At 29.4% G+C, this 57,671-nt stretch carries 62 protein-coding genes (1 of these 62 running past the window's edge); 38 read left to right on the top strand and 24 right to left on the bottom strand.

What is annotated here, in order from left to right; all coding sequences use genetic code 11:
* From CRV03_RS07765 to CRV03_RS07735, 7 genes are all read right to left on the bottom strand, one after another.
* A protein-coding gene (locus tag CRV03_RS07765; RefSeq protein ID WP_129084580.1) for a phosphatidate cytidylyltransferase crosses the window boundary here: on the bottom strand, positions 1-144 show its 5' end (the start). The gene continues 621 nt to the left of window position 1, outside the view; only the first 144 of its 765 coding nucleotides appear in the window; the start codon lies at positions 142-144; the stop codon falls past the left edge of the window.
* A gap of 70 nt (positions 145-214) precedes the next feature.
* Positions 215-1,498 (bottom strand): alpha/beta fold hydrolase, encoded by a 1,284-nt coding sequence (locus tag CRV03_RS07760; protein ID WP_129084579.1) that lies wholly within the window; start codon positions 1,496-1,498, stop codon positions 215-217.
* Entirely contained in the window at positions 1,498-1,851 is a 354-nt protein-coding gene (locus CRV03_RS07755; protein WP_129084578.1) for a hypothetical protein, read from the bottom strand. Before CRV03_RS07755 ends, CRV03_RS07760 begins: the two co-directional genes overlap by 1 nt.
* Complete coding sequence (locus CRV03_RS07750; RefSeq protein ID WP_129084577.1) at positions 1,848-2,486, bottom strand: beta-ketoacyl synthase chain length factor; 639 nt, start codon at positions 2,484-2,486, stop codon at positions 1,848-1,850. Before CRV03_RS07750 ends, CRV03_RS07755 begins: the two co-directional genes overlap by 4 nt.
* Positions 2,476-3,600, bottom strand: a complete 1,125-nt coding sequence (locus CRV03_RS07745; RefSeq protein WP_129084576.1) for a beta-ketoacyl synthase N-terminal-like domain-containing protein — start codon at positions 3,598-3,600, stop codon at positions 2,476-2,478. Before CRV03_RS07745 ends, CRV03_RS07750 begins: the two co-directional genes overlap by 11 nt.
* Positions 3,587-3,841 (bottom strand): phosphopantetheine-binding protein, encoded by a 255-nt coding sequence (locus CRV03_RS07740; RefSeq protein ID WP_129061603.1) that lies wholly within the window; start codon positions 3,839-3,841, stop codon positions 3,587-3,589. Before CRV03_RS07740 ends, CRV03_RS07745 begins: the two co-directional genes overlap by 14 nt.
* A 77-nt stretch (positions 3,842-3,918) precedes the next feature.
* The gene (locus CRV03_RS07735) at positions 3,919-5,133 is read right to left on the bottom strand and encodes an NAD(P)/FAD-dependent oxidoreductase (protein WP_129084575.1); all 1,215 of its coding nucleotides are present in this window, start codon (positions 5,131-5,133) and stop codon (positions 3,919-3,921) included.
* 103 nt (positions 5,134-5,236) lie between these two features.
* On the opposite strand from CRV03_RS07735, the gene CRV03_RS07730 reads away from it, so the two are divergent.
* Genes CRV03_RS07730 through CRV03_RS07665 form a run of 14 tightly spaced genes read left to right on the top strand, consistent with a single transcriptional unit; the run spans position 5,237 to position 17,921 of the window.
* Positions 5,237-5,557: a hypothetical protein gene (locus CRV03_RS07730; RefSeq protein ID WP_129084574.1), complete on the top strand. Its 321-nt coding sequence runs from the start codon at positions 5,237-5,239 to the stop codon at positions 5,555-5,557.
* Positions 5,544-6,248 (top strand): glycosyltransferase family 2 protein, encoded by a 705-nt coding sequence (locus tag CRV03_RS07725; RefSeq protein ID WP_129084689.1) that lies wholly within the window; start codon positions 5,544-5,546, stop codon positions 6,246-6,248. The genes CRV03_RS07730 and CRV03_RS07725 overlap by 14 nt, the downstream gene beginning before the upstream one ends.
* Positions 6,248-7,114, top strand: a complete 867-nt coding sequence (locus CRV03_RS07720) for a lysophospholipid acyltransferase family protein (RefSeq protein ID WP_129084573.1) — start codon at positions 6,248-6,250, stop codon at positions 7,112-7,114. Before CRV03_RS07725 ends, CRV03_RS07720 begins: the two co-directional genes overlap by 1 nt.
* Positions 7,111-8,631, top strand: coding sequence for a histidine ammonia-lyase (gene hutH, locus CRV03_RS07715; RefSeq protein ID WP_129084572.1), 1,521 nt, complete (start codon positions 7,111-7,113; stop codon positions 8,629-8,631). Before CRV03_RS07720 ends, hutH begins: the two co-directional genes overlap by 4 nt.
* A gap of 10 nt (positions 8,632-8,641) precedes the next feature.
* Positions 8,642-9,343 carry an SDR family NAD(P)-dependent oxidoreductase gene (locus CRV03_RS07710; protein WP_258239040.1) on the top strand — a complete coding sequence of 234 codons (702 nt, stop codon included), beginning with the start codon at positions 8,642-8,644 and terminating at the stop codon, positions 9,341-9,343.
* 2 nt (positions 9,344-9,345) lie between these two features.
* Positions 9,346-9,885 carry a hypothetical protein gene (locus CRV03_RS07705; RefSeq protein WP_129084571.1) on the top strand — a complete coding sequence of 180 codons (540 nt, stop codon included), beginning with the start codon at positions 9,346-9,348 and terminating at the stop codon, positions 9,883-9,885.
* On the top strand, positions 9,878-10,351 hold the full coding sequence (locus CRV03_RS07700; protein ID WP_129084570.1) for a hypothetical protein: 474 nt from the start codon (positions 9,878-9,880) through the stop codon (positions 10,349-10,351). The genes CRV03_RS07705 and CRV03_RS07700 overlap by 8 nt, the downstream gene beginning before the upstream one ends.
* The gene (locus CRV03_RS07695; RefSeq protein ID WP_129084569.1) at positions 10,335-12,404 is read left to right on the top strand and encodes a hypothetical protein; all 2,070 of its coding nucleotides are present in this window, start codon (positions 10,335-10,337) and stop codon (positions 12,402-12,404) included. Before CRV03_RS07700 ends, CRV03_RS07695 begins: the two co-directional genes overlap by 17 nt.
* Complete coding sequence (locus tag CRV03_RS07690; protein WP_129084568.1) at positions 12,394-13,608, top strand: AMP-binding protein; 1,215 nt, start codon at positions 12,394-12,396, stop codon at positions 13,606-13,608. The genes CRV03_RS07695 and CRV03_RS07690 overlap by 11 nt, the downstream gene beginning before the upstream one ends.
* Before the next feature lie 41 nt (positions 13,609-13,649).
* Positions 13,650-14,510 (top strand): ABC transporter ATP-binding protein, encoded by an 861-nt coding sequence (locus CRV03_RS07685; protein ID WP_129084567.1) that lies wholly within the window; start codon positions 13,650-13,652, stop codon positions 14,508-14,510.
* Positions 14,510-15,670, top strand: a complete 1,161-nt coding sequence (locus tag CRV03_RS07680) for an ABC transporter permease (RefSeq protein WP_129084566.1) — start codon at positions 14,510-14,512, stop codon at positions 15,668-15,670. The genes CRV03_RS07685 and CRV03_RS07680 overlap by 1 nt, the downstream gene beginning before the upstream one ends.
* A gap of 1 nt (position 15,671) precedes the next feature.
* Positions 15,672-15,938 carry a phosphopantetheine-binding protein gene (locus CRV03_RS07675; RefSeq protein WP_129084565.1) on the top strand — a complete coding sequence of 89 codons (267 nt, stop codon included), beginning with the start codon at positions 15,672-15,674 and terminating at the stop codon, positions 15,936-15,938.
* A 2-nt stretch (positions 15,939-15,940) separates the two neighbouring features.
* The gene (locus CRV03_RS07670; RefSeq protein WP_129084564.1) at positions 15,941-17,089 is read left to right on the top strand and encodes a beta-ketoacyl synthase N-terminal-like domain-containing protein; all 1,149 of its coding nucleotides are present in this window, start codon (positions 15,941-15,943) and stop codon (positions 17,087-17,089) included.
* A gap of 1 nt (position 17,090) precedes the next feature.
* On the top strand, positions 17,091-17,921 hold the full coding sequence (locus CRV03_RS07665; protein WP_129084563.1) for a hypothetical protein: 831 nt from the start codon (positions 17,091-17,093) through the stop codon (positions 17,919-17,921).
* 3 nt (positions 17,922-17,924) lie between these two features.
* On the opposite strand, the gene CRV03_RS07660 is transcribed toward CRV03_RS07665, so the two are convergent.
* The 6 genes from CRV03_RS07660 to CRV03_RS07635 form a co-directional block, all read right to left on the bottom strand.
* Complete coding sequence (locus CRV03_RS07660) at positions 17,925-18,917, bottom strand: BtrH N-terminal domain-containing protein (RefSeq protein WP_129084562.1); 993 nt, start codon at positions 18,915-18,917, stop codon at positions 17,925-17,927.
* The gene (locus CRV03_RS07655; RefSeq protein ID WP_129084561.1) at positions 18,914-19,309 is read right to left on the bottom strand and encodes a hypothetical protein; all 396 of its coding nucleotides are present in this window, start codon (positions 19,307-19,309) and stop codon (positions 18,914-18,916) included. The genes CRV03_RS07660 and CRV03_RS07655 overlap by 4 nt, the downstream gene beginning before the upstream one ends.
* A complete protein-coding gene (locus CRV03_RS07650) occupies positions 19,310-20,446 on the bottom strand; it encodes a beta-ketoacyl-ACP synthase III (RefSeq protein WP_129084560.1) in 1,137 nt (378 codons plus the stop codon).
* A 1-nt stretch (position 20,447) separates the two neighbouring features.
* A complete protein-coding gene (locus CRV03_RS07645) occupies positions 20,448-21,398 on the bottom strand; it encodes a dialkylrecorsinol condensing enzyme (protein ID WP_258239039.1) in 951 nt (316 codons plus the stop codon).
* Positions 21,399-21,498: 100 nt separating this feature from the next.
* Positions 21,499-22,452, bottom strand: coding sequence for a hypothetical protein (locus CRV03_RS07640; RefSeq protein WP_129084559.1), 954 nt, complete (start codon positions 22,450-22,452; stop codon positions 21,499-21,501).
* 93 nt (positions 22,453-22,545) lie between these two features.
* A complete protein-coding gene (locus CRV03_RS07635) occupies positions 22,546-23,874 on the bottom strand; it encodes an NFACT RNA binding domain-containing protein (protein ID WP_129084558.1) in 1,329 nt (442 codons plus the stop codon).
* An 89-nt stretch (positions 23,875-23,963) separates the two neighbouring features.
* Here CRV03_RS07635 and CRV03_RS07630 point away from each other — a divergent pair, with 89 nt between their 5' ends.
* Positions 23,964-24,287, top strand: a complete 324-nt coding sequence (locus tag CRV03_RS07630; RefSeq protein WP_129084557.1) for a cytochrome C — start codon at positions 23,964-23,966, stop codon at positions 24,285-24,287.
* Between the two features lie 28 nt (positions 24,288-24,315).
* On the opposite strand, the gene CRV03_RS07625 is transcribed toward CRV03_RS07630, so the two are convergent.
* Both CRV03_RS07625 and CRV03_RS07620 read right to left on the bottom strand, forming a co-directional pair.
* Positions 24,316-25,122 carry a rhodanese-like domain-containing protein gene (locus tag CRV03_RS07625; RefSeq protein WP_164968637.1) on the bottom strand — a complete coding sequence of 269 codons (807 nt, stop codon included), beginning with the start codon at positions 25,120-25,122 and terminating at the stop codon, positions 24,316-24,318.
* A gap of 75 nt (positions 25,123-25,197) precedes the next feature.
* Positions 25,198-25,725, bottom strand: a complete 528-nt coding sequence (locus tag CRV03_RS07620; protein WP_129084555.1) for a hypothetical protein — start codon at positions 25,723-25,725, stop codon at positions 25,198-25,200.
* A 108-nt stretch (positions 25,726-25,833) separates the two neighbouring features.
* Between CRV03_RS07620 and thrS the strand changes: the two genes are divergently transcribed.
* From thrS to rplT, 4 genes are all read left to right on the top strand, one after another.
* Positions 25,834-27,642, top strand: coding sequence for a threonine--tRNA ligase (gene thrS, locus CRV03_RS07615; protein WP_129084554.1), 1,809 nt, complete (start codon positions 25,834-25,836; stop codon positions 27,640-27,642).
* Between the two features lie 29 nt (positions 27,643-27,671).
* Positions 27,672-28,172, top strand: a complete 501-nt coding sequence (gene infC, locus CRV03_RS07610; RefSeq protein ID WP_129084686.1) for a translation initiation factor IF-3 — start codon at positions 27,672-27,674, stop codon at positions 28,170-28,172.
* Between the two features lie 170 nt (positions 28,173-28,342).
* The gene (rpmI, locus tag CRV03_RS07605) at positions 28,343-28,540 is read left to right on the top strand and encodes a 50S ribosomal protein L35 (RefSeq protein WP_129084553.1); all 198 of its coding nucleotides are present in this window, start codon (positions 28,343-28,345) and stop codon (positions 28,538-28,540) included.
* Positions 28,541-28,639: 99 nt separating this feature from the next.
* Positions 28,640-28,999, top strand: coding sequence for a 50S ribosomal protein L20 (rplT, locus tag CRV03_RS07600; protein ID WP_129084552.1), 360 nt, complete (start codon positions 28,640-28,642; stop codon positions 28,997-28,999).
* 83 nt (positions 29,000-29,082) lie between these two features.
* Here rplT and CRV03_RS07595 read toward each other — a convergent pair whose 3' ends face one another.
* From CRV03_RS07595 to glmM, 8 genes are all read right to left on the bottom strand, one after another.
* Complete coding sequence (locus tag CRV03_RS07595; RefSeq protein WP_129084551.1) at positions 29,083-30,276, bottom strand: rhodanese-like domain-containing protein; 1,194 nt, start codon at positions 30,274-30,276, stop codon at positions 29,083-29,085.
* 18 nt (positions 30,277-30,294) lie between these two features.
* The gene (locus CRV03_RS07590; protein WP_129084550.1) at positions 30,295-31,758 is read right to left on the bottom strand and encodes an NAD(P)/FAD-dependent oxidoreductase; all 1,464 of its coding nucleotides are present in this window, start codon (positions 31,756-31,758) and stop codon (positions 30,295-30,297) included.
* Positions 31,759-31,961: 203 nt separating this feature from the next.
* Positions 31,962-32,189, bottom strand: a complete 228-nt coding sequence (locus tag CRV03_RS07585; protein WP_129084549.1) for a hypothetical protein — start codon at positions 32,187-32,189, stop codon at positions 31,962-31,964.
* A gap of 2 nt (positions 32,190-32,191) precedes the next feature.
* Complete coding sequence (locus CRV03_RS07580) at positions 32,192-33,661, bottom strand: NAD(P)/FAD-dependent oxidoreductase (RefSeq protein WP_129084548.1); 1,470 nt, start codon at positions 33,659-33,661, stop codon at positions 32,192-32,194.
* An 83-nt stretch (positions 33,662-33,744) separates the two neighbouring features.
* Positions 33,745-34,347, bottom strand: coding sequence for a molybdenum cofactor guanylyltransferase MobA (gene mobA / locus CRV03_RS07575; RefSeq protein ID WP_129084547.1), 603 nt, complete (start codon positions 34,345-34,347; stop codon positions 33,745-33,747).
* Positions 34,347-35,627 carry a 3-isopropylmalate dehydratase large subunit gene (locus CRV03_RS07570; protein WP_129084546.1) on the bottom strand — a complete coding sequence of 427 codons (1,281 nt, stop codon included), beginning with the start codon at positions 35,625-35,627 and terminating at the stop codon, positions 34,347-34,349. The genes mobA and CRV03_RS07570 overlap by 1 nt, the downstream gene beginning before the upstream one ends.
* A gap of 65 nt (positions 35,628-35,692) precedes the next feature.
* On the bottom strand, positions 35,693-36,163 hold the full coding sequence (gene lspA, locus CRV03_RS07565; protein WP_129084545.1) for a signal peptidase II: 471 nt from the start codon (positions 36,161-36,163) through the stop codon (positions 35,693-35,695).
* Positions 36,160-37,494 carry a phosphoglucosamine mutase gene (gene glmM, locus CRV03_RS07560; protein ID WP_129084544.1) on the bottom strand — a complete coding sequence of 445 codons (1,335 nt, stop codon included), beginning with the start codon at positions 37,492-37,494 and terminating at the stop codon, positions 36,160-36,162. Before glmM ends, lspA begins: the two co-directional genes overlap by 4 nt.
* An 84-nt stretch (positions 37,495-37,578) precedes the next feature.
* On the opposite strand from glmM, the gene rpsT reads away from it, so the two are divergent.
* The 13 genes from rpsT (at position 37,579) to rpsI (ending at position 48,948) form a co-directional block, all read left to right on the top strand.
* Positions 37,579-37,839 (top strand): 30S ribosomal protein S20, encoded by a 261-nt coding sequence (gene rpsT / locus CRV03_RS07555; protein ID WP_129006420.1) that lies wholly within the window; start codon positions 37,579-37,581, stop codon positions 37,837-37,839.
* 56 nt (positions 37,840-37,895) lie between these two features.
* Positions 37,896-38,963: a peptide chain release factor 1 gene (gene prfA, locus CRV03_RS07550; protein ID WP_129084543.1), complete on the top strand. Its 1,068-nt coding sequence runs from the start codon at positions 37,896-37,898 to the stop codon at positions 38,961-38,963.
* A gap of 116 nt (positions 38,964-39,079) precedes the next feature.
* Positions 39,080-40,135: a PstS family phosphate ABC transporter substrate-binding protein gene (locus tag CRV03_RS07545; protein ID WP_129084542.1), complete on the top strand. Its 1,056-nt coding sequence runs from the start codon at positions 39,080-39,082 to the stop codon at positions 40,133-40,135.
* Between the two features lie 137 nt (positions 40,136-40,272).
* Entirely contained in the window at positions 40,273-41,991 is a 1,719-nt protein-coding gene (locus CRV03_RS07540) for a bifunctional diguanylate cyclase/phosphodiesterase (RefSeq protein ID WP_129084541.1), read from the top strand.
* Between the two features lie 56 nt (positions 41,992-42,047).
* On the top strand, positions 42,048-42,977 hold the full coding sequence (gene pstC / locus CRV03_RS07535; protein ID WP_129084540.1) for a phosphate ABC transporter permease subunit PstC: 930 nt from the start codon (positions 42,048-42,050) through the stop codon (positions 42,975-42,977).
* Entirely contained in the window at positions 42,974-44,158 is a 1,185-nt protein-coding gene (gene pstA / locus CRV03_RS07530) for a phosphate ABC transporter permease PstA (protein WP_129084539.1), read from the top strand. Before pstC ends, pstA begins: the two co-directional genes overlap by 4 nt.
* A 15-nt stretch (positions 44,159-44,173) precedes the next feature.
* Positions 44,174-44,941, top strand: coding sequence for a phosphate ABC transporter ATP-binding protein PstB (gene pstB, locus CRV03_RS07525; protein ID WP_129084538.1), 768 nt, complete (start codon positions 44,174-44,176; stop codon positions 44,939-44,941).
* Positions 44,941-45,609 (top strand): PhoU domain-containing protein, encoded by a 669-nt coding sequence (locus CRV03_RS07520; protein ID WP_129084537.1) that lies wholly within the window; start codon positions 44,941-44,943, stop codon positions 45,607-45,609. Before pstB ends, CRV03_RS07520 begins: the two co-directional genes overlap by 1 nt.
* Before the next feature lie 4 nt (positions 45,610-45,613).
* The gene (locus tag CRV03_RS07515; RefSeq protein ID WP_129084536.1) at positions 45,614-46,018 is read left to right on the top strand and encodes a phosphate-starvation-inducible PsiE family protein; all 405 of its coding nucleotides are present in this window, start codon (positions 45,614-45,616) and stop codon (positions 46,016-46,018) included.
* The gene (locus CRV03_RS07510) at positions 46,011-46,685 is read left to right on the top strand and encodes a response regulator transcription factor (RefSeq protein WP_129084535.1); all 675 of its coding nucleotides are present in this window, start codon (positions 46,011-46,013) and stop codon (positions 46,683-46,685) included. The genes CRV03_RS07515 and CRV03_RS07510 overlap by 8 nt, the downstream gene beginning before the upstream one ends.
* On the top strand, positions 46,679-48,058 hold the full coding sequence (locus tag CRV03_RS07505; protein WP_129084534.1) for an ATP-binding protein: 1,380 nt from the start codon (positions 46,679-46,681) through the stop codon (positions 48,056-48,058). The genes CRV03_RS07510 and CRV03_RS07505 overlap by 7 nt, the downstream gene beginning before the upstream one ends.
* 75 nt (positions 48,059-48,133) lie before the next feature.
* On the top strand, positions 48,134-48,553 hold the full coding sequence (rplM, locus tag CRV03_RS07500; RefSeq protein WP_129006395.1) for a 50S ribosomal protein L13: 420 nt from the start codon (positions 48,134-48,136) through the stop codon (positions 48,551-48,553).
* Positions 48,554-48,558: 5 nt separating this feature from the next.
* The gene (gene rpsI / locus CRV03_RS07495) at positions 48,559-48,948 is read left to right on the top strand and encodes a 30S ribosomal protein S9 (protein WP_129084533.1); all 390 of its coding nucleotides are present in this window, start codon (positions 48,559-48,561) and stop codon (positions 48,946-48,948) included.
* 88 nt (positions 48,949-49,036) lie between these two features.
* Here rpsI and CRV03_RS07490 read toward each other — a convergent pair whose 3' ends face one another.
* On the bottom strand, positions 49,037-49,960 hold the full coding sequence (locus CRV03_RS07490) for an AEC family transporter (protein ID WP_129084532.1): 924 nt from the start codon (positions 49,958-49,960) through the stop codon (positions 49,037-49,039).
* 93 nt (positions 49,961-50,053) lie between these two features.
* On the opposite strand from CRV03_RS07490, the gene CRV03_RS07485 reads away from it, so the two are divergent.
* The 6 genes from CRV03_RS07485 (at position 50,054) to CRV03_RS07460 (ending at position 57,549) form a co-directional block, all read left to right on the top strand.
* A complete protein-coding gene (locus CRV03_RS07485; RefSeq protein ID WP_129084531.1) occupies positions 50,054-51,565 on the top strand; it encodes a peptide-binding protein in 1,512 nt (503 codons plus the stop codon).
* Positions 51,566-51,644: 79 nt separating this feature from the next.
* Positions 51,645-52,289 carry an HAD family hydrolase gene (locus CRV03_RS07480; protein WP_129084530.1) on the top strand — a complete coding sequence of 215 codons (645 nt, stop codon included), beginning with the start codon at positions 51,645-51,647 and terminating at the stop codon, positions 52,287-52,289.
* A 112-nt stretch (positions 52,290-52,401) separates the two neighbouring features.
* Positions 52,402-55,998: a pyruvate:ferredoxin (flavodoxin) oxidoreductase gene (gene nifJ, locus CRV03_RS07475; protein WP_129084529.1), complete on the top strand. Its 3,597-nt coding sequence runs from the start codon at positions 52,402-52,404 to the stop codon at positions 55,996-55,998.
* 96 nt (positions 55,999-56,094) lie between these two features.
* Positions 56,095-56,469 carry a hypothetical protein gene (locus CRV03_RS07470; RefSeq protein WP_129084528.1) on the top strand — a complete coding sequence of 125 codons (375 nt, stop codon included), beginning with the start codon at positions 56,095-56,097 and terminating at the stop codon, positions 56,467-56,469.
* A gap of 260 nt (positions 56,470-56,729) precedes the next feature.
* Positions 56,730-57,245, top strand: coding sequence for an S-ribosylhomocysteine lyase (luxS, locus tag CRV03_RS07465; RefSeq protein ID WP_129084527.1), 516 nt, complete (start codon positions 56,730-56,732; stop codon positions 57,243-57,245).
* A 13-nt stretch (positions 57,246-57,258) separates the two neighbouring features.
* Positions 57,259-57,549 (top strand): hypothetical protein, encoded by a 291-nt coding sequence (locus CRV03_RS07460; protein WP_258239038.1) that lies wholly within the window; start codon positions 57,259-57,261, stop codon positions 57,547-57,549.
* Positions 57,550-57,671: the final 122 nt, after the last annotated feature.

Below are 57,671 nucleotides of genomic sequence, written 5' to 3'. Positions count from 1 at the left end.
AATTGAAACTACTAACAAAATCCCAAACAGTAACCACATTATAAAAAATGAATCAATGTACCCTATAACTAGTACAGCTAATATCAATGCAATACCAGTTTTAATTCTTGTAGAACTAGATTTAATTATCTCGTTAAATGCCATATATATTCCTAAAATAATAAGTTAGATATTCTAACATTTTATCTCTTGGTAGAAAATAATAGCTTTTATTTTAGAAGTGACCTACAGTAAATACCCCATGTCTAGGTTGAGAATTAACAGTACATAAAGAGTAAACTACCTCTTGCTTTTTTTCACTATTCGTATAAAAAGCTTTTGTCTTAGTCTCTACATCAACGGCAGCCAAATCAAAATCAGAATTGTTTATCTCAATAGGTTTATCTAGCTTTATTGTAGTTGCTGTCATTTGAACTTTTGAATTAATAATAAAACTATCTTTTGTTAAATCAAGTTTTGAGTTTATAAAATCTATTTTTGAATTGTAGATAATTAACTCTTCAATAAAAGCATCTTTTAGAGTAATATCTTTACTATCATAAACTTCCACTTTTTTAAAATGACCCTTTAAAACTCTACCTTCATCATTTCTAATTACAACTTCCCTAGATGATGGCTCAATTTTAGTATCTTTTTTTATATATCTTTTTGTTTTTAGATGTTTTTTTAACAAATCTAAATAGGTTTCAAAATTGTCTACCATTGGAGTATGTTTTGAGTCTTCAATAATCTCTAATTTAGAGTTTTTAATTAATTTATTTAAAGCATATCCTGTTCTAGGAGGTGCAGTTTTATCCTCTTCCCCCCAAAGAATTAAAGTTGGTACTTCAATTTTTTGGGGAATAGAAGAGAAGTTTTCCTCAGCTAAAGCCATAGCAGCAATTGTATTTGGGTTTGAACGAAGAATTACCTTTCTAGTTAATTTAGAGTTTAACATAGTATCTACTTCAAAAGGCATAATAGTATCTATCATTTGAGGAAGTTCAGACATAAAATCTGAAACAGCATCACTCTTTACAGTTTCTTTTACTTTATATTTAACTAAAAACTCCGAATAAGCAACTTTATGTAAAATTGCTGCAGCATCGATAAGTGTTAAACTTTTTACTCTTTCTTGATTTAAACTTGTATATTTTAAACTAATACTAGCTCCCATAGAATGACCCACTAAGTGAAAAGGCTTATCAACAAAGTTATCTATTAAAGTATCAATAAAACCTACATATCTTTTTGGAGAGTATAATTGGTTGGATTTATCTGACTTTCCAAAACCTGGTAAATCAAATATCAAAATATAGTAATCTTTTTTTAAAGCTTCAACTGATTCAAGCCAAATAGATGAAGCTTCTTTTCCTAAACCATGAACAAAAACTATTGCTTCATTTTTAGGGTTTCCATAAGTTTCTACGTAACTTACTTCATTAAAGATTGGTTCTTTAATGAACTGGGCATTTAAACAATAAATAAATAAAGAGAAAGTAAAAAGAAACTTTTTCATTACTCTTGTATCATTACTGTTAAAACACCTGTTGCGTAGTTTGTATTCTCTGCTAAATCAAAAACATTAAAAGAGAATTCACAAACAGCACCAAACTCTAAATTCTTTTCTACTTTAATTATATATTCTAAAGTATCTGGTTCTTTATTTAGTTTTACTTCTTTTACTGATACTAAAAAACCAATTTTTGCTTCTTTTTCTTGTGAAAATCCAGCAGAACTTTGTGCTGCTGCTTCAAAAAGCATTGGTAAAGTTGGTAAAGAAGTAAATTCACATTTAACTTTTATAAACTCTTTGTTTACTTCTAAAAGCTCTTTTGCAAACTTTATTGGTTCTTGATGAGGGATATTCATAGTTTCACCTCTATAATATTTTTTTGATTTTCATTGAACTGTTTTGCATATGATAAAAGTTCTTTTACAGACTCTGGACACTTAGTATTATCATCTTCAAAACTAATTGTTGCTTCTTCTTTAGTAACTTTTACTTTTAAAGCAACTGCAACTTCAAGGAAATCAATACACTTATTTACTTGCTCAATATTCTCAATGTTCATAGTTTCAGTAACCACTAATAAAATCTCATCACCATCTAAAGCTTTTATAGCTCCCATTTTTAGAAGTCGATTAGAAGTATTATCTCCACAAGAGATAGTCAAGATTTCACTCTCATTTTTTTCTAAAATCGAAGCATAAGATACTGGTGTATTATAAACAGAGTTTTGGAAGTCTGTAGGAGAGATTCCCTCTTTATTTAAAATTGCATTTAAAATATTTGCAGTTGCAGGAAGTTCACCATATGCACTTCCATACATAATTCTTCCTTGTTTAAAATCAACTTTGTCCATAAGCTCTACTGTTAATTTAGAAGCTCTTGTTAATCTTCTTCTAAATACCATTTTAGGAACTAAAGCTTTTGTGTTTAAATCCTCAACTTGTGTAGGAGCTAATAAAAATGCTGCATTTAAAATTTCTAAATTAATTGTCATTGCTTAGTCCTAAAAGAATACTTGTATTATTTCCACCAAAGGCAAATGAGTTAGAAAGTACATATGAAACTTCTTGTTTTAAAGGTTCATTTGTAAATAAGATATCTTCTCTTTCCACATCTTTGATATTTTTTGAAGGTGGTATTATCTGTTTTTGTAAACTCAGACAAGCAATAATAGCTTCAATAGCTCCAGCAGCTCCTAAAGTATGTCCTGTAAAAGATTTTGTTGAACTAACATAAGGTTTTGAAGTATCAAATACCAATGAAATTGCATTTAATTCTGAAGAATCATTTGCCATAGTTCCTGTACCATGAGCATTGATATAAGATATTTTTTCTTTATTTATTTTTGCATCATCAATAGCATTTTGCATTGCTTTTGCAGCACCTAAACCTTCAGGGTGAGGCTGAGTCATGTGGTGACCATCTGAACTATATCCAGCTCCACATATTTCAACACTTGTTGAATCTTCTTTTTCATCTTGGATTAAAAGAACTGCAATAGCTTCAGCTACATTCATCCCTTCTCTATTTTTTTCAAATGGAGTACAAGGATTTGATGATAAAACACTTAGTGCTGAAAATCCACAAACAGTAGTATAAGATAAAGCATCTACACCTACAACTAAAACGTTTTTATAAATACCTTTATTTATTACCTCTTTTGCATACCCTAAAGCATTAGCACTAGAAGTACAAGCTGTAGAAAAAGAGATATCATCATAAAAATTGAAATCTTGTTTTAAGTGATAAGCTATTGCATCAATTGGATGTTTTTTATAGTCAATATTTTCATAACTAGAATCTTTAAAAAAAACTTTTTCTGTTTCGTTCATTCCACCAACAGAAGAGCCAATTATAAGTAAAGTATTATCGTAGTTTTCTAGATTAGAGTTTGTAAGTACTTTGTTTACTGTTTTTGTAAGTAAGTCGCTAAAAGATAAGTTTGAATCTATTTTTCCAATTGCAACACTTCTATCTTGAACATAAGAGTTATCAATTGAAATACAATCTTTTTTTTCGCAGATTGAAGCGAAAAGCTGTTGGGAATCAAGTCCAGCACAGCTTACTGCTTCAAAACTATTTATATATGCCTTTTTATTTGTTGTCATTAATATATTTTAATAAGTTCTCTACTGATGCAAAAATTTCATTATACTGCTCTGGGTTTTGAATTTTTACACCATACTCTTTTTCAATAATTAATACTAATTCAATTGAATCAACTGAATCTAAACCTAAACCTTCATCCCCAAAAAGTGCATCTGCATCTTCAATATCTCCAACTTCAATATCTTCAAGTTTTAAACCATCAATTAAAACTTGCTTAAACTCATTGCTTGAAATTGCCATTAATTTTATCCCTCTTTTAGTCTATTTTATTATATTATTATATTATTTTAGCCCTTTTAGACATCTTATATAGATGTCTAAACCATTGAGATAAGGGCATCAATTTTTTGTTTTGAGTTTTTAACAAAGTAGTTATCTTCATCCCAAACATACCCAGAAAGAATTGAAGCTACTGATTGTTTTATCTTTTCAGCTTTATTTGGAGCATAGAAAATCTTTCTTAATTTTCCTTCATACCAAGCATAAACAAACTCTCTAAATACATTAATTCCAATCATCATATAATCTTCATAATCTTTTTGCCAATCTACTTTTTCACCATTTAATTCTTTAATAATTAAATCTCCAACTCTATCTGAAGACTCTAAAGCTAATGTTACACCAGAAGAGAAAACTGGATCTAAAAACTCAGTTGCATTTCCACTTAAGGCAAAACCTTTTCCATGCATAGTTTTAATTGCTGCTGAGTAACCATTGATAACTCCTACAGGTCTTAACTTCTTAGCATCTTTATATTTCTCTTTTAAATATTCGTGCTCATTAATTACTTTGTCAAAGAAGTCTTCAAGGCTCAGACCAGTTTCTTCAAAATATGATTCTTCACAAACAACACCTATAGAAGTTACTCCATCACTAAAAGGAATGCCCCATAACCATGCTTTATTATCATCATGGATTACAATATCAATAAAACCTTCTTTATCTTTTTCTCTTCTTGTTTCACCTTCAACTCTTGTGAAAATTGCATTTCTAAGTCTTAAATCAGAAGGAATATCTAAATCTAAAAGTTTAGGTAATACTCTTCCATATCCAGAAGCATCTAATACAAATCTTGCTTTAAATACTCTTTCTTCACCATTTTCATCTGTTGCAGTAACTTTGTTATTGTCATTATCATAAGCAGTTACTTCATACTTATGTCTAACATCTGCTCCCCATTTTTTGGCAGTTTCTAAAAGAACATTATCAAACTCTTCTCTTTTTACTTGATAACTTGTTCCCCATTTTTGACCTAAGTTATTTCTAAAATCAATTAGCTCTTCTTGTTTATTTTCATCAATGAAAATTGCACCTGGTTTTAGCATAAAACCTTGCTCTTCAATAACATCAATTAAACCGTTTTTCTCTAAAATCTCATTACACCTTGGAAGTAGTGATTCTCCAATAACAAACCTAGGAAATTCTAACTTCTCTAATATTGTTACACTAAACCCAGCCTTTAATAGTTTGCACGCAGCAACAGAACCACTTGGTCCCCCACCAATAACCAACACATCACAATTTTCTTCCATTAAGTCCTCCAAGAAGTAATACAAATAATTTTTTCTTATTATATACTTAGTTTACTTTTGATACAATTGAATCTAATATTTGCATTTACAAGGTAATAAGTAATTGAACAATTTATATAGTTTTAATGTTCTAAAAAAAGAGAATGACTATGCTGAAATAGAAGTATTATTTGCAGACAAAAGTCATGAAATTTTCAAAGCTCACTTTCCAGATAATAGTTTACTTCCAGGATTTCTTCAAATAGATATCATAAGTGAAATTTTATCAATTGATGTTATAGAAGTAAAAAAAGCTAAATTCTTACAAGCAGTTCTTCCAGAGGATAAAGTAACTTATCTTGTAAAAATAAAAGATAAAACTTTTAATGTAAAAATTGAAAAAGAAAATAAAAAATGTAGTGAGTTCTCCATTGTACAAAAATGATATTATCATAGTTGTTCCTACTTTCAACAACCCAAAAACAATCTCAAATGTAATAAAAGACATTTTAAATCACAACTACAAAGTTATTGTTGTAGATGATGGTTCAGATATTGAAGTTTCTAGTTTAATTGAAAAAAATGAAGATGTTACTGTTTTAAGACATGAACAAAATCAAGGTAAAGGCCAAGCTATTCTTACAGGCGCACAAAAAGCAAAAGAGCTTGGATATGAATACTTTGTAAGTATGGATGGAGATGGTCAACATTTAGCTTCAGAGATAGCGAAACTAAAAGCCTGTATAAACAGTGAAAACCAAATTGTTATGGGTGCAAGAAACTTTGAAATAGACAATGTTCCACAAAAATCGAAAATAGGTAGAGCCTTTCATAACTTTTGGATTAGATTAAATAGTGGTTACCACATAAATGACTCACTAACTGGTTTTAGACTATACCCTGTTTCAATACTTGATTTAAATATCAAAACTAGAAGATTTAACTTTGAAGTAGAAGTTTTAGTAAAACATTATTGGAAACATAAAAATATTACTGATACTATAATTGAGTGTTATTACCCTACTCCTGAAGAGAGAGTAAGTCACTTCGATAACTACAATGACACAATAAATATCACACTTTTACACCTAAAACTTTTTTTACAAAAGATATTTTTATTAAAAGGTATTCTTTAATGGCAGCTAAACAAAGAGTTGGTGGACCAGTTGTAAAAACTCTATACTCATTTTATAAAATATTTGGCTATGGAAGTGTTTATTTCTCTTTGTATTTTGTTGTTTTATACTACTTTTTATTTGCTTCAAATGTAAGGGAATCTTTAAAACAATACTATAAAAATATTGGGGAAGAGTTTTCAAATAAAAAATATTTCAAACACCTATTTAACTATGCCCTAGCTACTTCTGATAGATTTATCTCAAAGGCAAATCCTGAAATATATAACTTCATAAACCAAAATAGAAATGAGCTATTAAGTGAATTAAAAAATGGTTCTATTCTTCTATCAAACCATTTTGGTGGTTGGGCAACAGCAAGTAACTACTTTAGAGATGACAATATTAAAATAAATATTGTTATGAATGAAGCTATGATAAAAAATGCAAGTGAATTTGAACAAGTTATAAATAAAAAAAATGATAAAAATGTAAATATCATCGACCTGTCAAAGGGTGATATTGCTACATCTATCTCTATTGGAAATGCTTTACTAAATAATGAATCAGTAGCACTAATGGGTGATAGAGCTATAAATAAAAAACACCTACACAAAATCTCTTTTTTTGAAAAAGATGCACACTTTAATAAAAATCCATTTCTTATTGCATATAAAACAAAAAAGCCTATTATTGCACTTTTTGTTGTTTTAAAAGAGAAAAAAACTTACGAAATGATATTTGAAAGAATTGATATAAATACTAATAAAAAGGAAAATGAAGCTGTAGAAGAAGCAATGCAAAGGTATGTAAAACTATTAGAGAAAACTTTAAAAGAACACCCTTTACAATGGTTCAATTTTTACGATTTCTGGGAGGACAAATGAAATTAACAATTGACAAAAGACATATTAGTCTTAAAGAGATTGTAAATGCATCTAGCGTTGAGATCTCAAATGATGAGAAGTTTATAACTTTTATTAACCATACACATGATTTTATGATGGATACAATCAAACAAGGTAAGCCTATTTATGGAATTACAACTGGGTATGGAGATAGTGGTAAAAACTATGTAGATTATGATGATGCGGCAAAACTTCAAACAAATCTATTTAGATTTCATGGTTGTGGAATAGGTAAAAACCTATCATATGAAGTATGTAGATATGCAGTTATTTGCAGAACCATTTCATTAAGTAAAGCTAGATCTGGGGTTTCAATGAACCTTTTACATAGACTTGAAATGTTAATTGAAAAAGATATTATTCCAGTTATTCCATCGCAAGGGTCAGTTGGGGCAAGTGGTGACCTAACTCCACTATCATATATTGCAGCAGTTGTTGCAGGTGAGAGAGAAGTTTACTACAAAGGTGAGATTAAACCTGCTATTGAAGTTTACAATGAACTTGGAATAGAACCATACTCTTTTGAACCAAAAGAAGCCTTAGCAATTATGAATGGAACAACTATCATGAGTGCAATTGCTTTAAAAGCGATTGAAGAGTTTGAAGTTATCTTAGACTCTATGGAGTCATATGTTGCTGGTATGTTTGAGGTTCTATTAGGAGATGATACTCCTGTTGCAGATTTTGTACATGATTCAAAACCATTTGATGGACAAATTGCAGCTGCTAAAAATATCAAAAACAAAATAGCTGGTTCAAAGTTAACTCACGGTAGAGATGATAGATATGATAAGTTCTTTGCAGATAACCACTTAAATATCCAAGACACTTACTCTATGAGATGTGCACCACAAGTTTTAGGTGTAATTAGAGATAACCTTGATATTTCTAAAAAATGGGTTGAGACTGAAATCAACTCTGTAAATGACAACCCACTAATTGATGGAGAAAATCAAAAGATTTATACTTCTGGAAACTTCTATGGTGGATATGTAGCTCACGCTATGGATACACTAAAAATTTGTGCTGCAAATTTAGCTGACTTACTTGATAAAGAGTTTGCCCTACTTGTTGACCACAAATTTAATAGAGGATTAGGTGAAAACTTAAAACTTTCAAAAGAGCCATTTTTCCATGGATTTAAAGCTATGCAAATTAGTCTTAGTTCATTAAGTGCAGATGTTATTAAAAATACAACTGCTGCATCTATTCACTCAAGACCAACAGAATCACTAAATCAAGATAAAGTTTCTATGGGTACAACAGCAGCAAATGATTTTGCAAAAATGATGCCAGAACTTCATAATATGCTTTCTATTGCCTTTATAGGTATGGCACAAGCAGTTGATATTAGAGGAAAAGAACAAGTTTCACCTCACCTAAGAAAAATCTATGATACAACAAGAGAAATTGTAGAACCTTTACTTGAAGATAGAAGAATGGATATTGATATAAAAAATATCAATAAACTAATCCAAGAAGCTAAATTTATATAAAGAGTTTGTTGTGGAAATAAAAAAAGTATTAGTAACAGGAGCAACTGGTTCTATTGGTGAAGCTATTGTAAAAGAGTATGCAAAGAATGGTTACTTTGTATATGTTCACTATAATAGTAATAAAGACAAAGCTCAAGCTATTTTAGACTCAATTGAGCATGGTGAATTAATCACTTTTAATATGCAAGATAAAGAGGATATTAAAGCTACTTTAGAAAATATTTCTGTTGATGTTTTAGTAAATAATGCGGGAATCATCAAAGACAATCTATTTTTCTTTATGGAAGACGAGCAATGGGAAGATGTAATAAATACTAACCTTTCTGGAATGTATCATGTTACAAAAACTATCTCTAGAAATATGATGATGAACAAAAAAGGAAGTATCGTAAATGTAGCTTCTATCTCAGGTATCTCAGGAAATGCTGGACAAGCTAACTACTCAGCTTCAAAAGGTGGAGTAATTGCCTTTACAAAAACTTTAGCAATTGAGCTTGGAAGATATAATATTAGAGCAAATGCAATTGCTCCAGGTATAATTGAATCTGAAATGATAGAAAACATTCCAAATAGCAAGGAGCTTAAAAAAGCAATTCCTTTAAATAGATTTGGAAAACCAGAAGAAGTGGCAAAATGTGCTTATTTTATAGGAAATGATGCTACTTATGTAAGTGGTGAAGTTTTAAATATCAGTGGAGCAATGGTTAGGTAAGAATGAACCTAATTATTTCACTGCTTTATGCACCAATAGTATTTATATCACTTAAATATTTTGATATTACAAAAGTAAGTCTTGTAATATTTTGCTTAAGTACTCTTTGGTTCATAATGGTTTTTAAAAGAGGTTATAAAGAGTATTTGTACCCTCTTTTATATATTTGTATCTCTATTTTGGCTTTTTTTTTAAAAGAGTTTTTACTTCTAAAAACTATACCTTTTTTGATTTCAAGTTTTATTACAACAATTATGTTTATCTCATATATAAATAAAACCTCTATTATTCTATTTTTTGCTAAAAAGTTTTCAAAAAAAGAGTTTAGTAAAAAAGAAGAAGAGTATATTCATAAATCAACTCTTTTTTGGTTTTTTACTTCTTTAATAAATGCTATAATTCATCTTATTATTTTCTTTGATACAAATATGGATTATTGGATTTATTATAGTTCTATTGGCTGGTACTTTGTTTTTATTTTTGCAGGAGTATTACAGTTTTTACATAGAAAGTTTATTTTTTTAAAGGATTCAAATGATTAAAGCACTATTTCTTACTCTTTTTACTATAAATATATTTGCACAAACTATTCACTTTGAAGAATCAAAATACATAGATGCTTTAGATACAAGTACTAAAAAAACTGGTTATATAAACTTTAAAGAAGACTCTATAGAAACTTCATATGAAAATAGTGATGAAGTATTAGTTTTTCAAGAAGATACTCTTTTTATAAAGAAAAAAGATGAAACTGTAGAGATTGATTTAAATAGAGATATGCCTAAAAAGATATATTATACTCTACTTGAAGCTATCTATTTAGATGATATCTCAAATTTAGAAGTTTATTTTGAAATAGAACAAAAAGATAATGAAGTATTTCTAAAACCTAAAAGTATTGTTGCAAACTATGTAAAAAGTATAAACTACAAAAAAAGTACAAAATTAGAATATCTTCATATTAATATGCTAAACAATGATAGGATAAGAATTGAACAAATTGATTAAACTATCAAATTTTTTAATCTTTTCTATTGTTTTATTAGCTTTTTTTTTATCAAATAGCTATACAAATATCTCAAATAGTATTTTATCTATTTTGCCAGATTCGCAAAATAAACAAATCTTACAAGCTTATACAAAATACTCTGACTCAAAAACTCTTTTTGTATCTTTTGAAAACCTTCCTAAACAAGAAATCAAAAATGTAGAAAAAGAGCTTTTAGATATAAAAGGTTTACACAAAGAAAATAGTTTAGATAGAAAAGCTTTGTTAGAGTATCAAGAAAAATATCAACTTTTTTTAAAAAATATAGATGAAAAAAGATTAGAAAACATAGATGTAAAAGAAGAGTTAGTAAAAATACAAAAATCTTTACTAAACTCTTTTTTCCCAGTTTTAATAAATAAACAAGACCCTTTAAACCTTTTTGAAAAAACTAAAAAAGAAAGGCTAAATAAAAACATAAGAGTTTACACCTTTGATAAAACAATAAATAGTTTAGCTAAATACAAAGAGGTTTATTCAAAAATAAAATCTATAGAAAAAAAATATAAAGAGATAAAGACCTTTAGTACAATTTTCTATTTTGTAGAAAACTCACAAGCTATAAAAGCTGATGTAAACAAAATCATAATATTTGCTTTTTTGATTTTACTAACACTATATATTTTTATTCTAAGAAATATTCCTTTACTTTTAAATACTCTAACGACATTAGCTACCTCAGCTATTATCTCAATTCTTGTTGTTACTTCTATTTTTAGTGAAGTTTCTATTTTTGTTTTAGTATTTGGTTTATCAATTAGTACCGTTGCTATTGATTATATGTTTCATCACTATATGCATGGCCATTATCTAAAGAAAAAAGCCTTTAACAAAGAAGTATTCTTTGGCTTTTTGACAACTATTATTGCTTTTATTGCTATTAGTTTTATCTCTTTTTCTTTGATTATTCAAATAGCTATTTTTACTATTATTTCCCTTACTGTTTCATATCTTCATTTTAGTTTTTTATATCCAAAAATTGGTTTTACTTTAAAGGAAAACCAAAAGACAAATAGTTTTAAATTTAAAATAAATAAACTTTATATTCTTTTATTCTCTTTACTAGCAATTATTTATTCACTATCAAATATCTCATTTGATACAAACTTACGAAATCTTGATTATCAAAACAAAAACCTTGACAGCTTAAACTCTCACTTTCAAAAAGAGTTAAAACAAGAAAACAAAGTTGCCCTACTGATTGAAAGTACCTCAACAAATGATTTAATAAAAAAATATCAAAGAGTAAAACAGACTCTTCCTTCTTTAAACTCTTCCCTTGATTTAATTATCACAAAAAAGCAATATGAAAAGACAAAAGAGCTTTTAAATAGTGAAAGATTTAAAGAGTTAAAAAAAGAGTTAGAACTTCATGCTTCTAACTTAGGGTTTAAAAAAGATTATTTTAAAGAGGCTTATAGTTTAAAAGAGCTTCCAAACTATAGTTTTGAAAAACTAAAAGAGTTAAAAATAAACTACTTTGAATATAAAGAAAAAAACTATGTATTTTTAGCCCTAGATATCAAAGATTATGAAAAAATTAAAACCCTAGAGTTTATAAAACCACTTAGCATGAAGTTTTTATTTGAAGATTCATTAAATGAAGTAAAAGAAAATATTTTAATACTTGGGACTATTGCTTTACTTCTAATTATTTTAATGCTTATATTTATTACAAAAAAGAAATTTCTTTTTGCACTTTGTTTTTTACTATTTCCTTTAGCTTTAATTCTTTTATACTCTAACTTTGTGTCATTTAATATCTTACATCTTTTTATGATGTTTATTATTTTAGCAATTAGTATTGATTATGCTATTTATAGTTCTAAAAGCTTAGATATAAATACAAAAAAAGCTATACTTTTTTCCCTTCTTAGTACATTTGCAGGGTTTGGAGTACTTATATTTAGCAAAATAAATTCACTTTATTCTATTGGAATAGTTGCCACAATTGGTGTTTTAGCTATTGCATTTTTACTAATATTTTTAAAAAGGTCATCAAATGAAGATTGAAGTTCATAACGATAATGGAACTATTACAACACATAATATAAATAAAAAAGATTTTACGAATAGTTCTTTACAAAATCATTTAGGTTATATTAACTCTAAATCCAAAGAACAAAATGCCTTAAATATTATCAAAGCATATTTCAATGACTCAAAAATCATTTTATTTGATGAAACAAACCAAATACTAAAAGAAAAACTTGATGAACTAAATATTAAAGAGTTTTTACACAAGAAAAAGATAAATACTATTTTTGATGAAAAAGATTTCTCTATGATGTTTTTTACAAGCGGAAGTACTGGAAATCCAGTAGGTGCTTTAAAAGCAAAAAAACATCTTGAAGAAGAAGTTGAAGTTTTAACAAAACTATTTGAAAAAAGAGAAATAAAAAAAGTAATTCTAACTGTGCCATTTATTCATATTTATGGAATGTTATTTGGTCTTTTATATCCCCTTTTAAATAATATTGATATTGTTTTAAAAGAACACTTTTTACCAAATGATTTACTAAATTTAGTTGATGATAATAGTTTAGTTGTAACTACTCCACTTTATATAAAAGCCTTAAATAAAATTTCACAAGAAAAAGATTTATCAAAAGCTACTTTTGTTAGTTCAACAGGACCACTAGATTCTCAAAATGCAAAAGAGTTTAGTGAAAAGTTTAATACAGATGTTATACAAATCTTTGGTTCAACGGAAACAGGTGGAATCGCTTATAAACTAAATGACGAAATTTTATGGAGCCCTATGCCTAAAGTTGAAATTCAAACAAATGAGCAAAATGAATTAAAAGTTTTATCACCTTTTGTTTCAACAACTATTTATGAAAATAGTTTCAAAGATATAAATGGAGTAATGCAAACCTTTGATTATATTGAAAAAGAGAATGAGAAGTTTAAACTTGTAGGTAGAAGTTCACAGATTTTAAAGATTGCAGGGAAAAGATACTCTACTATTCAAATAGAAAATATTTTAGAAGAGGAAGAGGAGATAAAGAAGGCTTTAGTTTTTGTAAGTTCTGATAATGACTCTTTAAGGGGTGAAGTTTTAGATATTACCCTAGAAAGTTCTAAAGAGTTCACAGCAAGAGAGATAAAAAAGATTTTACAAAGTAAACTTTCTAATCTAAAGTTTTCACTGTCATTAAAACATGTGGATAAAATACCAACTTCAAGTGTTGGTAAAAAGTTGAAAATAAACTAATAGTTTGCTATACTTCGCAAAATACGGGGAAAAGATATTTAATGTCAATAGTTATAAAAAATCTATGTAAATCATATAAGGGAAATCTTGTTTTAGATAATCTAAATTTAGAAATAAAGCAAGGCTCTTTATTTGGTTTATTAGGTCCAAATGGAGCAGGAAAAACTACTTTAGTATCTATATTAAACTTTTTGATTCCAAAGGATTCAGGAACTATTTTAGTTGATAATATGGATTTAGACAAAGATGAAAATAGAATAAAATCTATTTGTAGTATTGTTCCTCAAACTTATGCTTTTTATCCAAAACTAACTGCCTTTGAAAACTTAGAGTTTTTTGGAAGTCTTTATGGACTAAAAAAAGAAGCCCTTAAAAAAAGAATTGACTACTGTATTGAAGTAACTTCTTTAGAAAAATATATAAATAAACAAGCTCACATTTTTTCAGGTGGTTTAAAAAGAAGATTAAATATCGCTATTGGTTTACTAAATAGTCCAAAGATTTTATACCTAGATGAACCAACAGTAGGAATTGATCCTCAATCAAGAAAATATATTTTAAATGTTATTAAAAAAATCAATGAAAAAGAGAATACTACTATTATTTACACTTCTCATTATATGGAAGAAGTAGAGTATTTATGTGATGAAATAGCTATTTTAGATAAATCAAAAATCATTTTACAAGAGAAAAAAGAGAAGCTACTTCAGAAAAACTCTCTTATAAAAATAAAACTTCCAGATGAAGAGATAGAAATAGATACAAAAGATGGTTTTGATAACTTTACTAAGATGATTGCAAAATTAGAAAAAGAGAATAAACCAATAGAAAATATTGATTTTGGATACAAAAATCTTGAAGATATGTTTTTAAATTTAACAAAACAGGATTTAAGAGACTAATGTTTAAATACTTACTAAAAAAAGAGTTTACCCTAATCTTTAGAGATTTACATGCTTTATTAGTTTTATTTGTAATGCCTGTTATTTTTATTTTAATTATGTCTTTAGCTTTAAAAAATAGCTATTCAAATAGTGTAGATACACCTTTAAAAGTTGCTATTACAAGCTCTAAAAACAATAAATCAATTAAAACTATGATTGAAAGTATCAATGAAAACAACTTCTTCGATGCTAACTTTCTAAAAGTAAAAGATAACAAAGAGACTTTATATATAGAAAACTATGATTTTATAGTTGATATTCAAAGAAACTATATTGAAAGAATCAAGCTAAATGATAAAAACTTTAATGTTATTATCTATAGTAAACCTGATACCTCTTTACAAAAAATAGAGATTCTTAAAAAACTTATTTCAAGTGCAAGTACAAAACTTATCTTAGAAGATTTAATGCTTGCACAAAAAATAGATACTAAAAATGTACTTGATTTTGAGTCAAAAATCCAAAACTCATATGTATATAAAAAAGATGGCTTTGAAGTAACACCAACATCAGTACAACAAAGTGTTCCTGCTTGGCTTGTATTTTCTATGTTTTTCATACTAATTCCTATATCAAATACTTTTATAAATGAAAAAGCATTTGGAACAATTGATAGAATTAGAAGTATAAATGTTTCACTCTTTCCTATTTTATTAGGGAAAATTGTTCCATACTATTTTATCAATCAAGTACAAGTAGTATTTATGATACTTGTAGGTATTTATATTGTTCCACTACTAGGCGGAGATTCACTAGTTATACAAGGAAGTATTCCTTTGATTTTCTTAATTTCTTCAGCTGTTAGTTTTGCTTCTATCTCTTTTGCACTTTTAATTGCAAACATAGCTAAAACAACAGAAGAAGCTACAACTATTGGTGGTGTTTCAAATATTATTCTTGCAGCAATTGGTGGAATTATGGTTCCTAAATTTGTAATGCCAAAATTTATGCAAGATTTTTCAGAATACTCTCCAATGTCTTGGGGATTAGAGAGTTTCTTAGAAGTATTTGTTAGAGGTGGAAGTTTTAATGACATTTCTACTTATGTATATAACATGATAACTTTTGCTATAATCTGTTTACTATTAGCATATATTTTACTAAAAAAGAGGAGATAAATTGATAGGTTCTAAAGATGAGAAACTAAAACTAGAATTAAAAGAATTAATTATTGAAGAGTGTGATAAAGATATTGAACCAGAAGATATAAGTGATGATGAAGTACTATTTGGTTCGGACACAGAATTAGAACTTGACTCAATGGATGCCTTACAAATATCTATGGCTTTACATAAAAAATATGGAATTGATGCAAATGATAGTAAAAAACTTAGAAAAATCATGGCATCAATAAATACTTTAGCAGACCATATACAACCGGAATAACATTGAACGCATATATCACAGGTAGCTCACTAGTTTGCAATATTGGAGATAATAAACAAGATATTGTTTCCAATTTAAAAAATATCTCACCTGAAACATATAAAGAAAATCTTCAAGAGATTTTAAAAGATAAAACCTTTTATAAAATATATGATTATGACTACTCAAATGAAAAAAGGTTTCAAAAAATCTTAGAAAAAGTAGTTTTAGATGCAGTAAAAGAAGCAAAGCTTTCTAAAGAAGAACAAGAAGACTTACATATCTTCCTTGGCTCTACTTCTATGGAAATGGGTACAAATGAGCAGTTTAAAGATGAGTTTGATAATAGCTCATCTAATTTAGAGTTTAAAAATATTGGAAATGGTGCTATTGGTCAATATGTTGAAAAACTAATTAACTCTAAACACAAAGCTACTCTTTTCTCAACTGCCTGTACATCTAGTGTAAATGCTTTAGCCTATGCAGCTAAAATGATTGAAAAGAAAAAAATCAAAAGAGCTATTGTTATTGGCTTTGAACTTTTTAATAAATCTACCTTTGGTGGTTTTTCATCTTTAATGCTTCTTTCTCAATCAAAAATATACAGACCCTTTGATAAAAATAGTGATGGTATTATCTTAGGAGAAGGTTGTTCAGCTGTTGTGTTAGAAAGTGAAAAAAAAGAAGAAAACAACTTTAAATATATCTCTTCTTCAAATATCTGTGATAACTACTCAGAAACTACAAGTGACCCTTCGGGAACTCCTATTTTTGAAGCTATGAATAATGCTTTAAAAAATGCCAAACTACAAGTAAAAGATTTAGATTGTATAAAAGCTCATGCTACAGGAAGTGAAAATAATAACTCATCAGAAGCAAAAGCTTTAGCTCAACTATTTAATAACTACAAAGAAAAAACACAAGTTACAGCACTAAAACCTATTTTAGGACATACTTTAGGGGCTTGTGGTACGAATGAAATTGTCTTAATGCTTGAAGCTATTAAAAATAGTTTCCTTCCTGCAACTTTTGGTTTTGAAGAAGCAATTGATGATTTAGCCTTTACTCCAATCTTAGAACACAAATCTTGTGAAAACAAACAAACTATTTTATTAAACTATGTTGCCTTTGGTGGGAATAATAGTTCAATAATCTTAAGCAATAAGGATTGATATGCATATTCACTCAACTTATAAACTTATCAATTCTAGTAAAGCTGTAAAAGAGTACAGAAAAGAGTTAAAAGAGATTTCGAAGATAAACCTTAGAAGATCAAGTAAATTTAATATCTTAGCAGTCCTAGGAGCTCTAAGAGCAACAAAAGAGATTAAGCTAAGAGAAAACCTTGGAATTTATGTTGCAAGTGAATATGGACCTATAAATGATGTTTATAAGCTAATGCAAACAATAAATGAAGAAAACAATATAGTAATGCCCTTTGACTTTCTAAATGTAAACAGCAACAATGTTAGCTTTTATGTTTCTCAAGCTTTAAATGCAAAGGGTAAGAATATGCTTTTAACTTCTCAATACTTATCATTTGAGAAGTCTTTACAACTTGCACAGTTTGAACTTGAAATAGATGAGATATCAGATATCTTGATTGGTGGGGTTGATGAATCCCTTGAGGAAGTAAAAGATTATGAAAAGTATGTAAACTTTGCAAATAATCAAACTTCACAAGATGGAAGTTGTTGGTTATATTTAAACAATGAATCATCTAACTCTTTAGGAGAAATTACAAATATTCAAGAGTTTAGTTCAAGTGAAGAATTGCTAAAAAATATTAAAAGTACATATTCAAAAATAGCTCTTAATCAATTTGCACAAAATGATGAAAATATTGTTTCAAAACTTGATAATAATAAGATTATTGATTCAAAAGATTTCTTTGGAAGTGAAGGTGCTTTAAGAGTTTTAGACCTTCTTGAATACAAAGGTGAACATCTTTATATTGCAAAAGATATAAACAATAACTACATTACAATAGAACTTAAAGTTTAAGCTCTATTGTATCTTTTTTAATAGTTTAAAAGCCTCTTCTTCATACTTTGAAGCTTCTACTAATTTTTCTGCAATTTTATTTGCATCAAATTTATCAATTTTTTTACTAGATTCTACACAAAGTAAAGCAAACTCTCTTAAAGTATTTCCAGACTTCACAAGTAATGAAGATGCTTCATCTAATAGTTCATTATCTAAATCATGCTTTTTCACTTCTTTTAAAAATGCAGCATATAAAAACCTAAAGCCTCCGCCTCCAGTTCCTATCTCTTCTTGCATTCTAACAATATGAGTTAAATAATTTTTTAAATATCTAGGGTCAGAATTAGGATTTAGTTTAGATATTTTCTTTGCTAAAGTTCTCATTCCTTTTACCCCTGCATATGGAAAAGGAGTTAACATTGACTTAGCATTTTTCTTTATTGCTTTTTTAACAATTGAAGAAAAGTCAAGATTAGTTGGAATATTTTTAGGATAATACATAAACCCCTTTGGAGCAAATACTCCCTTTGCAAATCTTGCTCTTGTAAGCTCTTTTTCATCACATAAAACAGCCTCTTCAAAAACAGGGTCAGAGATTTTATAATCACTTCCTTCTTTTCCATAAACTAAAAGATTGTGTGCATTAAAGTGAAATCTCATATCCTTTGGAAAATATGGAAGATAAAAAACAGATGTCTGAAGACCAACTAATTGTTTATCTTCAACAAATTTTGTTAAATCGTTATTTGCTTCAACACCATTTTTATATGTTTTTTTAACAATCTCTATTCCAAGAACTTTTGAAACTTTATTGATTATGTTTTTAGGAAGTTCTCTATATGCAATTAAAGGCATATTATTAAGTTTGATTATTGGAAGAAAAACAAAAGATAAAGAGCTAGTAAGTCCAAAAACCATTGGCTCACTAAGCTTTAAACCATAATGAGTTAATAAAGTCGAAACAACTCCACTCTCACAGTGTGCAAATTGTGAATGTTCAAACTTTTCACTCATACTTTAAAATCCTTTAACTCTTCTATTTTAATATTAAATGCTTGGGCATATTTTGATAAAACTTTGTCATTTAGTTTGTTGAAGTTATTCATTCTTAGATGTCTTTTTACTCTAAATTGAAACATTCCTACAACACTTGCTAATGTTGGTAAATCCATTCTATTTTCAAACATAAAGTACTCAATAGGAGAGCTAAGACCTTTTTTTATATTCTCTAAACTCTCTTGTTTTAAAACTTCATACTCTTCTACTGCAACTTGTGTAGCAAACTCTTCAACAGAACTTCCATAGTTGGCTGTTTTAAATTCACCATCATTGTCAGTTGTATACATAACCTTCTTTATTCCATCTAAGGTTTTATTCTCTTCTTGTGGAACTTCAATTTTTTCCATTTATACTACTTCTAACATCATAAATGATGTAGAGAATCTCCCACTTTCTGGAATATAACAAAGAATTTTTTCACCCTTTGATAATTTATTTGAATTAAATAACTCTTCAAGCATAATATAAATTGATGCAGAACCAGTATTTCCACATTTAGTAAGGTTAGTAAACCACTTTTCAAAAGGAATTTCTAAACCACCTTTTTTCATTCCTTCATATACTTTATCCCTAAAGAACGTTGAAGAGTAGTGAGGTAAAAAGTAAGATATCTCTTCTTCTTTTAAATCTCTTTTTTTAGCTATTTTCTCAATTGGTTTTGTAACTGTATATTCAATGATATTTTCATTTAAAAGTTTTACATCTTGGGCAATTGTAAGTAAAGACTTTTCCATTATCTCTTCTTGAGTAAATGTTCTAAATCCTTTTAGCTCATCACCTTTAACTTCACATCCACTATACATACAAGTTGGCATTTCACCGGCATAAGATAAAATATCTATCCAATCAATTTTTAAAGATAAGCCCTCTTCATTTGGTTTATTTTGTAAAAGCATTGCCCCTGCACCATCTGAAAGCATCCATCTTAAAAAATCTTTTTCAAAGGCAATTCCTGGATTTTGTTCTACTGCTTTATGGTCAGATTCTGTTTTAAAGTTTTTAGCACTTAATGTTGGAGAAACAACTTCTGAACCTGTTGATACAACATTTTCTAAATCCCCACATTTAATTCCATAGTAAGCATATTTTAAAGCATTTATTCCACTTAGACAAATACCTGAAGCACTTAATGTTTCAATCTCTGTTAAACCTAATTCACCTTGTACCATTAAAGTATGGTTTGGCATAAGTTGATCTGGAGTTGTTGTTCCACATGAAAGACAATCAACACTATCTAAAGAGAATTTTTCATTCTCTAATTTTTTAATTGCATTAGCTGTAATTTGAGCATTTGAAAAAAGAGCTTTTTCAGTTCCTTTTTCTAAAACATAATATCTACTTTTAATTCCATTACTTCTAAGTACTACTTTTTTTGCTTTTGATTTTTTCCCACCAATATAACCTAAGTAGTCTTCTATTTCTTCATTTGTAACTGCATCATTTGGCATAAATTTTTGTACATTATTTATGTAAACACTGTTCATCTTATAAAAAATCCTTCATTCTATCTTTTGCACTTCCCGATGGTGCTTCAAAAATCTCTTTTTGTTTTAATATTTTCTCTTTATTAACTTTTCTAATTATTGTTTGAACCAACATATTTATTGGAACAATTGTTAAAATAATCAAAAGTAAAAAAACTACATAAAGCATTACTATAGGTTTTCTTTTAGGGTCACCTTGTTTTCCAACTTTTCTAATAAGTTTTCCCCAAATCATAAAACTTTTAGTTGCTATTTGTTCACTTTTAATTAGTTTTTCATCTATTGTAACTGCATTTAATCCATAGCAAATAGATTCTTGTTTTTTCTCTTCATCATTTGCTAAAGCATGACTTATTGCTTTACCAAATCTTGAAGCCTCTGTTATATCTTGTTTTGAAATTCCTGCTTCTGGGAAAATTCCCCACAATGAATCTCTTTTCCCTGTTAACATCCATCTTGGTGTTGTAACAAATGTTGCAAAAGAGTTTCCTTGGTCAATCAAAACTATATTATCAATAAGTTTAGCTTCAACATCGTTAAGCATTTGTTTTAATTTTTCTTGTGCCATAACCCACATATTTCTACAACCAATTAAAGTAATAACTGGCTTACCTTTTAACTTTCTTTTTGCATAATCACTTTTCAAGAAAGCTGTAATAGGTAAAGATGGAGATAAGAACCATACTTGATAAGGTAAAATCACCAAATCATAATCATTGTCATCATCTTCTATCTCTTTAATTTCTGGAGGGTCTAAATATATTGATTCTGGAAAACAATCCATAAAAGTCATAAAATCCCATGGAAAAGGATATGGTTTTAGTGGTTCAATTTTTTTATAAACCACTTCTACATTTGTATCTGCCTCTAAAGGGGCTAAAACTGAGTCTGTTAATTGAGTTAATTGTCCTGTTTGAGAGTACGATATAACTAATACTTTTTTAATATCCAAAATAAAACCTAATATATTATTATATTAAATTATATCCAACAATTATTTAATATATAATTTCCCTAAAAATACAGAGAGAAAGCTTCTCTGTATTTTAGTTCTATCTTATATATCCAGTATCACCTAATCTTGCATTATCCATCGGGCTATATAACCAAAGTGCAACATCTTTTCCTAAAGCTTCAACTGTTCTTCCTAATACTGCACAAGAACCTTTATAAGCTCCCCAGAATCCACCACCAGAAACTCTTGCAGCTTTAAAAGAACCATAACTTTTATTTCCTTTTACAAGTCTTCCTTCAATAGAAGTAAATTTACTATGACCTCTAAATGCTCCACCTCTACTAATTGCATCTACAATTTTAACATCTAAGAATAAATCTTTAGAAGAAGGTTTATTTTTATACTCTACTTTTAAACCTTGTTCTTGAGCAAACTTTTTTATAAATGTTGCTAATTGCTCATTGATTGTACACTCAGCTTTGATGTTTTCTGCTATTCTATTTCCTGAAGAATAAGGAGTTATATTTCTAATATAGATTGTTTTTCCACTAATTGCACTACTATCTGCTTTTTTATAGTTTTTAGTAGATTTAGCAGAACTTTTTGGTTCAATATTAGTTACTTTTCTAGTTGCACTAGTATTTCCCATCACTCCAATTTGTGATAGTTCATAATTAATATTTCTCTCTAAATTTGCAATCCATTTATTATAGTTTTTATGAATTGTATTTGAACCAGCATCATAATTCATATTTCTACTATCTTTATAAGAGATTTTATAACCTTTTCTATCATATGCAATATTTACTACAACAAGATGTTTTCCTCTTACATTATTTTTAGCTTCTAAAAGTCCAGTTTTAATTCTTTTTGTAGACCAACCTTTTCTCATAGCACCTTTTTGAATAGCTCTTTCAACCTTTTTTGTTGTTACCTTAGAACCACTTATATAACCACTATTGTCAATGTTTTGAACTGTCGTACTCTTACAACCTGATAACATCAAAAGAAAAGCTAAAACTAGCCCTGTAATCAAAGATGTTTTTTTCATTCTTTCTCCTTATTCATAATTAAAGTTTTGATTTTACAATAAAAATGTCTCACAAATGACTCATTTTCTTATTTTTTTAAATTTTTACTTTCTTTATACTTTTACACTAATTGTTGTATATGGATTATATAAAACATTTGCTCCATGTTGTATCTTTACATTTCTTCTTTGAGTATAATCAACAGCATAAGTTCCTTCAAAATCACTTGAAAACTGTGCACATATTTTTGCTGCTTTTTCAATCACATTTTCAGGGATAGTTTTTTTACTATTTTGAACTATAACATGAGAAGATGGAGCATCTTTTAAATGAAACCAAAAATCACTTGCTTTTGAATTTTCTAATAAATATATATTTTCTCTCTCATTTGTTCCAAGCATAATCTTATAACCTTCATAAAAGAAGCTTTCATAGTTTTGGCTCTTCTTTGTTTTGGCTTGATTCTTTTGTTTTTTAGGAAGTAAAAACTCTATTTCATCGATTGTTTTACAAGAATTAATATTATTAATAAGTCTTTTAAGGAAGTCTACTTTTTCTTCTAAATTTGATTTCTCTATTTTTATATTATTTGCTTTTTGTTTCGCTCGTTTTGCTTTTTTAAATAAATCGTTTGAATATGTAGAAGCTAAATATCTTGTATCAAGTTTTATTTCAACCTCTTTGCCTTCATAATTATATGTTTTTAATACCTCTTGATACGGTTTTATTGTATGTAAATTTGCAAGTATTAAATTTGCTTTTTCATATAAAGAGTTTGATTCTTCCTCTAAGTCCTCTTTTTTAGGTAAGTTATCTAAAGTTTTTTGTAGTTTTTTTAACTTTTTATTTACTTGACTTACTTTTTGTCGTCTATGATTTTCAAGGTTGTTATTCTCAATCTCTTCATATACTTTATACATATACTCTTCTACATCTTCAAGTTTTTCTATCTTTGGAACAAAATTTTGTTTTGGAACTTCGTCAAGTTTTATTCCTACCTTTACAACTCTACTTGAAGCGAATTCATCTATATGTCTTAAAGCTTCTAATATAGTTCTATCTTCATCTAATATAATTGCGTTGGTATGTTTTCCTGTAAACTCTAATTGTAAAATAGTTGTTAGTTTTTTATATGAAGATGAAGAGTTAACTTTTATATTTATGATTTTATCATCATTATAAATCTCAAGATTCTCAATTCTTGAATTAATAAATCTTTTTTGAAGTACTACATCAAAAGGTGCATTGAAATCTTTTTTAGAAGCTTTTTCTCCTCTTTTTTTATAAATATAACTTTTTCCCTTACTCATATCAAAGTATATTTGATTTTTATTATTAAATTCAATTATAATTAGATTGTTATCAATTCTGCTTATATGTTTTATAACTTGGGCTTTTTCTTGTAGATACTCTGTAATCTCTTTTAGAATATAGTATTTCAATATTTATCACTTTTTCTTATACTTATGTAAGTATTGTTTTTATTTAGATTTGATATAATGATACCAAAATATTAATTAGGAGATGAATAATGACAAAGTTACTAAAGCTTACAATGGCTGCTGTTCTATTATTAGGTGTTGCTTCAACAACTGCTTCAGCTGATGCAAGAAAAGGTCAAAAGATTTTTATTAAGAAGTTTAAATCTAAATGTGGATTTAATGGTGCTAAATTTGCAGCAAAACATTCTCAAGGTGAGTGGTCTTCAATCAATGAAGCTGGAAACTTTAAACAAGAGATGATGGCAATTTGTCCAGATGTAAAAGAAGCTGATATTAAAGATTCATGGGTTCCTCATTTATATGATTTCTCATATGAGTACGCTAATGATTCAGGAAACGTTCCTTCTTGTTAATCACTTTACTATAAGAGGTTAATACCTCTTATAGATTCTCATTTGCTTCAACTTTACAGTTGTTTTTCTCACAAGTTACATTGGCATCAAAATAGAAAACATCTTTTCCTACTCTGTTCTTTAAACTTAAAGCAGCTTCTGCTGATTGCATTCCTGTATTACAATAAAATACAATAATTTTATCATCAGATATTTTAGAGATATCAATCTTTTCAGTTTTTGAATCCCAAGTTGCATTTACAGCACCTTTGATATGACCCTCTTTAAAATCTTTTGCTTTTCTAATATCAACTAATTGAATATTTTTAGGTAAATCATTTAAAACAACTTTTTCAAACCAGAACTGATCAATCATACCTTTATCTTGTCCAAGATAAATAGTTGTTCCCTTAGCTTGATACTTTTGTCCTTTTGTTTCTTCTACCTTTGGTTCAGCTGTTTCAGTTTTTAAAGCCATAAGTGGCATTGATTTTTCTTTCCACTCTGGATAACCACCTTTATATACTAAAACATTTGTATATCCTGCTTTTTGTAAAAGATGTGCTAGCTCATCTGATTTTTCACATTTAAAACCATTACAAAATGATACTACCTTTGCATTTTTGTCATTTGGTAAAAATGCAATACTCTTTTGAAATCTATTTACTGGTAAGTTTAAACTTCCTAAGATAGTTCCTCTTTTAAAAAGTTTCTCTCCCCTTGCATCTAAAAATAGAGCCTCTTTATTTTCAAAAAGTTTTTTTGCTTCTGAAAATTTAATTATTTTTAAGTCCTGTGCTTGAGCTACAGAAACTAACACTAAAAGTGCAAGTAGTTTAAATACTAACGCCTTCATAATTCTCCTTTTACTTAATTTTGGAGAATTATACATAAGATAAGATTAATTTTACTTATAAAAGTTTTATAAGTTTTACTTATTAAAAGATATTGAGTTGTAATTGTAGATTATTGTTTCTGCAAGCTCTAGCATCATAATATTGATTTTTTTAAAGTTTTCATCTTTAATATTTATAAGAAGTTTGTCATACACATTTGCATATGGATAGATAGTAAAATAGATATACTCTTTTGAACGACTCTCTTTGTCAAGCTCTTTAAACCAAACTGCAAGCATAGAAAAATATAACATTGAGGGATTAAAAACTCTTTTTGACTCTTCTATTTTTTCAAACTCTTTAGTTAATGAGTTATTTATAAAATCATATGCTTTTAAAACAGCAGAAATTCTATAGTGTTTTTTATTTTTTAAATAGTGTTCTGTTGGAAAGGTTACATTATTTATTTGAGTTAATATCTCTTCTGAGATAGTATTTATATATTTAACTGTTTCTTTATCAATATTGAAGAAACTGTCTTCTTTATCTTTATAAGAAAGAATCAAATCTTTACAAAATAGTAGTAAGGCTTCTGTTTTTATTTTAGAAAGGTTTAAAATCATACACTATTTTATCAATTTTTTGTTAAAACTCTCTGTTAAGATTAAATTTAAGAGCAATTAAGATAAAATATAAGAATTTTAAAAACTTTTAAGGAAAAAAGGAATTTATTGGAACCGATTGGTATATTAAAAGAAGGGCAGATATTCGACCTTCAAACAGCGGAGGCTTTAAACTTAAGTGGAGATGAGATTAAAGCTGACAACTCTCCTGAATCTCTTGAGATACTAAGACATTCATGTGCTCACTTAATGGCACAAGCTATTAAAGAACTATACCCAGATGCGAAATTCTTCGTAGGACCTGTAGTAAAAGAAGGTTTTTACTACGACTTTAAAACCGAAGAAAAAATCTCTGAAGAAGATCTTCCAAAGATTGAAAAAAAGATGAAAGAGTTAGCAAATGCTAAACTTCCAATTGAGAGATATGAAGCATCTAGAGAAGAAATTCAAGCTAAATTTGCAAATGATGAATTAAAACAAGCAGTTCTTTCTAACATTACAGATGATACTTTAACTCTATATAAACAAGGTGAATTTGAAGACCTATGTAGAGGACCACACGTACCTAATACAAGAATGATTAGAAGCTTCAAACTTACAAGAGTTGCAGGTGCATACTTAGGTGGTGATGAAGAAAATGAAATGATTACTAGAATCTACGGTATTGCTTTCTTTGACAAAAAAGAGTTACATGATTACGTAAGAATGCTTGAAGAAGCTAAAAAAAGAGACCATAGAAAACTAGGAACAGAATTAGAATTGTTTGCATTCAATGATGATGTAGGAGCGGGGCTACCTTTATGGCTACCAAATGGTGCTAGGCTTAGATCTAAATTAGAACATATTTTATATACAGCTCATAGAATAAGAGGTTATGAACCTGTAAGAGGTCCTGAATTGTTAAAATCTACAATGTGGGATATTTCAGGACATAATGCTAATTATGGTCAAAATATGTACTATACTACTATTGATGAACAAAAATATGGAATGAAACCAATGAACTGTGTTGGTCATATTCAAATTTTTAAAAATAAATTAGTTTCATACAAAGATTTACCAATGAAACTATTTGAATATGGTGTTGTTCATAGACATGAAATGTCTGGTGCAATGCATGGATTATTTAGAGTAAGAGAGTTTGCTCAAGATGATGCACATATTTTTTGTACACAAGCACAAATAAAAGATGTAATATTTGAAGTTTTAGAATTTGTAGATACTTTACTTAAACTATTTGATTTTAAATATGAAATCGAAGTTTCAACTAAACCAAAAAAAGCAATTGGTGATGACATCTTCTGGGAAACTACAACTAAAGGTATTATGGATGCATTAGATGAAAATAATATACCTTATGGAATTGATGAAGGTGGAGGAGCATTCTATGGTCCAAAAATCGATATTAAAATTCTTGACGCAATTGGAAGAAAATGGCAATGTGGTACAGTACAAGTTGATATGAACTTACCATCAAGATTTAATGCTGAATTTATTAATGCAGAAGGCGAAAAAGAGCAACCTGTTATGATACATAGAGCAATTCTAGGTTCATTTGAGAGATTTATTGGTATTTTAACAGAGCACTGTGCTGGTGAGTTCCCATTTGCTATTGCTCCAACACAGGTTATTTTTGTACCAATTGCAGATACTCATGTAGAGTATGCAAAAGAGTTAGAAAAAGAGCTTTTAAGAGATGGAATGGATTCTAAAATTTTTGATATGAATGAATCTTTAAATAAAAGAATTAGAATGGCAGAAAAACAAAGAGTACCAATGATTGTTGTTATTGGAGATGAAGAGGTAGCAAATGAGACTGTTGCACTAAGAGATAGAAGAAATAGAGAACAGTCAAACATGAGCAAAAACGAATTTATTAATATGTTAAATGAAATTAAATCAGGGAGTAGAATTTGAGTAGACAAAATAAAAAGCCAGAAGCAATTATGAATGAGGACATTAGATGTTCAGAAGTTAGATGTACAGGAGATGATGGTACAAACTATGGAATCATTTCAACAATTGATGCACAAAACACAGCTGATGACTTAGGACTAGATTTAGTTCTAATTGCACCAGATGCAAAGCCACCTGTTGCTAAAATTATGGATTACGGTAAATTTAAATACCAACAAGAGAAAAAGAAAAAAGAAGCTAAGAAAAAGCAAAAAGTAATTGTAGTAAAAGAAGTAAAATTCTCTGTTAAAATTGCAGAAAATGATATTAATTATAAAGTTAAACATGCTATTGAATTCTTAGAAAAAGGATACCATGTTAAATGTAGAGTATTCTTAAAAGGTAGAGAGATGGCTCATCCAGAAGCTGGTGCAGACGTACTTGAAAGAGTATGGCCTATGCTTGAAGAGTATGGAGTAAGAGATGCTGCTCCTAAACAAGAAGGAAGATTTGTTAATATGATGGTTCTTCCTAAAGAAAATAGAAAATAATAAATATACACAATCTTAAAAACCAATCTCCAAAAAATTTCTATGCAGAGGAGCTACTCCCTCTGCGCTCCTTTTATACTATTTAATCTTAATTAAAGCTAATTTTAAGTAAAATCTCGAACTTTTTCATTACTTATGAAAATGCAAATTTATTAGAAAGGAACTGTACGATGCCAAAGATGAAATCAAACAGTGGGGCTTTAAAGAGATTTAAAGTGAAAAAGAATGGTTCTATTAAAAGAGGATCAGCTTTCAGAAGCCACATCTTAACTAAAATGAGTCAAAAAAGAAAAAGAGCTCTTAGAGGACCTCAAACTGTAGCTGCAACTGATGCAACTAGAGTTAAAAGAATGTTATGCCAAGCATAATTAACTTTTAAAGTTAATTATATAGTCCCTCCACATAAGTGGACAAGTTCGATTATAAAATCGACACCTATTAAAAAATAGAGTAAAGAAAGGAAAAATATGCCTAGAGTAAAAACTGGTGTAGTTAGAAGAAGAAGACATAAAAAAGTTTTAAAGCAAGCTAGAGGATTTTTCTCAGGAAGAAGAAAACACTTTAGAAAAGCAAAAGAGCAATTAGAACACTCTTTAGTATATGCTTACAGAGATAGAAGACAAAAGAAAAGAGATATTAGAAAGCTTTGGATCGTAAGAATCAACGCTGCTTGTAGATTAAATGATATTAACTACTCAAGATTCATGAATGGATTAAAATTAGCTAACATTGAGTTAGATAGAAAAATCCTAGCAGACTTTGCTATGAATGATGCAGAAGCATTTGCAGCACTAGTTGTAAAAGCAAAAGAAGCATTAGCAGCATAATTAATAAATTTGCTATAAATAAAAAAGGGTTGAAGCTAAAACTTTAACCCTTTTTTTATGCCTAAAAGAAAGAAGCCTTAGGCTTATATACCTAAAGCCTCATTTACTTCAATTTTACACTTATTACCTTTACAATCAACATTTGCATCAAAATAGAAAACTTCACTTATATCAAGTTTTGCTTCTTTTAATTTTGTCCATGCTTCAATTGATCTACCACCTGCTGTACAATTAAACACAATAGTTTTACCTTTTGGTAATTTTGCTTCTAACTCTTTTGCACTTAGTTTTTCTGCAGGAATATTAATAGCCCCTTTAATATGACCATTTTTAAACTCACTTAGGTCAGTTACATCAACAATTTGAATAAATGCTGGTACTTTATCCTCTTTGATAAGTGCATTTAACCACTCACCATCAATACTACCCTCATCTAATCCAAGTTTAGCACCATTTTTGCTCATTGTTGGTTTACTTGGTGCTTTCTTAGCAACAGTTACACCTGCACTTTTAGTTGTACTTAATCCAGCTTTTTTCCACTCAGGAAGTCCACCTGCAAATACATTTACATCTCTATATCCCATAGAGATAAGTTTATTAGCTACATTATGTGATTTTGCACATTTATATCCACCACAAAATGCAATGATTTTTTCATTTTGATGAACAGGAAATCTTCCTTTTAACTCATCAACTTTTGTATCAGGAATAGCAACAGAACCAGCAATTGTCTCTTTTAAAAACATTTTATATGGTCTTGCATCAATAATTACTGCGCTATTATTTGCTTGTGCTGCTTTTACAACTACTAAATCAACTTCTTTATAGTTTTTCTTTGACCACTCAGGTTCACCTGCTTGGTAAAGTTTTACATTTGTAAATCCATCTTTTTTAAGCATATTAGCTACTTTTGGAGATTTACCACATTTCCATCCACCACAAAATACTAATATCTCTTTGTTTTTAGGTGTATCTTTTAATTGTCCTATATACTTTTCATAATCAGTATCAGGAATATTAATTGCAGAAGGAATAGTTCCAACTTTAAACTTTTTATTTGGTCTTGCATCTACTAAAACAGCTTTTGCACTGTTATGAGTCCCCTTACCAATCTTTGATTTAGTGTAGTTATAATCAACAACTTCTAGTTTGAACTTGTTAATCATACTTTGAACTTTAGGACTTGGTTTTGTTAAGTTCCCTGGGTCATTTGCTAGGGCACCACTTGTTAATAAACCTACAATAACTAAACTTTTTAATAAACTTTTTGCTTTCATTGTCTTCTCCTTTTTTTATTAAACTCTACCTGATAACATTCCGTACTGAGTCATTGGTTTTAAAATATATGCTTTTAATAACCACCAAATATATCTCTCTTGTGTTGGATCCAGAGGGAACGATGGAGTTGGTTTCATACTCCAATCAAACTCAGCTAACATAACTGTTCCAATTCCTGTGATAATTGGACATACTGTATATCCGTCATATTTTGCAGTTAAAGGTTTACCTTCCATTGCAGAGATTATATTATCAACAGCTACTTTATATTGTTTTCTAACACTTCCACCAGTTTTTCCTAATGGAATAGCAGCAATATCACCTAAAGAGAAGATATTATCATATTTAACATGCTGTAAAGTCTCTTTATTTACAGGAACCCAACCCTTACCTGAACCTACAGGAGAGTTACCTATCTCATCTGGGGCTTTCATTGGAGGTGCCACATGTAAGAAATCATAATCTACATCAACCATTTTAGTTTTTCTTACTAAGTCATACTCTCCTAAGTCAGCATCATATTCACCTTTTTCATCCCAATAGTGTTCAAATGTTGCAACTTTATTTTTAATATCTACAGCTTTTAAATTATGAGCAAACTTCCATTTCATATCCCTTGCTTCATATTGCTTTTTAATTGCATCTGCATACTCTTTTACAGAGAATAGTTTTGTAGAGTTTGGATAGAATGTCATATCTACATTTGCTCTCACATCTTTTCCTGCTTCATTTAGTCTTGCATCCATTAAATACATCATTTTTTTAGGAGCTCCACCACATTTAATTGCCGTATCAGGATGAGAGAAAATGGCATTTAATTTTTTGCCTTTTTTAGCCTCTTCAATTGTTGCTTGCATATTTTTCCAAGTATAAACAGCAGCATCAGTATTATATACTGTACTAACACCTGTTCCATCAAATAACTCTTTGATTTTACTTCTTTCATCCATAGTATATGTATCACCTAACTCTTCTAAACCTTTGATTTTCCCAAAATCTAAAGTTAGTCCAGCTGCAATTACTAAATAATCATATGAGATTTTTTCACCACTTGAAATAGTTAAACTATTATTATCAGGATCAAACTCTGCGGCTTTATCTTTGATTAGTTTAGCACCTTGTGGAAAAAAGTCTTTTAGTTCATACATTACATCTTTTTTTTCATATACACCTGCACCAATAAAAGTGTTTCCAGGTTGATATGAAACTGATACATCACTTGGTTCAATAACTGTAACATCTGGATTACTTAAAGAGTTAATTAATCTTGCAGCAGTAGAAATACCTGCAAGTCCTCCACCAACTATTACAATTTTTGCTTTTACATCACTAGCTTTTGCTTCAGAAGCTTTAGTTTCAATAGGATTTAACATTGCAGTACTTGCTGCACCAAGTCCCATTAACTTTAAAGCATCCCTCCTTGATATACCTTTTTTAATAAGTTCTTTTTCAAACTCATTAAGTAAATCTCTATTATCCATTACCATCTCCTTCAATGAATATGTAATTATTATATAATGTTTATTATTAATTATATTAATATTTTTGAATAGATGTTCACTTTTTTTAATTTTTATTATTTATTTATTGATTTTCTCTATAATTTGTCAAAAGTGACCATTTTATGGTATTTTATTAAGATTATATTTTATTATATAAAGTATAATTTTTAGTTATATTAGTTTTATTTAGTTGTTAGTTTTTTAACTATCTTGATTATTATTCTTGGTATTAGTAATATTATATATACTAATAATGTAAAAAGTAAAGGATGCAAGAAGCCAAATCCGTAAGCTCCTGCATCTTGTAAATTTTGTATATGTTCTAAAGGAAAAGAAAGAAACTCTTTATAGTGAATAATAAATGATAAAACAACAAATATTAAACCTAAATATAAAAGTTCTCTCTTCATTTTTATGCTCGACCTGATAACATTCCATATTGAGTCATTGGTTTAAGCATATATACTTTTAACAACCACCAGACATATCTTTCCACTGTTGGGTCAAGAGGGAAAGAAGGTGTTGGCTTTTTACTCCAATCAAACTCAGCAAGCATAACTTTTCCAATATCTGTAATTAAAGGACAAACTGTATATCCATCATATTTTGCAGTTAAAGCTTTTCCTTCCATACTTGAAATAATATTGTCAACTAATACTTTATATTGTTTTCTAACACTTCCACCTGTTTTTCCCATTGGAACTGCTGCAATATCTCCTAATGAAAAGATATTGTCATATTTTACATGTTGTAGTGTTTCTTTATTAACTGGAACCCAACCTTTACCTGAACCAATAGGAGAGTTACCAATTTCATCTGGTGCTTTCATTGGTGGAGTAATATGTAAAAAGTCATATGGAACTTCAACATTTTTGTGTTTAGTTACAATATCATACTCTTCTAAATCAGGGTCATACTCACCTTTTTCATCCCAGAAATTATCAAATGTTGCTATTTTTTTCTCTAAATCAACACCTATTAAGTTGTGATTATAGTGCCAGTTAAAATCTCTAGCTTTAAACTGCTCTAAGATTGCTTCATGATACTCTTTAACTCCAAACATGCTTCCACCATTTGGGTAGAAAGTTAAATTAGCATTTTTTCTAGCTCCTACTTCTTCTAGTCTTGAATTAGTAAGATACATGATTTTCTTTGGAGCTCCACCACATTTAATAGGTGTATTAGGATGAGTAAATATAGCCTCTACATTTTTACCAGCTTTTGCATCTTGAATAAGTTTTTGCATCTGTGTCCAAGTATCAACTGCTCCATCAGTAGAATAGATAGAACAAACACCTGAGTTTTTAAGTTTTGAAGTAAGTTTAGAAGCATCACCTAAACTTGTTAGCTCTCCTATGTCTTCTAAACCTTGAATTTTTCCAAAGTCAAGTTTTAAACCAGCAGCTACAATTAAATAGTCATAATCAAAAGTTTCACCGTTTTGTGTTTTTACTTTGTTGTTTTCTGGGTCAAACTCAATTGCTTTGTCTTTAATAACTTTTACACCACTTGGCACAAAATCTTTAGTATCATACATAATATCATCTTTTGTATATACACCAGCAGCAATTAAAGTATTTCCAGGTTGATATGAAACAGATTTTGGATTTGGTTCAATAACTGTAATATCAGGATTTGATAAACTATTTGATAGTCTTGCAGCAGTAGAAATACCTGCAAGCCCTCCACCAATGATTAGTATTTTTGCTTTTACATCACTTGCTTTTGCAACAGTAGCAGCTTCTACTTCTGTATTTCCCATTAAGAAAGTTGCTGAACCTAATCCTGCAACCTTTAAGGCATCTCTTCTTGAAAGTCCCTTGTTTTTTAGTTCTTTATCAACTAAAGATAGGGCTTCTTTTAACTCATTATTATTAGACATTCTAATATCCTTAGTATAAGTAAAATTTATATGTAAGGATATCAAAAAAGTTATAATACATAACTTATAACTTTCTGAAAAGTTTAATAACTATTATTATCCTTACTTATAATTGATAAAGCTCGTTTATACTCTTCTTTTTCATTTAAATTTATAAATTCATCTTCTAAAGAAAACTCAACATAGTGAGTTGAAACTTGCTGTAATAGGTAACCTACTTTATGAAAGTCTTCTTCTAACATTTTATTTGTTAAAGATAAAAGTTTATCTTTTTTAAAAACTCCACAAAGGTTATGAACCCTTGTAGTCTTTGCAACTGCTATATCATAATCATTAGATTCACTAATTATTCTATTTATTGATTCAAGTTTCACTAATGGAGTATCAACAGTTATTATAAATACTTTATTGCTGTTTATTTTTGTAAATATTGAGTGCAAAGCAGCTATAGGAGAGTAAACTAAAGCTTCATCAAGAATTAGTTCATCTTTTGAGATAAAATCAAACTTATCGACCTTTGAAGATAGATATACATTTTTAAATAGTTTCTTTAATTTTTTATATTGATATTGAGTAAGAGTATTTGAAGAAGAAAAAGGAAGAAGAGATTTATCTTCTCCCATTCTTGAGCTTTTACCACCACAAAGAATAACACAAGGGATATCTTCTAGTGGTGGAGTAGTCATTATAAACCTCTTGGGTCAGTTATATATCCAGAGATTGCACTTGCTGCTGCAACAGCTGAGTTTGCTAAATAGATTTTAGAAGATCTAGAACCCATTCTTCCAACAAAGTTTCTATTTGTAGTAGATACACAAACTTCATCATCACCTAAGATTCCCATATATCCACCTAAACATGCTCCACAAGTTGGATTTGATACAACTGCACCAGCATCAACTAAAGTGTCAATATATCCTGCTTTTGTTGCATCTCTAAGAATCTTTTGAGTTCCAGGAGTTAAAATCATTCTTACATGTCTAGCAACTTTTTTACCTTCCATAATTTCAGCAGCTACTTTAAAGTCAGATAATCTACCATTTGTACATGAACCTATAAATACTTGGTCAACTCTAATTTCATCTGCAACTGCTTGAGAAACTGAGTGTCCATTATCTGGTAAGAATGGATATGCAATTACTGGTTCTAAATTTGCAACATCAATTTCAAGAACTTTTGTATAAGTAGCATCTTCATCAGAATAATGAATTTTTGGTTCAGCTCTTAAACCATCATTTAATTCTGCCGTTTTCTTTAAGAACTCTTCTGTAACTTCATCATAAGCAAAAATACCATTTTTAGCACCTGCTTCAATAGCCATATTACAAATAGAGAATCTATCATCCATAGTTAAATATTGTACTGTATCACCAGTGAACTCTAAAGTTTGATATAAAGCTCCATCAACACCTAACATTCTAATAACTTCTAAGATAATATCTTTTCCAGATACATATTCACTTGGTTTTCCAGTCATTACAACTTTGATTGATTCAGGAACTTTAAACCAGTTACCACCTGTAATCATTCCAAATGAAATATCAGTACTTCCCATACCAGTTGAGAATGCACCTAATCCACCGTGTGTACATGTGTGTGAATCTGCACCAATGATTACGTCACCTGGTAAAACTAAACCTTTTTCTGGTAATAAAGCATGCTCAATACCCATATCTTTTTCATCGAAGAAGTGCTTTAAGTCATGTTTCATTGCAAAATCTCTAGAGATTTTTGCTTGGTTTGCAGATGCAATATCTTTTGCAGGGATAAAGTGATCTAATACGATTGCAAAACCATCTGGATTTGCTAACTCTTTAAATCCTCCTTCTTCAAACGCTCTAATAGAAATAGGAGTTGTAATATCATTTCCAATTACCATATCAATTGGACTTCTTACAATTTCTCCTGCGTAAACCTCTCTTCCTACGTGTTCACTAAATATTTTTTCTGTTATTGTCTGACCCATATATAACCTACTTTTTAATAATTTTTGTGGGGATTATACCTAAATAAATATTTAAGTCCCAAATTTTACGATTTTGATGCTTTCTTCTTTTCGTCTCTTGCTTCTTTTATTTGCATAAAAATTAAGATAGCTACTGCAATATTAATCATTACATCTGCTATATTAAAGATTGCAAATTCAAAACCATAATGCCAATAAAAATAATCCACTACCGCCCCATAAGTAAATCTATCTAAGATATTTGATAAACCTGCGGCATATAGAATAGATATTGGTAAAAAATATTTATAAAAAACCTCTTTGTTTTTTAGTAAATAAATTGTTGCAATAAGTGCAATTAATAGTTGAATGTATTTTAAATACTCTTGTAAAAAGGCAAACATTGAAAAAGCTACACCATAATTATATGCCAACTTTAAAGACATATATGGTCCGTCAACTTCCCAAGAAAAGTTTACAAAAGCATATTTAACAAACTGGTCAAATGCAAATATACAAATAAAGATAATTATTGATAATTTATACTCTTTTCTCATAGAACTTTTTCAATAAAACCTTTTAATATAGCCATTGACTCTTCAACTTCTTTTTTATCTTTACCTTCTAAAAGAAGTCTTATTTTATTTTCAGTCCCAGAGTATCTAATTAAATCTCTAATACCTTTTTTTCTAATTGGCTCTAAAATCTCTTCTAGTCCATCAATCTCTTCTAAAGGTTTTTTCTCACTTACTTTTAGATTTACAAGTAGTTGAGGATATAGTTCAAATGGATTTAAAGCTACACTTGCTTTTTGTTTTTTTCTTAAAATCAATGCAAGAACTTGTAAAGCTGAAGCTAAACCATCTCCTGTTTTAGCAACATCAGAGAAGATAATATGTCCACTTTGTTCACCACCAAAATTAACACCTCTTTCTTTCATTTGCTCTAAAACATTTTTATCACCAACATTTGATCTTAAAAGCTCTAAATCATGTGAGTTTAAATAGTCTTCTAAAGCTTTATTTGACATAACAGTTGCAACACAAGCCTCACCTTTTAATGTATTCTCTTCTTTTAAGAAAGTACAAAGTGCTCCAAGAAGTTTGTCACCATCAACAACTTCCCCTTCTTCATCTACAACTACAAGTCTATCTGCGTCACCATCTAAAGCAATACCAATATCAGCTCTATACTCTTTTACTATCTTTCCTACATTTGCTGGATATAAAGCTCCACATCCATCATTGATGTTATATCCATTTGGTTTATCATTTAATGTAATTACATCAGCACCTAATTCATCTAAAATTGTAGGAGCAACTTTATAGGCTGCACCATTTGCACAATCAAGAACGATTCTCATACCTTGTAATGATAAATCATTTGGGAAAGAACTTTTAATAGCTACAATATATCTTCCGATAACATCATCAATTCTTTTAGAAGAACCAATATTTTTACCTGTTACAGTACCCTCTTTTAATACTTCATCATCAAAGAAAATCTTTTCTATATTCTCTTCACAGTTAGTACTTAATTTATTTCCATGGTTATCAAAGAATTTAATACCATTATCTTCAAAAGGATTATGTGAAGCAGAAATCATAATTCCAGCATCACATCTCATACTTTCTGTTAAGTATGCAATTGCAGGAGTTGGCATAGGACCAATTTGAATTACATCATAACCTACTGAAGTAAGACCACTTACAAGTGCATTTTCAATCATATATCCACTTCTTCGTGTATCTTTTCCAACTAATATTCTTTTTGTTGTTGAATGCTTTCTAAAGTAGATTCCAGCAGCCTTTGCAAGCTTTAATACAGTAATTGCATCTAAAAACTCACCTGCTAATCCTCTAACTCCATCTGTTCCAAATAGTTTCATTAAATCTTCCTAAATTTAAACTAACTTTAAAGTTATTTAGATAATATTCTATCCTTTAAAATTTTACAAAGAGGTTAAATAATTATGGCAAATCACAAATCTGCTGAGAAAAGAGCAAGACAGACAAAAGTTAGAACAGAAAGAAATAGATTCTATAAAACTAGAATCAAAAATGTTACTAAAGACGTAGTAGCTGCAATTGAAGCTGCAGACAAAGATAAAGCAGTTGAAGCAATGAAATCTGCTAACAAATACATCCACCACTGTGTATCTAAAGGTATCCTAAAGAAAGGTACTGCAGCTAGAAAAGTTTCTAGACTACAAGTACAAGTAAACGCTATATAAGTATAAATTCAAATATTTTATTCGAGTCTATATAAATATAATAAATACTAACAAATATGCTACAAGATAAACTAAAACCATTTATAGACAGATATGAAGAGATCAATAATTTATTGATCTCTCCGGATATCACTTCTGACATAAAAAGAATGACTGAGCTTTCTAAAGAACAATCTAGTATAGAACCAATTGTTAATAAAGCCAAAGAGTATATCAAAGTTGTAGAAGATATTGAAGAAAACAAAATAATGTTAGATGATCCAGAACTTGGTGAACTAGCAAAAGAGGAACTTAAAGAATTAGAATCTTTAAAGCCACAGCTTGAAGAAGAAATTAAATTTCTAATGATTCCAAAAGATCCAAATGATGACAAAAATATCTATCTAGAGCTTAGAGCTGGTACGGGTGGAGATGAAGCGGCGATTTTCGTTGGCGATCTATTTAGAGCTTATATCAGATATGCAGAAAACAATGGATGGAAAGTTGAAATCATGAACCAAAGTGAAAGTGAAGCAGGTGGATACAAGGAAATTGTAGCTTTATTTAAAGGTGACCATGTATATTCAAAATTAAAATTTGAAGGTGGTACACACAGAGTTCAAAGGGTTCCAGCTACTGAATCACAGGGTCGTGTCCATACGTCAGCAATTACTGTTGCCGTTATGCCCGAAGTTGATGATGTAGAGATTGAAATCAACCCAAATGATTTAAAAATTGATGTTATGAGAGCAAGTGGAAATGGTGGACAATCGGTAAATACTACAGACTCTGCTGTAAGAATTACTCATATTCCAAGTGGAATTGTTGTTACAAACCAAGACCAAAAGTCTCAACACAAAAATAAAGATAGAGCAATGAAAGTTCTTAAAGCAAGACTTTATGACCTTGAAATGCAAGAAAAAATGGAAAGCGAAGGTGCCACTAGAAAAGAACAAGTTGGTACTGGAGATAGAAGTGGAAGAATTAGAACATATAATTATCCACAAGGAAGAATATCAGATCATAGAATAAATCTAACTCTATATAGATTAGATGCAATCATGAATGATGGTCTTCTAGATGAAGTAATTGATCCTCTTATTACTGATCATCAAGCAAGACTTATTGAAGCAAATGGGCTATAAAAGCCTATTTGTTTTCACTTTATAATAAATAACCACACAAAACCTTTCTTTTAGTAACCAAGTTGTAATCAACTACTATTATACTTCCATATCATAATTAAAATATGGAGACAAAAATGACATTAAAGAAAACTACAATTGCTTTATTAGCAAGTGCTGCACTTACTGTATCATTAAGTGCTAGAGATCAAATCAAAATCGTAGGATCATCTACAGTATATCCTTTCTCATCAGCTGTTGCTGAAGAATTAGGTGCAACAACAAAATTCCCAACTCCTGTAGTTGAATCAACTGGTTCAGGTGGTGGTATGAAACTATTTTGTGCTGGAAATGATTTAAATACTCCTGATATCACTAATGCATCAAGAAGAATGAAAACTAAAGAGTTCACTATGTGTGAAAAAAATGGAGTTACTGATATTACTGAATCAGTTATCGGTTACGATGGAATTGCATTTGCACAATCTAAAGTAAATGCTGCATTTGATATTTCAAGAGAGCACTTAGCATTAGCAGTTGCGGCTGAAGTACCTTCAAAAGATGGAAAAAAATTAATTGCTAACCCATACAAAAAATGGTCAGATATTGATGCTTCTTTACCAAATAGAGAAATCATTGTTTATGGACCACCAAAATCATCTGGTACAAGAGATGCATTTGAAGAGTTAGTAATGCAAAAAACATTCAAAAAAATGTCTGTTTATACTGACCTTTACAAAGCTGACAAAAAAGCAAACAAAAAATATAAAAAATACTCTGTAGTTAGAACTGACGGTGTTTATGTACCATCAGGTGAAAATGATAATATTATCGTTCAAAAACTGAATAAAAATAGAAATGCATTTGGTATTTTTGGTTTCTCTTTCTTAGTTGAAAATGATGATAAATTAGCTGGTGCAACAATTAATGGTGTAGCTCCAACTCCAGATGCAATCTCTTCTGGTAAATACCCTGTATCAAGATCATTATTCTTCTATATCAAAAACTCTCACAAAAAAGAAGTTCCTGCAATGAACAAATATGTTGAGATGTTTATGTCTGAAAATATGATTGGACCTGATGGAATTTTAACTGAAATCGGACTAATCTCTTTACCAGATGCAACTAGAACTAATACTAGAAAAGCAGTAATGAGTTCTAAAAAACTTAAATTAGCTGACTTAAAACACTAATTTCTTTCCCTACCAATTAACAAATTAAAAGAAGGCGTCCCTCCTTCTTTTAATAGTTTTAGCTATGACCTTTTATTTTGTTTGCGAACACAAAATAAGAGCTCATATTTAATACTATTTATAAAAAGGTAAAACCTATGTCAGCAAAAATTGATGTTGACAAACTTGATTTCGCTTTTCAACCTATCGTAAATACTCATACAGGTAAGATTTTTGCTGTTGAAGCTTTGATTAGAAATGTTGAAGAACTTGAGTTTGAATCAATTTTCCATTTTTTCGATACTTTAGCTAATAAGAAAATACTATATAAAGTAGATATGTTATTAAGAAAAAAAGCTATTAAAAAATATAAAAAAATTGAAGTAAGCAATCTAAAACTATTTTACAACATTGATAACAGACTATTTGCAATGCCTGATTTCCAGTTTGGAGAGACTGCTAAACTTCTTGAAAAACAAGAGTTAAGTAAAGATGACATATGTTTTGAAATTACAGAGCATAGTTCATTGGAAGACCAACAACTAATAAAACATATTGTAAGTACATACAAATCAAAAAACTATAATATCGCATTAGATGATTTTGGTACGGGAATTTCTGGACTTCACTTGCTATATTTATCTGATACAAACTTTATTAAAATAGATAAATTCTTTATTGAAAATATTCATAAAGATGCAAAGAAAAGACTATTTTGTGCCTCGATAGTTGAGATGGCTCACACAATGGGAATCAAAGTTATAGCTGAAGGTGTTGAAACTAAAGAAGAGTATTATGTATGCAAAGAGATAAAAGCAGACTATATTCAAGGATATTTAGTAGCAAGACCAAGTACAAATATTAAAGATATAAAAAAATACTATTCAAAAGATAATATCTTTAAAAAAGATAGAAGAGTAACAAGAGGAAACTTTATTGATAAATCTTTTATTGATAAAATTGACCCTTTAAATGTAAATGCAAGTTTACATGAACTATTTGTTTACTTTAAAGAGCATACATTAAACACTTTTGTTCCTATTATTGATGATAATAAGAAAATATTAGGTGCCATTTACGAAGTTGATATTAAAGAAATATCTTATTCACAATATGGATTATCATTAGCAAAAAATGACTCTTTTAAAGCAAAACTAAAAAACTATATCAAACCTGTATTAGAAATAGACCTTAGTTGGGGAATAGATAAAGCCTTAGAAATTTTTAATATGAGAAATGATGCAAGAGGTGTATTTGTAAGTAAGGATTCAAGATATTATGGATTTATAAATCTTAATAATCTTTTATCACTTTCATATAAAAGAAACCTTGAAATAGCTCAAAATCAAAACCCCCTTACAAAGCTACCAGGGAATAAACAAATTGAGAACTTTATCTCTACTGCTTTTAAAAATAATCAGCATACTCAAATAGTATATTTTGATTTTAATGACTTTAAACCCTTTAATGACACCTATGGTTTTAGACAAGGTGACCGTGCAATTTTAATGTTCTCTGAGATACTTCAAAAAAATATCTCAAGTGAAAACTTTGTTGCTCATGTAGGTGGAGATGACTTTTTTGTTGGTTTTGTAAATAGTGAATATGAATATGTTTATGATGTTATTAAAAATGTGCAAGAAGAGTTTAGACTAAGTGCAACAAGTCTTTATAGTGAAAAAGATATAAATAATGGTTACATGACATCTAAAGATAGGTTTGGAACAAGTAGAAACTTTAGTCTTCTTTCTGTTTCAGCAGCTATTATTGAACTTACACAAAGCTCGACACAAGAGTCCTTCAACCTAAATATAGGACAAATAAAAAAGCTATCAAAAGAGTATCCTCTTCCCTATAGTACATGTATTTTTATGTAACCAGCATGTAACTAATATCTTGTAGAATTACGCAAATTTAAACATAAAGGGTAGATTTGCATTCATTTGAATCTAAAAACAAATCAACTGAATTAAAAGAGAACCTTATTAAAGGTGCATTGATTACAGCTTCTGTTATATCAATCCTTACAACTTTTGGTATTCTTTTTTCAATTCTATTTGAAGCAATAGCCTTCTTTGAACTAAGAAGTTTTTGGTACTTCTTAACAGGAACAGAGTGGTCGCCAGGTATTACTGGAAGTAAATTTGGTGCAATACCAATTTTTGCTGGAACAATGATGATTACATTCATTGCAATGCTTGTTGCAATTCCTATTGGACTTGGTAGTGCAGTTTTTATGAGTGAGTATGCTTCTCATGAAACAAGATCATATTTAAAACCAATATTAGAAGTTCTTGCAGGTATTCCAACTGTTGTATATGGTTTCTTTGCTGCAATTACTGTTGCTCCACTAATTGTAAAAGGTGCAGCTGCAATAGGACTTGAAGCAACTTTCAACTCAGCTTTAGCATCTGGAGTTGTAATGGGGATTATGATTATTCCTGTTATTTCATCATTATCAGATGACGTTATTAAAGCAGTTCCAGATTCTCAAAGAAAAGCTTCACTTGGTCTTGGTATGACTCAAGGGGAAACAATTAAAAATATTGTACTACCTTCTGCTCTTCCTGGTATCATTTCTGCTTGTATCCTTGGTTTTTCAAAAGCAATTGGAGAAACAATGATTGTTGTAATGGCAGCAGGACTTAGACCAAACTTATCTTGGAATCCATTAGAAGATATGACAACAGTTACAGTAACAATTGTAAACTCTCTTGTTGGTGACTTTGAGTTTAATTCACCAGAGACTCTTTCAGCATTTGCTTTAGGTCTTATGCTATTTGTTGTTACTTTAGTACTTAATATTATTTCATTAAGTCTAATTAGAAAATTCAAAGAAAAATATAAAGTGAATACATTATGATTAAAAGAAAAAATAAGAATAAAGATAATCCATTTTATGACCCTACACTTTCAAAAAGGCATAGAAGTTCTAAAAGATTCAAGAAGTTTACCCTTGCATCTTTACTTTTTTCAATTGCGTTTTTAGCATTTTTCCTTTTTGATATTGTAGGAAAAGGAACTCCTGCATTCAAACAAGCATACGTTAATGTAGAAGTAACTTATAGTGAGGCTTCTAAAAAGAGCTATAGAAAAGCAATTGATAGAAAATATACTAGAATTGTTTCAAGAGCATGGCTTAGAACACTTCCTATGGAAATGGAAAATAATCCAGAACTAATAGGTACTAAAACAAAAATGTGGGTACTAGCAGATGACCAAGTTGACCAATACTTAAAAGGTCACTACTATAAACTAAAAAGAAAAGATAGAGCTTTAATTGATGATATGAAAGCAAATGGAGATGTTGAACTTAAATTCAATAAGATTTTCTTTACAAATGGTGACTCAAAGACACCAGAGTTTGCAGGTTTAAATTCAGCAATTATTGGTTCAATTTTAACATTAATTATTGCAATGCTTGTTGCTTTCCCAATTGGGGTTATGACAGCAGTATATCTAGAAGAGTTTGCAGATGATAATAAATTTACTCAAACGATTGAAGTAAATATCAATAACCTTGCAGCAATTCCTTCAATTCTATTTGGTCTTTTAGGTCTAGCAATTTTTATTAACCTATTTGGTATGCCAAGGTCTTCACCACTTGTTGGGGGATTAACACTTGCACTTATGACTCTACCTATTATTATTGTAAGTTCAAGAGCAGCATTAAGAGCAGTTCCAGATTCTATCAGACAAGCAGCTTATGGATTAGGTCTTACAAAAATTGAAGTTACAAGAGACCATGTTTTACCATTAGCATTCCCTGGAGTTTTAACTGGTTCAATTATTGGTTTAGCACAAGCAATGGGTGAAACTGCTCCATTAATCATCATTGGTATGATTGCATTTATCCCTGATTCTCCAGGTTCAATATTTGAAGCAGCAACAGTTATGCCTGCACAGCTATTTACATGGGCTGGTATGCCAGAGAGAATGTATATAGAAAAAACAGCAGCTGGTATTATGGTGTTATTAACAATTTTAATTTCACTAAATGCATTAGCAATTTATCTTAGAAAAAAATATGAAGTTAAGTGGTAAGAAGGAATAAAAAAGATGTCAAAAAATAGTATAAAAATAGATGTAAACGAATTAAACTTATGGTACGGAGATAATCATGCACTTCATAATATCACTGTTCCTTTATATGAAAACAAAATTACAGCACTAATTGGACCATCAGGATGTGGTAAATCTACATTCCTAAGATGTTTAAATAGAATGAATGACTTAATCTCAAGTGTAAAAATTGATGGTTCTGTTGTTATTGATAAGAAAAATATCTACGATAAAGATGTAGATGAAGTAAGTGTTAGAAAAAAGATTGGTATGGTATTTCAACAACCAAATCCATTCCCTAAATCTATTTATGAAAATGTAGCTTATGCTCCTTTAAAACATGGTCATGTTAAAAAAGGAAAAGCTTGTGATGAGCTTGTAGAAAAAGCACTTATTGATGCTGGTCTTTGGGAAGAAGTTAAAGATAAATTACAAGAACCAGGAACTTCACTTTCTGGTGGACAACAACAAAGACTTTGTATTGCAAGAACAATTGCAGTTAAACCAGAAGTTATTTTAATGGACGAACCAACATCAGCACTTGACCCTATTTCAACTGAAAAGATTGAAGCATTAATGTTAGAGTTAAAAAAGAAATATACGATTATTACAGTAACTCACAATATGCAACAAGCAGCTAGAGTAGCAGATTATACGGCATTTTTCCACTTAGGAAAACTAATTGAGTATGATGAAACAGAAACTATTTTTGTTAATCCATCAAATAAAAAAACTGAAGATTATATTACAGGAAGGTTCGGATAATGTTAAAGCCATATATTGAAAATATTAATAAAATAAAAGAAGAGATAACTATCATTGGTGAAGAGATTTCCCATGCAAATAAAATCTCTTTGTCTGCTTTAAAAGAGAATGACCCATCAATGTTAAAAGATGTAAACCTATCTTTAAAAAAGTTATCTTCAAAATCAAATGAAATAGATAACTTAATAGTTAAAACTTTAGCTTTATACTCACCAGAAGCAAAAGATTTAAGAGAGATGGTTTCATATTTAAAGATTACAAATGAGCTTATGAGAGCAGCTGCTTACTCAAAAACATTTGCTAAAAACTTTAGAAAATCATTTTCACCAGAATTAAATGCGGATGCAATTTTAGAGTATGCAATTCCTTTATTAAAAACTTCAAATCTTGCACTTAATACTGCAATTGAAATGATTGGTGAAGATGATGAGAAAACAATTGAAGAGAAATTTAATAAAGTATTAGTTGAAGATAGTAAAACTGATGACTTATATGCAATGATTGAAAAAAATATTCTAAAACTTATCACTAAAAATATTGAGCTTTCTAAAGACTATTTTGAAGTTTTAAGTTCATTAAGAAGATTAGAAAAAATCTCAGGAAGAGCTTCTTCTATTGCAAACCTTTTAGTTTTTGCTGAAGTTGGTGGAGACTTAGAAAACGTATAACTATATGAGAGCTATTCACAAAATAAAATCTTACTTCAACTCAAACTATGAAGTATTAGCAGCTATAATTATCTTTACGATAGTTTTAGTTGCAAACCTAGAGTTTTATAAAACAATCATTCTAATGCTTGAGTTCATAGTTTTAATGGAAGTAGCAAAGATGATTTCTGACTTTATAAAAAAAGAAAAACTAAGACTTAGATTTGTTATTGATATATTTATTATTTTTCTAATCAGGGATGTAATAATCTATACTTCAAATACAAATAAAGATTACTTTACTATACTATTCTTACTTTTTGTTATCTTTATATTCTTTATTTTCAGAATATTAGCTATAAAATACTCTCCAGGTATTGTAAAACCACAAAAAGAATCTATCCAAGGGAAAAAAGAAGAAAATGAGTAATAAACTAATATTAATAGTTGAAGATGAAGAGGATATTTTAGAACTTTTAGAGTATACACTTCAAAAAGAAGGTTATGAAACAATTGGCTTTTTAAGTGTAAATGAAAAGCTAGAAAAAGTTTTAGATGAAGAGCATATTGATTTAATACTTATGGATAGAAACCTTCCAGGAATAGATGGAACTGAATTTATTAATAAAATAAAAGAAAGAGGTTATAACTCTCCTGTTATTTACTTAACTGCAAAAGATAAAGATGAAGATATTTTAGATGGCTTTGATTCGCATGCAGATGATTACATAACAAAACCTTTTAAGATACAAGAACTACTTGCTAGAGTAAAAGCTGTTATAAAAAGAAGTTCAAAAGATGTTGATATTTTAAAGATTAGAGATATTACATATAAAGCAGCAAATAAAAAGTTCTTTATTGAAGATGAATTAATAGAACTTACTCACTTAGAACATGATTTACTATTAGAGTTTATTAAAAATAGAGATATTCTTATGACCAGAGAACATTTACTTGAAACAGTATGGGAAGATTCTTATGATAAAAAACTAAAAACTGTAAATGTTGCAATTAAAAGATTGAAAGCTAAAATTGACCCAGACAATAAAAAAGAGTATATCAAATCTGTTAGAGGAGAAGGTTACTTATTTTGTTAAAACTCCACCAAGTATTCTTTAGAACTTTCTCAATTATCTTTTTACTTGTACTTATTATAATTAGTACTACAACATACTATTGGTCAAAGAATATTTATTTAGACCAAATAGAAAAGAATCTATCTCAAAATATAGATTCCCTTTCACTAAACCTAACTTCTTTTAAAAATCTTGATTACATCATCAAAACTTTTAAGGGAAAAACTGGACTTAGAATAACGATTATTGATGAGCAAGGAAATGTTATAGGAGATAGTGATAGAGATATTTCTACAATGGAAAATCATGCCACTAGATTTGAAATTATTCACGCTAAGTACGAGGGATATGGTAAAAAAATTAGATTTTCACATACTCTAAATCAAGAGCTACTTTATGTTGCTAAAAAGATTGTTATTGATGATGAGATTTATTACCTAAGACTTGCAGATTATACAACTAAGATTATTGAAAACTTTACAAAACTCTCTTATCAGATTATTGCGTTTATCTCTATGTTTATAATTGTTGCATTTATCACTACATATTTAATTAGTATTAAAATTAGAAATGAAACAAATGCTATCTTAGGCTACTTAATAGAACTTAGTAATAAAAAACCAACTTCAGGTATATACTCAGACTTTTCTGAAGAGTTTTATAAAATCACAAGATTACTAAATAAAGTTGCAGCTAAACTAGCTAAAAGAGAGAGACAAAAGTCTAAGCAAACAGCAAAACTAAAACTTGCAAATAAACAAAAAGATGAGATAATCTCAGCAATTTCCCATGAGTTTAAAAATCCTATTGCAGTAGTTACAGGATATAGTGAAACTATTCTTTCAGATAAAGATTTACCAGAACCTATGAAAGAGAAGTTTTTAAGAAAAATTCATTCAAATGGGATAAAAATGTCTCATATTATTGATAAGTTAAGACTAACTTTAAAACTTGAAGAAGGGAAACAGCAAATCCTTACAACAAAATGCTCTATTACAAAAATATGTGAAAGGGTTGTATCGGATGTAAAAGACAAATATCCAAATAGAGAAATTATTATTGAAGTAAAAGAAGACTATGAAATCAATATTGATGAAACTCTATTTTGTATGGCTTTAGAAAACCTTGTTGAAAATGCCTTAAAATACTCAGAAGATGAAGTAATAATAAGCTTTGATGATAAACAAATCTCAGTTAGAGATAAAGGAATTGGTATTAGTGAAGTCGATTTAAAAAATATTAGACAAAAGTTTTATAGGGTTTCACAAAATGGATGGAACAACTCTTTAGGACTTGGCTTATTTATCGTTTCTTCTATCATTTCTTTACACAACTTTTCACTTGAAATACAGAGCGAACTTTCAAAGGGTTCTGAATTTATAATAAAATATTAAAATACACTTAATTTAAGTATATTTTAAGTATATTTACACTATTATTCCACCTCATTAACAAAATCGGAGAAATAAATGAAATTTACTCAAATGGCAAAAGCTAACGAAATCGAAAGAGATTGGATAGTAGTTGATGCAACTGATAAAGTGTTTGGTAGAATTATTACTGAAGTTGCAACACTATTAAGAGGTAAACATAAACCTAGCTATACTCCAAATGTTGACTGTGGAGACAACGTGATTATCATCAATGCTTCAAAAGCAAAGTTCACTGGAGCTAAATTAGAAGATAAAAACTATTATACTCACTCAGGATACTTTGGAAGCACTAAGACACACAAGATGTCTGATATGTTAGAAAACAACCCTGAAAAACTATATAAATTAGCAACTAGAGGTATGCTTCCAAAAACAAAACTTGGAAAAACAATGCTAAAAAAATTAAAAGTATACGCAGGTTCAGAGCACCCTCACACTGCGCAAATTAAAGGATAAGACTAATGGCAAAAGTATACGCAACTGGAAGAAGAAAATCTGCTGTAGCTAAAGTATGGTTAGAAAACGGTACTGGTGAAATTACAATTAATGGTCAAACTTTAGACGCATGGTTAGGTGGACACGAAGCTATCAAAAAAAGAGTTATGCAACCACTAGAAGTATCTAAACAAGAAACTTCTGTAAATGTTGTTGTAAAAACTGTTGGTGGTGGATATTCTGCACAAGCTGACGCAGTAAGACATGGTCTTTCTAGAGCTTTAGTTGCTTATGATGAGCAATTCAGAGCTATCTTAAAGCCTTACGGATTATTAACAAGAGATGCAAGATCTGTTGAAAGAAAAAAATACGGAAGAAGAAAAGCAAGAAAATCTACACAGTTCTCAAAAAGATAGTCTGTACTTTACAAATTATTTTTTGCAATTGTGCAAAGCTTTTACAAGGAGGGACTTATGTCTCTCCTTTTTTTATGCCTAAAAAATACTAACTCATATATAAATAAATCACAAATGGTATATAAAATAAAGATATTACTGTAGAAACAAAAACTGTAAAAGACATCTTCTCTGGTTTTACATCTAATAAAGTTGCAACAGTAACTGTGTTACCTGCAAGAGGAACAATTGAGAATAAAAACATAACCAGATAAAGACCATCATTTAAATACATAAAATAGTTTCTATCTAAAAATATAAACAATAAGACAGATGCTGGCCAAACAACAAATTTAATAAACATAGCTAAAGAAACAAATTTTATATCAAATGTCTGACCTACTTTTATCTTTTCCATTCCCATACCTAGAAGCATCATTCCTAAGATGGCATAAGCTCCTTTTAGATAGTTAGAATAATCAAATAATAACTCGGGCATAGAAAAACCACTAAGATTTAATACTAGCCCTAAAATAAAAGCATATAAAACAGGAAGTTTTAGAACCTTTAAAATACTCTCTTTAACTGTAAAATTACCCTTTGCTGTTATATAGTACCCTACTGAGTTTTGATAAAGAATTGAAGCTAAAACAGTAAAGATAAAGATATCAACTAAGTTTGGCTCTAAAAATAAAATAGCTAAAGGAATACCTATGTTCCCTGTATTTCCAGTAGCGGTACTAAAAGCTAATAAATTTGCTGTATTATCACTCCAAACTTTTTTAAAAATAAACAATAATACAAAAGCCAAAATAGAACTAAAAATAAAAAAATACAAAGGAAGAAAAGCTACAGTCAAGTCAAGCTTTACATTTAATGTGGCATTAAAAACAATAAGTGGAGCTAAAATAAATAGTAAAATCTTTGCTATAGTTTCTTTATTAGCATTTAATAAAGCTGTACTTAAGAGCCCTAAAATAATACTTATATATAAAGGAAGGATTTTACTTAAAAGTGTGAGAAATACAGTCATATAATATCTTTATTTTTTGTAATGGTATCAAAAAAAGATGTAAGATTTATGTTTTGCTAGTATAAAAAGTATTAATAGGATATAATTTTTTTCATGAAAAAGCTTACTTCTATTTTATTAATTCAAATCTTTTTTTCTCTATATGTTTTTGCAAGTACACTTAACCTTTCAATGACTTCAAGTCCTAGTAGACTAAATCCTATTTTATCAAATGATACTGCCAGTTCTCAAGTATCTGGGTGGCTATTTAATGGACTATTTAAATATGACAAAGATGGAAATATAGTTAATGATATTGCTTCTTCATATAAGTTTGAAAATAATACAAAACTTCTAATATCTTTACGAAAAGATGTTCTTTGGCATGATGGGGCTAAAGTAACTGCCCATGATGTAGTTTTTACCTATGAAAAGATTATTGACCCAAAAGTTTTTAACTCTATTGTTTCAAACTTTAAAGAAATAAAAAGTGTAAAAGCCTTAGATGACTATACCCTTGAAGTAATCTATAAAAAACCTTATTTTAAAGCTTTAAACATCTGGATGATAGGTCTTTTGCCAAAACATATCTTAAAAGATGAAAAGAACTTAATGACAAGCTCTTTTAATAAAAATCCTATAGGAAATGGTCCATATAAACTTGATTCATTTAAAAATTCTTCAGATATCATTTTAAAAGCAAATGAAGACTATTTTGAAGGTAAACCTAAAATTGATAATATTCATTTCAAATTTCTTCCAAGTCCTGATACTGTTTTTTTAATGCTTAAAGAAAACAAACTTGATGTAGGAGGATTAACTCCCCTTCAAATAGATAGACAAATTAATGAAAAGTTTAAAAAAGATTTTAAAATAGTAGAGCAACAAAGTTTTGCATATACATACTTAGGCTTTAACCTTAAAAATAAAAAGTTCCAAGATAAAAGAGTAAGACAAGCACTCTCTCTAGCAATAGATAGACAAGAGATGGTTGATATTCTTTTCTTTGGCCATGGAAAAGTTTGTAATGGTCCTTTTTTACCAGGAAGTTTCGCTTTTAATGAAGAGGTTACTCAAATAAAACAAAACCAAGAAAAGGCAAAAGAACTTTTAAAACAAGCAGGATATGACAAAAACAATCCTTTTACTTTTGAGATAGTTACAAATACAGGAAATGATATAAGACTAAATGCAGCTCTTATCATGCAATATCAACTTGCAAAAATTGGAGTTGAAGCCAAAATCAAAGTAATGGAGTGGCAAGCTTTTTTAAATACAGTTGTTCACCCAAGAAAGTTTGAAACTGTACTTTTAGGTTGGAGTTTAGCTCTTATGCCTGATGCTTATCCTCTATGGCATAGTGATTCAGATAAACTTGGAAGATTTAACCTTGTGGGATATAGAAACCCTACAGTTGATAAACTTATTGAAAAAGGCTCTTTAACAATTGAACAAGAAAAACTAAGCTTGATATATAAAAAACTTTTTAAAATAATCAGTGATGACTTACCTTATTTGTTTTTATATATTCCAAATTCAATTACCGTTGTCAACTCTCAAATTAAAAATGTAGAGCCCGCATTTATCGGAGTTATGCACAATCAGAAAGACTGGATAAAACCCTAATAAATTAGTTTATTTATTAAATATGCTTGTAATGAATTTTATACTATATTACAAATAAAATTTTTAGGGCGGAATATTAGTGGAAAAAATTATACTTTTTGATTTAGATGGAACTTTAATAGACTCAACAGAGGCTATTGTATCTACTTTCCATCATTCATTTAAAGAACTAAATTACGATTTTCAAGGAACAGATGAAGATATCAAATCTTTAATCGGACACCCTTTAGATATTATGTATCAAGAACTAGGTATTGACAAAGAAGTTGTATGGGACTTTGTCGATTCTTATAAAGAAAGATACAGACAAATATCAAGACAACAAACAGAGCTTTTAGAGTTTGCAAAAGAGGCTGTTGAATTAGCAAATACTTTCGCAAGACTTTCTGTTGTTACTACAAAAACAGGACTTTATAGCCAAGAACTATTAGAGCACATGGATATGATGCAATACTTTGAACACATCACAGGTAGAGAGCATGTAGAACATCCAAAACCTCACCCAGAACCAATTCACAGAACACTTGATTTAATGGAAATCAAACAAACTTGTGATATCTGGATGGTAGGAGATACTGAGCTTGATTTAATCGCAGCACAAAGTGCAGGAGTTAACTGTGTTGGTGTAACTTGTGGTTATGGAAAAGAAGACTCACTAAAAGAACATACGCCATTTATCGTAAAAAACCCTCTTGAAGCTGTACAACTAATAAAAGATATGTAATCTTTTATTAGTTTATTACTTTTAAATTTACTTTACTTAATTACTATTCATACTTTTTTAAGTTTTATTTAATTATTATCTATATATAGACCTAGAATTATAAGGATAGATAATGAATAAACAGTTTGCTACAATGGATGGAAACGAAGCGGCTGCATATGTTTCATATGCCTTTACAGAAGTAGCAGGAGTATATCCTATTACACCCTCTTCTCAAATGGGAGACAATGTAGAAAAATGGGCTACACAAGGCAAGAAAAACCTTTTTGGCTCTACTGTAAAAGTTATTGAAATGCAAAGTGAAGCAGGAGCTGCAGGAACTTTTCATGGTTCTTTACAAGCTGGTGCATTAACTACAACATTTACAGCTTCACAAGGATTACTTTTAAAAATCCCTAATATGTATAAGGTAGCGGGACAATTATTACCTGGTGTTATACATGTTAGTGCAAGAGCCTTGGCAACACATGCATTATCTATCTTTGGTGACCATCAAGATGTTATGAGTACAAGAGCAACTGGTTTTGCTATGCTTGCAACTGGTTCAGTTCAAGAAGTTATGGACTTAGCCGGAGTTGCTCATCTTAGTGCTATAAAAGGACGAGTTCCCTTCTTACACTTCTTTGATGGTTTTAGAACTTCACATGAAATAAATAAAATCGAAGTAATACCCTATGAAGAGTTTGATAGACTAATTGACTATGAAGCAGTTCAAACTTTTAGAGACACTTCACTTAACCCAGAATCACCAATCACAAGAGGAACAGCTCAAAATGATGACATCTACTTCCAAGGAAGAGAAGCTTCAAATAGATATTATGATGCTCTACCTGATGTTGTAAATAAGTATATGAAAGAGATTTCTAAAATCACTGGAAGAGATTATGCTCCATTTACATATTATGGTGATGAAAATGCAACTGATGTAATCGTAGCAATGGGTTCTGTTACTGAAACTATTAAAGAAACCGTTGATTATTTAAACCAAAAAGAGAATAGAAAAGTTGGGCTTCTTACGGTTCATCTATATAGACCTTTCTCTGCAAAATATTTTATGAATGTTTTACCTTTAAGTGTTGAAAGAATCTGTGTAATTGATAGAACTAAAGAGCCAGGAAGTTTAGGTGAGCCTTTATATCTTGATGTTAAAGCCTTATTCTATGGACAAAAGAATCAACCTAAAATCATTGGTGGAAGATATGGACTTTCGTCAAAAGATGTACCACCAAATCAAATAATTGCACTATTTGACAATCTTGCAAATGAAACTTCAAAAGACAACTTTACAGTAGGTATTATTGATGATGTTACAAATACTTCAATTGATGTAAAAGAGAATATCTCAGTTGTAGAAGATATTAATGAATGTCTATTTTATGGACTTGGAGCAGACGGAACTGTTGGAGCAAATAAAAACTCTGTAAAGATTATAGGTGACAAAACTGAGCTTTATGCACAAGCATATTTTGCTTATGATTCTAAGAAAAGTGGTGGTTATACAAGGTCACATTTAAGATTTAGCAAAAACCCTATTCGTTCAACTTATCTTGTATCAAATCCAAGTTTTGTGGCCTGTTCAAAAGAGGTGTATTTAGAACAATATGAAGTTGTAGATAAACTAAAAGAGAATGGCACTTTTTTATTAAACTCTATTCACTCAAAAGATGAAATAGAGAGTAAAATTCCAAATAGAGTTAAAAAAATACTTGCAGATAAAAATATCAAGTTTTATATCATAAATGCTACAAAACTAGCCCATGATATTGGACTTGGAAATAGAACAAACACTATCATGCAAGCTGCCTTTTTCAAGTTAGCAAATATTATTCCCTATGAAGAAGCAAAAGAGTATATGAAAGAGTATGCAAAAAAAGCTTATGGAAACAAAGGTGAAGAGATAGTTAGAATGAACTATCTTGCAATTGACCAAGGGGAACATGGAGTTGAAGAAGTTGAAGTAAAACAACAGTGGACAGAGTATGAAGCTAAAGAGCTTGTGATAAATAGCGATTATAAAGGTTCTCAATATGTAGAAAACTTTGCAAAAATTGTTAATGCTGCAAAAGGTGATGAAATACCAGTTTCTACAATAGTAGAACTTGGAATGGAATGTGGTACCTTTGAAAATGGTTCAACTAAATATGAAAAAAGAGGAATCGCAACTATGGTTCCTCAGTGGAATGAAGATACCTGTATTCAGTGTAATCAATGTGCCTTTGAGTGTCCACATGCTGTTATTAGACCATTTTTATTAGATGAAAAAGAGTATGAAAATGCTCCAAATGGGGTAAAAGAACACTCACTTGATGCAAAAGGAAAAGAGTTTAAAGGTAAAGATTTAAAATATAAAATCCAAGTATCAATCTTAGATTGTACTGGTTGTAATATCTGTGTTGATATTTGTCCTACAAAAGAGAAGTCTTTAAAAATGGTTCCATATGGTGTTGAAGATGAAAACAATGAACAAGAAAATGCTGACTATTTATTCAATGACGTATCTTATAAAGACTATTTAGTAGAAAAAAACAATGTAAAAAATTCACAATTTGCACAACCACTTTTTGAGTACCACTCAGCTTGTCCAGGTTGTGGAGAAACTCCATATATCACTCTAGCCACACAACTGTTTGGTGATAGAATGATGATTGCAAATGCTACGGGATGTTCTTCTATTTACTCTGCTTCTGCACCTTCAACTCCATATACAAAAAATGCAAAGGGAGAAGGACCAGCATGGGCAAACTCTTTATTTGAAGATACTGCTGAGTTTGGTTATGGAATGCATGCAGCAAATGAGACTATTAGAAATAGAATTGCAAGAATTATGCTAAAGAGTATGGATGAAGTATCAAATCCTCTAAAAGTGCTTTATAAAGAGTGGCTAGAGCATAGAAGCAATGGAGTTAAAACTCAAGAGATAAGAGACAAACTTGTACCTCAGCTTGAAAACAATCAAGAGCAAAATGGAGTGAAAGAGTTACTATCTCTAAGAAAATATCTTGTAAGAAAATCACAATGGATGATTGGTGGAGATGGTTGGGCTTATGATATTGGATATGGTGGAGTTGACCATGTTTTATCAACGGGTGAAAATATAAATATCTTAGTTGTAGACACTGAGGTTTATTCAAATACTGGTGGACAATCTTCAAAAGCTGCAAGAGCTGGTTCTATTGCTGATTTTACAAATGATGGTAAACCAAATGCTAAAAAAGATTTAGGCTATATCTCTATGACATATGGAAATATCTATGTAGCTCAAATAAACTCAAGGGCAAATCAAAAGCAAGCAGTTCAAGCTATGAAAGAAGCAGAAGCTTATGACGGACCATCTTTAATTATCTGTTATTCTCCATGTATTGCCCACGGTATTCAAGGTGGACTTATGAAATCAGTTGAGCAAGGACAACTTGCAACTGATTGTGGATACTGGCCTATATATACTTTTGACCCAAGAAAGATAGATGAAGGACAAAATCCTATTAAAATATATGGTAAAAAACCAAACTGGGATAGATATGAAGAGTTCTTACTAAGAGAGAACAGATATAGATCTTTAAAGAAACTAAACCCAGAACATGCTGATGAACTATTAAATAAAAACCAAAAAGATGCTCAGTATAGATATAGACAACTTCAAAGATGGGCTTCTATGGATTATAGTGATGAACTAGAAGTAAGTGTTATAGAAGAGGCTAAGGTTGAATAACCTTAGTCTACTGTCTATACAAAAGATTAAAAACTATACAACTAAATTCACACGACTTTTTACTAACTTGATATACTAAAATAAAAAAGGTTAGCAATGAGCCTATTTAATATATCAATAAAAGAGACTCCAAAAAGAGATAAAGATGAATTCTTAGACTCTTTATACACAAAACTATTAGATAACAAAGACTACGAATCAATCAAAGGGAAAAATAGTTTTGAAATCAATAAATGTAGACTAAATACTTTTCTTAGCTTTAATACAAAAGTCTTGATTGACTCAAAAGAGATTCAAGTAGATGCAGAACTACATGATACACTTCTTTTAACTATTATTATAGTTCTAGCAATTTTATTAACCTATGGAATTGGAGTTGTTATAGTAGTTGCATTTGCATACTTACAAAAAAGAAAAGCAGAAGCTTATCTAAAAGATATTATTTCAAAAGTCAATATAAACAATAAATAAAATCTATTTTGGATATTTTTTAGACAGTTATTCTAAAACCCATAGTCTATATTCTGTTATACTAATATTATGTTTTTAAGAGATAGCAGCCTCTTAAAATTCAATATCATATCAAATAGCCTACCCGTCAAGTACTCCTACTTCTAACATCGTCCTTTCTAAAGCTATTTGATATGATAAATACTACTTTTTAATACTAATCACCCATTTAACTTTATTTAGCTAAAATCCAAAATAATTACAAAAGAAAGGTTTATAAAATGCCATTATTAGATAGTTTTAGAGTTGACCACACAATTATGCCAGCACCAGCGGTAAGAGTTGCAAAGACTATGAAGTCACCATCTGGGGATATTATCACAGTATTTGATTTAAGATTCTGTGTACCAAATGAAAAAATGTTAGGGGAAAAAGGTATTCACACTTTAGAGCACCTTTTTGCAGGATTTATTAGAGAACATTTAAACTCTGATACAGTAGAAATCATTGATGTATCTCCTATGGGTTGTAGAACTGGTTTTTATATGAGTTTATTAGGAGCTCCAAGTGAAGAGCAAGTTGCAACTGCATGGAAACAAGCTATGGAAGATGTATTAAATGTACAATCACAAAATGATATTCCAGAATTAAATGAGTTCCAATGTGGTACTTATAAAATGCACTCACTTGAAGAAGCAAAAGAGATTGCGCAAGATATTTTAAACCAAAACATTGGTGTAATGTCAAATAAAGAACTTTTCCTTTCAGAAGAGAAGTTAAACTCTTTAGGAAACTAATACTAAGCCCTTCATGGGCTTAGATTCAAATATGATAGTAAAAACTAACGATAACTCAAATACACTATATTCTACAAAATATAATCAGCATTTCCATGATATAAAAACAGGTGCTATTCAAGAATCACTAACAAAGCATGTTATTCCTAGCTTTGATTTTCACAAAGACAAAAAACATTTAAGAATACTTGATATATGTTTTGGCTTAGGATACAACACTTTTTCTACTATAAACTATGTATTAGAAAATGGTCTTGATAAAAAGCTAGAAATCTTTTCACCAGAACTTGATGGTGAACTATAATGCCACTAAATATTAAGACATAAACAACAAAGTTTAAATTCCTAAAAGATAAAATAAATTGAATAATTTAGGAGAAAGATATGGCAAGAGGAAGAGGTAAATCTTTCAGTGCAGATTTTAAG

The sequence above is a fragment of the Arcobacter sp. F155 genome (assembly GCF_004116455.1).
Taxonomy (GTDB): Bacteria; Campylobacterota; Campylobacteria; order Campylobacterales; family Arcobacteraceae; genus Halarcobacter.
The sequence above is the reverse complement of the archived record's forward strand: the minus strand, read 5'-3'. Positions and strand labels throughout refer to the sequence as shown.

Excerpts from the sequence above, each read along its gene's own strand:
- CRV03_RS07760 (WP_129084579.1), bottom strand. The coding sequence starts at position 1,498 with ATGAAAAAGTTTCTTTTTACTTTCTCTTTATTTATTTATTGTTTAAAT.
- CRV03_RS07755 (WP_129084578.1), bottom strand. The coding sequence starts at position 1,851 with ATGAATATCCCTCATCAAGAACCAATAAAGTTTGCAAAAGAGCTTTTA.
- CRV03_RS07750 (WP_129084577.1), bottom strand. The coding sequence starts at position 2,486 with ATGACAATTAATTTAGAAATTTTAAATGCAGCATTTTTATTAGCTCCT.
- CRV03_RS07745 (WP_129084576.1), bottom strand. The coding sequence starts at position 3,600 with ATGACAACAAATAAAAAGGCATATATAAATAGTTTTGAAGCAGTAAGC.
- CRV03_RS07740 (WP_129061603.1), bottom strand. The coding sequence starts at position 3,841 with ATGGCAATTTCAAGCAATGAGTTTAAGCAAGTTTTAATTGATGGTTTA.
- CRV03_RS07735 (WP_129084575.1), bottom strand. The coding sequence starts at position 5,133 with ATGGAAGAAAATTGTGATGTGTTGGTTATTGGTGGGGGACCAAGTGGT.
- CRV03_RS07720 (WP_129084573.1), top strand. The coding sequence starts at position 6,248 with ATGGCAGCTAAACAAAGAGTTGGTGGACCAGTTGTAAAAACTCTATAC.
- hutH (WP_129084572.1), top strand. The coding sequence starts at position 7,111 with ATGAAATTAACAATTGACAAAAGACATATTAGTCTTAAAGAGATTGTA.
- CRV03_RS07705 (WP_129084571.1), top strand. The coding sequence starts at position 9,346 with ATGAACCTAATTATTTCACTGCTTTATGCACCAATAGTATTTATATCA.
- CRV03_RS07700 (WP_129084570.1), top strand. The coding sequence starts at position 9,878 with ATGATTAAAGCACTATTTCTTACTCTTTTTACTATAAATATATTTGCA.
- CRV03_RS07690 (WP_129084568.1), top strand. The coding sequence starts at position 12,394 with ATGAAGATTGAAGTTCATAACGATAATGGAACTATTACAACACATAAT.
- CRV03_RS07685 (WP_129084567.1), top strand. The coding sequence starts at position 13,650 with ATGTCAATAGTTATAAAAAATCTATGTAAATCATATAAGGGAAATCTT.
- CRV03_RS07680 (WP_129084566.1), top strand. The coding sequence starts at position 14,510 with ATGTTTAAATACTTACTAAAAAAAGAGTTTACCCTAATCTTTAGAGAT.
- CRV03_RS07665 (WP_129084563.1), top strand. The coding sequence starts at position 17,091 with ATGCATATTCACTCAACTTATAAACTTATCAATTCTAGTAAAGCTGTA.
- CRV03_RS07660 (WP_129084562.1), bottom strand. The coding sequence starts at position 18,917 with ATGAGTGAAAAGTTTGAACATTCACAATTTGCACACTGTGAGAGTGGA.
- CRV03_RS07655 (WP_129084561.1), bottom strand. The coding sequence starts at position 19,309 with ATGGAAAAAATTGAAGTTCCACAAGAAGAGAATAAAACCTTAGATGGA.
- CRV03_RS07650 (WP_129084560.1), bottom strand. The coding sequence starts at position 20,446 with ATGAACAGTGTTTACATAAATAATGTACAAAAATTTATGCCAAATGAT.
- CRV03_RS07640 (WP_129084559.1), bottom strand. The coding sequence starts at position 22,452 with ATGAAAAAAACATCTTTGATTACAGGGCTAGTTTTAGCTTTTCTTTTG.
- CRV03_RS07630 (WP_129084557.1), top strand. The coding sequence starts at position 23,964 with ATGACAAAGTTACTAAAGCTTACAATGGCTGCTGTTCTATTATTAGGT.
- CRV03_RS07625 (WP_164968637.1), bottom strand. The coding sequence starts at position 25,122 with ATGAAGGCGTTAGTATTTAAACTACTTGCACTTTTAGTGTTAGTTTCT.
- CRV03_RS07620 (WP_129084555.1), bottom strand. The coding sequence starts at position 25,725 with ATGATTTTAAACCTTTCTAAAATAAAAACAGAAGCCTTACTACTATTT.
- infC (WP_129084686.1), top strand. The coding sequence starts at position 27,672 with ATGAATGAGGACATTAGATGTTCAGAAGTTAGATGTACAGGAGATGAT.
- rpmI (WP_129084553.1), top strand. The coding sequence starts at position 28,343 with ATGCCAAAGATGAAATCAAACAGTGGGGCTTTAAAGAGATTTAAAGTG.
- rplT (WP_129084552.1), top strand. The coding sequence starts at position 28,640 with ATGCCTAGAGTAAAAACTGGTGTAGTTAGAAGAAGAAGACATAAAAAA.
- CRV03_RS07595 (WP_129084551.1), bottom strand. The coding sequence starts at position 30,276 with ATGAAAGCAAAAAGTTTATTAAAAAGTTTAGTTATTGTAGGTTTATTA.
- CRV03_RS07590 (WP_129084550.1), bottom strand. The coding sequence starts at position 31,758 with ATGGATAATAGAGATTTACTTAATGAGTTTGAAAAAGAACTTATTAAA.
- CRV03_RS07585 (WP_129084549.1), bottom strand. The coding sequence starts at position 32,189 with ATGAAGAGAGAACTTTTATATTTAGGTTTAATATTTGTTGTTTTATCA.
- CRV03_RS07580 (WP_129084548.1), bottom strand. The coding sequence starts at position 33,661 with ATGTCTAATAATAATGAGTTAAAAGAAGCCCTATCTTTAGTTGATAAA.
- mobA (WP_129084547.1), bottom strand. The coding sequence starts at position 34,347 with ATGACTACTCCACCACTAGAAGATATCCCTTGTGTTATTCTTTGTGGT.
- CRV03_RS07570 (WP_129084546.1), bottom strand. The coding sequence starts at position 35,627 with ATGGGTCAGACAATAACAGAAAAAATATTTAGTGAACACGTAGGAAGA.
- lspA (WP_129084545.1), bottom strand. The coding sequence starts at position 36,163 with ATGAGAAAAGAGTATAAATTATCAATAATTATCTTTATTTGTATATTT.
- glmM (WP_129084544.1), bottom strand. The coding sequence starts at position 37,494 with ATGAAACTATTTGGAACAGATGGAGTTAGAGGATTAGCAGGTGAGTTT.
- rpsT (WP_129006420.1), top strand. The coding sequence starts at position 37,579 with ATGGCAAATCACAAATCTGCTGAGAAAAGAGCAAGACAGACAAAAGTT.
- prfA (WP_129084543.1), top strand. The coding sequence starts at position 37,896 with ATGCTACAAGATAAACTAAAACCATTTATAGACAGATATGAAGAGATC.
- CRV03_RS07545 (WP_129084542.1), top strand. The coding sequence starts at position 39,080 with ATGACATTAAAGAAAACTACAATTGCTTTATTAGCAAGTGCTGCACTT.
- CRV03_RS07540 (WP_129084541.1), top strand. The coding sequence starts at position 40,273 with ATGTCAGCAAAAATTGATGTTGACAAACTTGATTTCGCTTTTCAACCT.
- pstA (WP_129084539.1), top strand. The coding sequence starts at position 42,974 with ATGATTAAAAGAAAAAATAAGAATAAAGATAATCCATTTTATGACCCT.
- pstB (WP_129084538.1), top strand. The coding sequence starts at position 44,174 with ATGTCAAAAAATAGTATAAAAATAGATGTAAACGAATTAAACTTATGG.
- CRV03_RS07520 (WP_129084537.1), top strand. The coding sequence starts at position 44,941 with ATGTTAAAGCCATATATTGAAAATATTAATAAAATAAAAGAAGAGATA.
- CRV03_RS07515 (WP_129084536.1), top strand. The coding sequence starts at position 45,614 with ATGAGAGCTATTCACAAAATAAAATCTTACTTCAACTCAAACTATGAA.
- CRV03_RS07510 (WP_129084535.1), top strand. The coding sequence starts at position 46,011 with ATGAGTAATAAACTAATATTAATAGTTGAAGATGAAGAGGATATTTTA.
- rplM (WP_129006395.1), top strand. The coding sequence starts at position 48,134 with ATGAAATTTACTCAAATGGCAAAAGCTAACGAAATCGAAAGAGATTGG.
- rpsI (WP_129084533.1), top strand. The coding sequence starts at position 48,559 with ATGGCAAAAGTATACGCAACTGGAAGAAGAAAATCTGCTGTAGCTAAA.
- CRV03_RS07490 (WP_129084532.1), bottom strand. The coding sequence starts at position 49,960 with ATGACTGTATTTCTCACACTTTTAAGTAAAATCCTTCCTTTATATATA.
- CRV03_RS07485 (WP_129084531.1), top strand. The coding sequence starts at position 50,054 with ATGAAAAAGCTTACTTCTATTTTATTAATTCAAATCTTTTTTTCTCTA.
- nifJ (WP_129084529.1), top strand. The coding sequence starts at position 52,402 with ATGAATAAACAGTTTGCTACAATGGATGGAAACGAAGCGGCTGCATAT.
- CRV03_RS07470 (WP_129084528.1), top strand. The coding sequence starts at position 56,095 with ATGAGCCTATTTAATATATCAATAAAAGAGACTCCAAAAAGAGATAAA.
- luxS (WP_129084527.1), top strand. The coding sequence starts at position 56,730 with ATGCCATTATTAGATAGTTTTAGAGTTGACCACACAATTATGCCAGCA.
- CRV03_RS07460 (WP_258239038.1), top strand. The coding sequence starts at position 57,259 with ATGGGCTTAGATTCAAATATGATAGTAAAAACTAACGATAACTCAAAT.